The organism is Rhizobium sp. YTU87027 (assembly GCF_050644135.1).
Taxonomy (GTDB): domain Bacteria; phylum Pseudomonadota; class Alphaproteobacteria; order Rhizobiales; family Rhizobiaceae; genus Rhizobium.
In genome coordinates, this window is the sequence record NZ_CP098440.1 from 3,348,107 (window position 1) to 3,405,777 (window position 57,671).

Consider the following 57,671-nt stretch of genomic DNA (forward strand, 5'->3'; position numbering starts at 1 on the left):
ATAATCAGGTCCTGCTCGCGGCACTCTGGCTGATCGCCGTCGGCGCTGCCTTAACGGCGCTGCGCCGAGGCAAAAACGTCGTTCGAAATCTGGAGGCTGACCGCGTAGGCAATTGATGCACGTCGCTCAATCCTCCTCAGGCGTACCGAAAAGCCGGAAAGTGCGCTTTGCAGCCGCGCGGCCGGGCAATAGAACAACGACGCCGCTTCTTCTTTTCCCCGAAGCGGCCTAGGACTAGCCTCGCTTCGGCGAGGCATTTTTCTTTCTCCTATTTATAAGATTTTTATATCCGCGCCCTGCCGCCGATCTCGAACGCTTATGCGCTTCGGCCGCATATTGATGTCCGAGAGATCCAAGGATCATCTCCACGCCAGAAAGCAGAGGTGCCACCCGATGGGATGGCGCCCTTTGTCTTGTCTGACTCCAGAAGAACAACAGGAGTCACGATCGATGATGGACATAGGTCTACTCGCCATAACAATCGTATTTTTCGCCCTGTGCTTTGCCTACACCAAAGCCTGCGACCGGCTCTAACCGGAGGAAACGCCATGACCTTCGATTATATTCTCAGTGGTGCTGTCACCGTGTTTCTTACAGTTTACCTCACCTACGCTCTCATTCGCCCCGAACGCTTCTAGCGTCGCACCTTCTCCCATCGCGACAGATGGAACCAATCGGGTATTGAAAGTTACCTCCCATGACCCTCAACGGATGGCTTCAGATCCTGCTTTACTGCGGCATTATCATCGTGCTCGTCAAACCGCTCGGCGGTTACATGACACGCGTCTTCAATGGCGAACGCACATTTCTCTCACCGGTCCTCGTTCCGATCGAACGGGGACTTTATGCAATTGCCGGTACCAGCGAACGCGACGAACAGCATTGGACCTCGTACGCCTTTGCCATGCTGCTGTTTAATCTATTCGGCGTTCTCGTTCTTTACACGCTGATGCGCCTGCAAGCGGTTTTGCCTTATAACCCGGCCGGCATGCCCGCCGTTCCAGCCGAACTCTCCTTCAACACCGCCGTCAGCTTCGTAACAAACACAAACTGGCAGAACTACGGTGGCGAAAGCACCATGTCCTACCTGACGCAGATGGCAGGACTCTCCGTGCAGAATTTCGTATCGGCAGCGACCGGTATCGCCATTGCTGTCGGCCTCATTCGTGCCTTTGCGCGCGCCTCGGGCAAGGCGATCGGCAATTTCTGGGTCGATATGATCCGCGCGACCCTTTACGTCCTACTGCCGATCTGCATCGTGCTGACGCTGGTCTATGTCTATCTTGGCGTGCCGCAAACCCTCGGCCCCTATGTCGACGCAACGACCCTCGAAGGCACCAAGCAGACAATCGCGCTCGGCCCAGTTGCCTCGCAACTTGCCATCAAGATGCTCGGCACTAACGGCGGCGGCTTCTTCAACGCCAACTCCGCGCATCCCTTCGAGAACCCTGACAACATCTCGAACATGATCCAGATGGTGTCGATCTTCGCGATCGGCGCGGCCCTCACCAACGTCTTTGGCCGCATGGTAGGCAACCAGCGTCAAGGCTGGGCGATCCTCGCGACGATGGGCCTTCTCTTCATCGTCGGCGTCGCTGTCACCTATTGTGCGGAAGCAGCTGGCAATCCGCTGATGCATGCCTTCGGCCTCGAGGGCGGCAACATGGAGGGCAAGGAGGTCCGCTTTGGCGTCGCCATGTCCTCGCTCTTTGCGGTCATAACAACCGCTGCCTCCTGCGGTGCGGTCAATGCGATGCACGGCAGCTTCACGGCGCTCGGCGGCCTCATCCCGCTCATCAATATGCAGCTCGGTGAAATCATCGTCGGCGGCGTGGGTGCAGGTTTCTACGGCATCCTGCTTTTCGTGATCATCGCGATCTTCGTCGCAGGGCTGATGGTCGGCCGGACGCCGGAATATCTTGGCAAGAAGATCGAAGCCAAGGAGATGAAGATGGCGGTTCTGGCCATTCTCTGCCTGCCGCTCGCGATGCTCGTCTTTACTGCAATCGCCAGCGTCCTGCCGTCCGCCGTTGCCTCGACCGGCACGGCCGGCCCGCACGGCTTCTCCGAGATCCTGTATGCCTATACCTCGGCCGCGGCCAACAATGGCTCCGCCTTCGGCGGTCTCACCGGCAACACGCCCTGGTACAACATCACCCTCGGTGTGGGCATGTTGATGGGTCGCTTCCTAGTCATCGTCCCGGCGCTCGCGATCGCAGGATCGCTCGTCGCCAAGAAGACCGTTCCGGCCTCCGCCGGCACCTTCCCAACGGATGGACCGCTCTTCGTGGGTCTCCTGGCAGGCACGATCCTGATCGTTGGCGGCCTGACCTTCTTCCCGGCGCTGGCGCTTGGTCCAGTCATCGAGCATTTGGTCATGATCGCCGGCCAGACTTTCTGAGGTGAAGCAATGATCCTTCGTCACGGGCTTCGCAGATCCTTCAATGCGCGTCCCGGTTTGCCGGGACGTGAGAGCCAGCGGATGACCCGCACCTCCGACATCATCCTGGTGATGCTCGCCGGTCTCCTCGTCGTCGTCGCGATATTCCGGATTCTACACGGCTGATCGCATTACTGTCGCCTCACCCTTTTCAAGCTGGAGTCTCTTATGAGCCAGGCAAAATCAGCGAGCGTCATGGATCCTCGCATCCTCATTCCGGCCGTGGGCGCCGCCTTCAGGAAGCTGAACCCGCGCACCCTTGCCAAGAACCCCGTCATGTTCGTCGTTGCAACGGTTTCGGCGCTGACCACGATCCTGTTCGTCCGCGACCTCGTCACCGGCGGCGGAAATCTCGGCTTCTCCTTCCAGGTCAACCTCTGGCTCTGGTTCACCGTACTTTTCGCCAACTTCGCCGAAGCGGTTGCCGAGGGCCGCGGTAAGGCACAGGCAGACTCGCTGCGCAAAGCCCGTACCGAAACCCAGGCGAAGCTGCTGACAGCCAATAACGGGAGCGGCTATCGCCTCGTTCCGGGCACGAGCCTGAAAGTCGGCGATCTCGTCCTCGTGGAAGCCGGCGATATCATTCCCTCGGACGGCGAGGTCATCGAGGGCGTCGCATCGGTCAACGAGGCCGCGATCACGGGTGAATCCGCCCCTGTCATCCGCGAATCCGGCGGCGATCGGTCGGCCGTGACCGGCGGTACGCAGGTTCTGTCCGATTGGATTCGCGTCCGCATCACTGCTGCCGCAGGACACACCTTTCTCGACCGCATGATCTCGCTCGTCGAAGGCGCGGAACGTCAGAAGACCCCGAACGAAATCGCGCTCAACATCCTGCTTGCCGGCATGACGCTGATTTTCGTTCTGGCCACCGCGACGATCCCGAGCTTCGCGAGCTATGCCGGCGGCTCGATCCCGATCATCATCCTCGTCGCGCTCTTCGTGACACTGATCCCGACGACCATCGGCGCGCTGCTCTCCGCGATCGGCATCGCTGGCATGGACCGTCTCGTACGCTTCAACGTACTTGCGATGTCGGGCCGCGCCGTCGAAGCAGCCGGTGACGTCGACACGCTGCTCCTCGACAAGACCGGCACGATCACGCTCGGCAACCGCCAAGCCACGTCCTTCCGCCCCGTTCACGGCATCTCCGAACAGGACCTTGCCGATGCCGCGCAACTGGCATCGCTCGCCGACGAAACGCCGGAAGGCCGCTCTATTGTCGTGCTCGCCAAGGAGAAGTACGCGATCCGCGGCCGCGACATGGGAACCCTGCACGCCGCCTTCGTGCCCTTCACCGCCCAGACCCGTATGAGCGGTGTCGATATCGAAGGCTCGTCGATCCGCAAAGGCGCCGTCGATGCCGTGCTCGCTTATGTCGGGGCTGCATCGTCACCGGCTTCGGGCAATACGACCGTCGCCCTCCGCACCAACACCGAGACCGTACGGGAACTGCAGGCGATTGCCGATGAAATCGCCAAAGCAGGTGGTACGCCGCTGGCAGTCGCCCGCGACGGTAAGCTTCTCGGCATCATCCAGCTCAAGGATATTGTCAAGGGCGGTATCCGCGAGCGCTTCGCCGAGCTGCGCCGGATGGGCATCCGGACCGTCATGATCACGGGCGACAACCCGATGACGGCAGCAGCTATCGCGGCCGAGGCCGGCGTCGACGACTTCCTCGCCCAGGCGACGCCGGAGAACAAGCTGTCCCTGATCCGTGAGGAACAGGCCAAGGGCAAGCTCGTTGCCATGTGCGGCGATGGCACGAACGACGCACCCGCCCTCGCCCAGGCCGATGTCGGCGTTGCCATGAACACCGGCACGGTTGCCGCCCGCGAAGCCGGCAACATGGTCGACCTCGACAGTGATCCGACGAAGCTCATCGAAATCGTCGAGATCGGCAAGCAGTTGCTGATGACCCGTGGCGCGTTGACCACCTTCTCGATCGCCAACGACATCGCCAAGTACTTCGCCATTATCCCGGCAATGTTCCTGGCCTTCTATCCACAGCTCGGTGTGCTGAACATCATGGGGCTGGCGACTCCGCAAAGCGCCATCCTGTCGGCCATCATCTTCAACGCACTGATTATCGTCGCGCTGATCCCGCTATCGCTGAAAGGCGTGAAATACCGCGCGATCGGCGCCGGCGCGCTGCTCTCCCGTAACCTGCTCATCTATGGCGTCGGAGGCATCATTGTCCCGTTTATTGGCATCAAGGCGATCGACATGGTCATTACGGCCATCGGTCTCGCCTGAGGAGTTGACATCATGTTGAAAGAACTTCGTCCGGCAATCGTCATGATCGTTGCCACCACCGCCATCACCGGTCTGCTTTACCCGCTTGCCATGACAGGTGCCGCGCAAGCTCTCTTCCCGGCGCAAGCGAACGGCAGCCTGATCCAGAAGCACGGCAAAGTGCTCGGCTCGACACTGATCGGCCAGGCCTTCACCAGCGACAAGTACTTCCATGGTCGCCCTTCGGCGGCAGGCGATGGATACAACGCTGCCTCTTCTTCCGGCTCCAACCTTGGCCCCACGAGCCAAAAGCTGCTCGATCGCGTGAAGGCTGACTATGAGGCAGCCAAGGCCGCCAACCCGAATGCCCAGGTGCCGATCGATCTCGTGACGGCCTCTGGCAGCGGCCTCGATCCGCACATCTCGCCCGAGGCGGCCTACTTCCAGGTACCCCGCATTGCCAAGGCGCGCGGCCTGGACGAAACCAAGCTGAAGGCGATTGTCGAAGCGGCCGTCGATCACCCCGAACTCGGATTTCTCGGTGAGCGCACGGTCAATGTTCTGGCATTGAACCAGTCTCTTGATGCTTCTATGTCTGAGTAGGGTGGAAAGCCCCGGCAGCTTGCGCGTGGCCGGGGCTTCCTCGTCAGGGAAAGATGAAAAGCATGCCGGAAGACAGCCGCGACAAGGTTGGCAGGCCCTCGCCCGATGCACTGCTTGAGAAGGCGCGACAGGAGGCCCGTGGCCGCCTGAAGATATTCCTCGGCGCCGCGCCCGGCGTAGGCAAGACCTACGAGATGTTGGAGTCGGGCCGCGCCAAACTGTTCGATGGCCTTGACGTGGTGATCGGCATCGTCGAGACCCATGGCCGCAAGGAAACACAGGCCCTCGTCGAAGGCTTCGAAGTCATCCCGCGCGTCAAGATCGACTACAAGGGCCGCCCTCTCGAGGAGATGGATATTGATGCCATCCTTGCGCGCCGGCCCGGGCTCGTCCTTGTCGACGAACTTGCCCATACGAACGCCGAAGGAAGCCGTCATCCCAAGCGCTACCTCGACGTGAAGGAATTGCTCGACAGCGGCATCGACGTCTATTCGACGCTGAACATCCAGCATGTTGAGAGCCTGAACGACGTCGTCTCCCAAATCACTCGCGTCCGCGTCCGCGAGACTGTCCCTGACTCGATCATCGACATGGCAGATGACGTTGAGATCATTGATCTGACGCCGGACGATCTGATCAAACGGCTGCACGACGGGAAGGTCTATATTCCCAAGACCGCCGAACGTGCCCTGACCAATTATTTCACGCCAGGAAACCTGACCGCGCTGCGTGAACTTGCATTGCGCAAGACCGCGCAGCGTGTCGATGACCAGTTGCTGAACCACATGCAGGCACACGCCATCGCTGGTCCTTGGGCTGCCGGTGAAAGGGTCCTTGTATCTGTCGATCAGCATCCACGATCAGCTTCGCTCGTACGCTACGCGTCTCGAATGGCCTCGCGACTGCGAGCACCGTGGGCAGCCGTCTACGTCGAGACCAATCGTTCGATCAACCTGACGGAATCTGACCGCGACACGATTGCGGCGACGCTCCGGCTGGCTGAACAGCTCGGCGGCGAGGCAATCACCATTCCCGGCCGCGAAGTCTCGGAAGAGCTGGTCCGGCACGCTGCGGCCAATAATGTCACGCATATCGTCATCGGAGCGCCCGGCAGGCCGACATGGCGTGACTGGTTTCACCGCTCCATCGCCGACGACCTGATCAGAACGTCAGGCAACATCAGCGTCCATGTGATTTCCGGCAACGAGAAAGATGAGGCATCCGCGCGCAGCATGAAAGCTGCCCCCTCCTCGCCCGCGTTCAATATCCAGGCATATCTCTCCGCCACGGCCTATGTGGCAATCGCGCTCGTCGCTGGCGTCGTCCTTGATCAGGTGCTGGATGTCCGGAACCTTGCCCTTGTGTTCCTGATGGCCGTGCTCACGTCAGCGGTGATCCACGGGCTTCGTCCAGCGCTCTACACCTGCATCCTCAGCGCGTTGGCCTTTAACTTTTTCTTCCTGCCGCCTCGCTACACGCTGACGATCAGCGATCCGGAAAGCGTGCTTGCATTGTTCTTTTTCCTGGGTGTGGCCGTCGTTGCTAGCAATCTCACGGCAACGGTCCAACGCCAGGCGGCGGCGGCCCGGCAGCGCGCCAGGACGACCGAAGACCTCTACCTGTTCTCCAAGAAATTGGCCGGCACCGGCACGCTCGATGACGTTCTCTGGGCCACCGCCTTTCAGCTCGCATCGATGCTCAAGGTCCGCGTCGTGCTTCTACTGCCGGAGGAAGGCACGATCTGCGTCAAGGCCGGCTATCCGCCGGACGACACGCTCGATGACGCGGATATTGCCGCTGCCCGGTGGGCATGGGAGCACAATCACGCGGCCGGCCGCGGCGCTGATACCCTGCCCGGCGCCAAACGCCTCTATGTACCGCTGCGGACCGGACGGGCAGCTGTCGGCGTGATCGGCCTCGACAATGACCGACGCGATGGCCCCCTATTGACGCCCGAGCAGCAACGCCTACTCGACGCGTTGGCGGACCAGGCAGCCCTTGCGATCGAGCGCATTCAACTCGTGGCGGATGTCGATCGTGCAAGGCTTGCGGCGGAAGCCGACCGTTTGCGCTCTGCCCTTCTGACCTCCATCTCGCATGACCTGAAGACTCCGCTCGCGGCCATTCTTGGCGCCGCCGGCACGTTGCGTGACTATCTCGATTCCATGCCGCAGGAAGATCGCATGGACCTTCTATCGACCGTTATCGACGAGTCGGAACGGCTCAACCGCTTTATCGCCAACCTGCTTGATATGACGAAAATCGAATCCGGGGCAATGGAGCCTAACTATGCGTTGCACTATCCCGGCGACATTGCGGGAAGCGCGCTGCGCCGCGCCGAGAAAATTCTCGCGCACCATCACACCATCATGACGATTCCTGCGGACCTTCCGATGGTCCGTGTCGATCCCGTGCTGTTCGAGCAGGTGCTTTTCAATTTGCTCGACAATGCTGCCAAATATGCTCCACAAGGATCGTCGATCCGGATCGATGGGCGGGCGGATGAATACAACGTGATGATCCAGGTTTCGGACGAAGGCCCTGGCATTCCGCCGGCCGACCTGGACCGCGTTTTCGATACTTTCTACCGCGTGCGCAAAGGCGATCAGGTTCGCGCCGGCACGGGTCTCGGCCTGTCGATCTGCCGAGGTTTTGTCGACGCGATGGGTGGCACGATCACAGCCGGAAATCGCTCTGATCATTCAGGTGCCGTCTTCACCATCCGTCTTCCAAGACCAAATGAGATTCCGAAATTGGATGAGCTCAAATGACCGGTTCAGCCGTAAAAATTCTCGTCGTCGATGACGAGCCTCCGATCCGCAAACTGCTTCGCGTTGGCCTCACCGCGCAAGGTTATGAAGTGCACGAGGCGCCGAACGGCGCCTCTGCCCTGCAGTCGGCAAAGGACGAACCGCCTGATCTGATCGTGCTCGACCTTGGCCTGCCGGACAAATCGGGTCACGAACTGTTGCGGGAATGGAGAGACGCGGGCCTAACCTTGCCCATTGTAATCCTTTCCAGCCGCACAGATGAAACTGGTATCGTCAACGCTCTTGAAGCGGGAGCTGATGACTATCTAACGAAGCCGTTCGGCATGAACGAACTCGGCGCTCGACTGCGGGTCGCCTTACGCCATCGCTTGCAGCAGCAGGGGGAGCGGGCGATCTTTCAGGCCGGCGGCCTGTCGATTGATCTGGTCAAACGCATCGTCAAGATCGATGGCAGGGAAATCAAGCTCTCGCCGAAGGAATACGATATCCTCAGGGTTCTTGCCCAGCATGCCGGCAAGGTCCTGACCCACCAGTTCCTCCTGAAGCAGATCTGGGGACCGGCCGCCGACGTGCAGTATTTGCGGGTCTATGTTCGACAGTTGCGCCAGAAGATCGAACAGAGCCCGGACCAGCCGCAATATATCACCACCGAAACCGGTGTCGGGTACAGACTGAAGGAAGCGGATCCGCCAACAGGGTAGGTTATCGATAGACGCGCTCCGATAGTGCGCGCATACCGAGCCCGACCATCACTTCGTAAGCGATGCGACGGCGAATCGGATTGTGCAATCGGATGGCGGTTGAACCAAAAAACTCGGTTTCGATGTGATCGAATGCCTTGAGTTCAGGCGAAGTCCTGATCGCACGCGCGTAAAACGCGTGAAACGCCTGTCGGCAAACATAAGTCTTGTATTTCGTCAGGCAGAAAACGGAAAAGCGACCAGCTTCTTCACGCAGGAAGTCGGTCACGCCAGCGGTTACCTCGGGCCAAGCCGGATTGAACGTATCGTCGAAAACGATGATTCCGTGCTCTGCAAGCGACGCGGCAGCAAGACGACTATCGGCCGCGATGTGGTGCAGCATGTGGCCACCGTCGATACTGAAGAACCGGACCATCCCGGCTCTTTCGGTAATGTTCTCGGGTCGGAGCAGCGTGCTGTCGCTCTTAATGACGCATTCGGCGTCCACGGAAAGGCCAAGTTGACGGCCGCCCGCCGCGAAACGTTCGTACTGCGTCGCGCCATGATCCGGATTCACGATACCAAACGGATCGATGGCCACAATCTTCTCCGCGTCTCCGCAGATCTTCCGCAACAGAAAGTAGGAACGACCATAGTAAACGCCGATCTCGGCTAAGCCACCTTGCAAGGATGCTGATTGCTGGGATAGCAAGACCGCAAGAAATACCAGAGCGTCCGGCGGATCAATGTATCCTTCGATCGCCTGAAGATCATGGAATATGAACTTTCTGATCGACGAATCCATCTGGGTTCGGCCTTCAGTTTCACGATGAGAACTACCGAAGGGAACAATTCTTCGCAGAGAATAAGAACAAAAGTCAATTCTATTTAAAATGACGTGCCGGGAGTATTTAGAAGTACGACTGTTGTGGCAATCATTGTTGAATAACGGTCGCGATGTTATTTCGAGCGTTGCGTTTGTCGGGTACTGGTGGACAGTCAACTCCATGGAAAATCTTCGGCAAATCAATTTGCTAATGCCGTCATCGACAAAAAGAGCGTGACATCGACGCCACCTTCGTTTCGTTCTTTTTCTCGCCATCGACCTGCTCTAAGTCTTCTACATCCGAAACGAGAATTGAAGGTGGTGCATGGCAGGTGAAACGATTCTGGTCGTGGGCGGCGCTGGTTATATCGGCTCCCATACGTGTCTCGATCTTGCGAACAAGGGGTTCCAACCGGTCGTTTTCGACAATTTCTCCAACGGTCATCGCGAATTCGTGAAGTGGGGACCCGCCGAGGAAGGGGATATCCGGGACCGAGTTCGCCTTGACGAGGTTCTGGCCAAGCACAAGCCAGCTGCCATCCTGCACTTTGCCGCCCTCATCGAGGTCGGCGAATCGGTCAAGGATCCGATCGCCTTTTACGAGAACAACGTCATCGGCACGCTGACACTTTTGGCTGCCGCTCAGGCGGCGGGCGTCAAGGCATTCGTCTTCTCATCCACCTGTGCGACCTATGGCTTGCCGCAAAGCGTGCCTCTCGATGAAACGCATCGCCAGGTGCCGATCAATCCCTATGGCCGTACAAAATATATCGTGGAGCAGGCGCTTGCCGACTACGACAAATACACCGGCTTTCGATCGGTCGTGCTTCGCTACTTCAACGCAGCCGGCGCCGACTTCGAGAGCCGGATCGGCGAGTGGCATCAGCCTGAAACGCACGCCATACCGCTCGCGATTGATGCCGCTCTTGGCCGTCGTGAAGGCTTCAAGGTGTTTGGCACCGACTATGAAACGAGGGACGGCACCTGCGTCCGCGACTACATCCATGTCCTTGATCTCGCCGATGCGCATGTCCGCGCCGTAGAGCATCTGCTGCGGGGCGGGGAATCTGTTGCGCTCAATCTCGGCACCGGCACGGGAACAACGGTGAAGGAGTTGCTCGGCGCCATCGAGCGCGTGTCGGAGCGACCGTTTCCTGTGGAATATGTCGGTCGCCGCGAAGGCGACTCGCACACGCTAGTTGCCAACAATGACAAGGCGCGGGAGATTCTAGGCTGGACGCCGCGGTATGATTTGTCTCAGATCATCCGATCGGCGTGGAACTGGCACGCAAAATCAAACCAGCACTGAAATACATCCATGACCGGTCGACCGAACATTTTATTGATCACCGCGGACCAATGGCGCGGTGATTGCCTGTCGGCGACCGGACATGCCTGCGTCAGGACGCCGAATGTGGATGCGCTGGCGTCGGAAGGCGTCTTGTTTGCCCGCCACTACGCTGGCGCCGCGCCATGCTCACCGGCGCGCGCCACGCTCTATACCGGCCTCTATCAGATGAACCACCGGGTTTGCCGCAACGGCTCACCCCTCGATGCGCGATTTGACAATCTGGCGCTGGCGGTCCGGCGGGCGGGTTATGATCCGACGCTGTTCGGCTATACCGACACCGCGCCCGACCCGCGCGGTATGAACGCGAACGACCCGCACCTGACAACCTATGAAGGATTGCTACCCGGCTTTACGGCCCGACAACTGCTTCCCGAGCATGAAAAGCAATGGCTGTCCTGGTTGCGCGAGCGTGGACACCCGGATGCGGATAGTCGCGACATTCACATCCCCGTCGGCGCGCGGCGCGGTGAGATTTCGAACGCGGCAACGACCTATTCGAAGGACGAAACGCAAACGGCGTATCTCGCGGGAGAGTTCATCCGCTGGCTGGGAGAGCAGGATGCGCCCTGGTTCGCACATGTTTCGTTCCTTCGTCCGCATCCGCCATTTTCGGCACCGTCTCCATACAACGATCTGTTCAGCCCGGAGGACGGTTCGCATTTCGCCCGGGCGGAAAACCACGAAACGGAACAGAGATCACACCCTTATCTGTCCTATGCCATGCCAAGGGTAGGAAAGGGCGGCTTCATCCATGGTGCGACCGGCTCAGTTAGCGAGTGGCAGGCCAGTGACTTCGCCGCGATCCGCGCCATCTACTATGGCATGATCGCGGAGGTGGACGCGCAGCTTGGGCGGATTTGGCGCGCATTGAAGGAAACAGGGGCGTGGGACGACACTCTCATCATCTTCACGTCTGATCACGCCGAGATGGCAGGCGATCACTGGACGCTCGGCAAGGGCGGTTTCTTTGATGGCAGTTATCACATCCCGCTTGTCATCCGCGACCCGCAAGCTGTCACGCGGGGCAGGGTGGTCGACCGATTCACGTCGGCCGCAGACATCTTCGCAACGCTCTGCGATCGCCTGAATATCGAACCTAGAAACGCCCTGGATGGCCAGTCCCTGCTGCCGTTCATGGAGCGGGAGGCGCCGAGAACCTGGCGCGATGCTGCCTTCTGGGAATTCGACTTCCGCGATATTGCCAACCAGGAACCAGAAGCTCATTTCGGATTGCAGTCAAACGAATGCAACCTTGCCGTCATCAGAGATGAACGCTTCAAATACGTGCATTTCGCGGCACTGCCACCACTCTTATTCGACCTGCAGGCCGATCCGATGGAATTGAACAACCTCGCGTCGGACCCAGCCTGTCTGTCGACCAGGCTTTCCTATGCCGAGAAGCTTCTCTCGATGCGTGCCCGTCATCTGGATCAAACGCTAGCTTTCACCGAACTTACGGAAAAAGGGCCGATCAGGCGCCGGCCCTAAGCTTATCAGGCGAGGCGCCCGAGATAGTCCAGCTTGCCAACAGGAACGCCCTGATTGCGCAGAATCGCGTGTGCAGTCGCAAGGTGGAAGAAGAAGTTCGGTAGCGCGAAGGTCACGACATATTCGTCGCCGCGGAACGTGATTTTGTTACCCCCCGGCGAAAGGGTAATTTCCCGCGTTTCCGTCCCTTCAAGTGCAGCCGGTGCGACTGTACCGAGGTAGGTTTGCGTCTTGGCAACACGCTCGCGCAATTCGGCGATCGTCGCTTCATTGTCCTCGAATTTCGGCGCTTCGCTGGCGGTCAGCCGCGCAATCGCCAGTTTGGCGCTGTCGGTCGCGCGCTGAAACTGACCCGAGAAGGGCAGCATGTCCGAAGCCAGCCGCGCGGCGACGAGATCCGCGCTATCAATCCCTTTCTCCTTCGCGAAGGTCTCGGCTTTGTCGAGGTAGGTCTTCAACGTTTCAAGACCGTGCTGGAAGACGGGAACTGTTAGTCGGTACATCGAAATAGGCATCGGTTTCTCCCTTGAGGCAGCGAAACCGCCGCCGTTAGGCCGTTCATATAGTTCGCGGCATCGCGCTTTTCAGCGCCAGCGCAAGCATCTTCGCGAGATTTTCACGGAGCGCTCGCGACCTCGCCCATGAATTGGACTTGACGCCCTCAGCAGAAAATGGAATGAATATTCCGCGACACAGATTTTACGGTTCGTTTGTTCCGTTTCTTGACGGACGGCCAGCGGGAGATGGCCCAGGTGAACTAAAAAACTGGCTTTTGGGCACTGCCCGAAGCTCCGGCGTGAGGAGGGTGCAGCCGGACACCGCTTTGTGGAGGAAAGAAGAATGAAGAAATTTATCATGGGTACTGCCATGGCGCTCGTCCTGTCGACGGCCGCTCATGCCGAAACCGTCGGCGTCTCTATGGCGCTTTTCGACGACAACTTCCTGACCGTCCTGCGCAACGGTATGCAGGACTATGCCAAGACCATGAAGGGCGTGACACTGCAGGTCGAAGACGCACAGAACGACGTCGCCAAACAGCAGAGCCAGATCCAGAACTTCATTGCATCGAAGGTCGACGCAATCGTCGTCAACCCGGTTGATACCGACGCCACGGCCGCAATGTCGAAGCTTGCCGCTGAGGCTGGCATTCCACTCGTTTACGTCAACCGCGAGCCGGTCAACGTAGACAGTCTGCCGGACAAGCAGGCCTTCGTTGCTTCAAACGAGCAGGAATCCGGCACGCTTGAAACCAAGGAGGTTTGCCGCCTGTTGGGTGGTAAGGGCAAAGCCGTCGTGATGATGGGCGAACTCTCCAACCAGGCCGCTCGCATGCGCACAAAGGACGTTCACGACGTCATTGCGACCGACGAGTGCAAGGGCATCCAGATCATTGAAGAACAGACGGCCAACTGGTCCCGCACCCAGGGTTCGGACCTCATGACCAACTGGCTCTCCAGCGGTCTCGAGTTCGACGCCGTTATCTCGAACAATGATGAAATGGCCATCGGCGCTATTCAGGCTCTCAAGGCAGCCGGCAAAGATCTCAGCAAGATCGTGATCGGCGGCGTTGACGCCACCCAGGACGCACTTGCCGCCATGCAGGCTAGCGACCTCGACGTGACGGTCTTCCAGGATGCAGCCGGGCAGGGCAAAGGCGCGCTCGACGCGGCTCTGAAGCTCGCGAAGGGCGAAAAGGTGGACAAGAAGGTTTATATTCCTTTCCAGCTCGTCACGCCTGAAAACGTCAAGGACTTCGTCGCGAAGAACTAACGTCGGAGAAATGGGGTGCGGACACACGGTTCCGCATCCCAAGCTTCAATCCGTGTCCGGGAGGAATGAGATGGTTGTCAGCCCGTCTACAATGGCCGCAGTGCGTCACAGCGGCGCTATTCCGAATGCGGAATACCTGCTGAGCGCCGAAGGCGTGCGCAAGGAGTTTCCAGGCGTTGTTGCACTCGACGACGTCCAGTTCCAGCTGAAACGCGGCACCGTGCACGCCTTGATGGGCGAAAACGGCGCCGGCAAGTCCACGCTGATGAAAATCCTCGCTGGCATCTATATCCCCGATAAGGGTGAGGTGCGCCTCAAGGGCGTCGAGATTCAGCTAAAATCGCCGCTCGATGCGTTGGAAAATGGTATCGCGATGATCCATCAGGAGCTGAACCTGATGCCCTATATGACCGTTGCCGAGAACATCTGGATCCGGCGCGAGCCGAAGAACAGGTTCGGCTTCGTCGATCACGCGGCAATGTTCCGCCAGACGGACGAGCTGTTTCAACGACTGAATATCGACATCGACCCGGAGATTCAGGTTCGCGAACTTTCCGTCGCTAATCGGCAGATGGTCGAGATCGCCAAGGCAGTCTCCTACAATTCAGACGTCCTGATCATGGATGAACCGACATCGGCACTGACCGAGCGCGAGGTCGAGCATCTCTTCCGGATCATTCGCGACCTCAGGGCTCAGGGCATTGGGATCGTCTACATCACACACAAGATGAACGAGCTGTTCGAGATCGCCGACGAGTTCTCTGTGTTCCGCGACGGCCGTTATATCGGCACCCATGCGTCGACAGATGTCACGCGTGACGACATCATCCGCATGATGGTTGGCCGAGAGATTACCCAGATGTTTCCGAAAGAGGAGGTCCCGATCGGCGACGTCGTGCTCTCGGTCAAGAACCTCTCACTGAACAACGTTTTCCATGACGTTTCCTTTGATGTCCGATCGGGCGAGATCCTTGGCGTCGCCGGACTTGTGGGATCAGGCCGATCGAATGTCGCGGAGACCTTGTTCGGCGTAACGCCGGCGACCTCAGGCACGATCGAACTCTTCGGCAAGAAGACGGACATCGTCTCGCCTACCGTTGCGATCCAGAACCGCATGGCGTTCCTGACCGAAGACCGCAAGGACACGGGCTGCCTGCTGATTCTGAGCGTTCTCGAGAATATGCAGATCGCCGTTCTCCAGGATAGGTTCGTCAAGGGTGGCTTTGTGCAGGAAAGCTCGATCGAAGCAACCTGCGAAGACATGGCGAAGAAACTCCGGGTCAAGACACCCAATCTCGACGAGCGCGTGGAAAACCTTTCCGGTGGCAACCAGCAGAAGGTCCTGATTGGTCGCTGGCTGCTTACCAATCCGAAGATCCTCATTCTCGACGAGCCGACACGCGGCATCGATGTCGGCGCCAAGGCCGAAATCCATCGTTTGGTGACGGAGATGGCGAGAAGCGGAGTAGCCGTGATCATGATCTCGTCGGAAATGCCGGAAGTGCTGGGCATGAGCGACCGCATCATGGTGATGCATGAAGGACGCGTAACCGGTTTTCTCAATCGCGACGAAGCAACGCAGATCAAGGTGATGGAGCTTGCAGCGCAGTGACGCGCGGGCTCGGGAACCGAAGGGAGGATAATCATGAATACCAACGCAGCTGAGGCCACAGCCCCACTCGCAACGCGAGCTCGCAGACGGCGCGTTCCGCCCGAGCTCAGTATTTTTCTCGTCCTGATCGGCATTGCGCTTATCTATGAAATTCTCGGCTGGATCTTTATCGGCCAGAGTTTCCTGTTCAATTCGCAGCGCCTGACGATCATGATCCTTCAGGTCTCCGTCATCGGCATCATCGCGGTGGGTGTGACACAAGTCATCATCACCGGCGGCATCGACTTGTCATCCGGCTCTGTCGTTGGCATGACGGCGATGATTGCGGCAAGCTTTGCGCAGGCATCGACCTGGCCGCGGGCGCTCTATCCTTCGCTGACGGACCTGCCATTCTTCATCCCGATCGGCGTCGGTCTCCTCATCGGCCTCGCAGCGGGCTTTATCAACGGGCAGCTGATCGCAAGGACCAAGATCCCGCCGTTTATCGCCACGCTTGGCATGATGGTCTCGGCACGCGGCATTTCCAAGTGGTATACCAAGGGTCAACCTGTCTCCGGTCTCACCGACCAGTTCAACTTCATCGGGACAGGCATTTGGCCCGTGATTGTGTTCCTCGTCGTTGCGCTGATCTTCCATATTGCTCTGCGCTATACCCGTTACGGCAAGTTCACTTACGCAATCGGCGCTAATCTGCAGGCCGCACGTGTATCTGGTATCAATATCGAAGCCCACCTGATCAAGGTTTACGCGATCGCCGGTCTGCTGGCGGGTCTTGCCGGCGTGGTCACTGCAGCCCGCGCCCAGACCGCGCAGGCCGGCATGGGCGTCATGTACGAACTGGACGCCATCGCCGCGACCGTTATCGGCGGTACGTCTCTGACAGGCGGCGTCGGCCGTATCACCGGCACAGTTATCGGCACGATCATTCTCGGCGTGATGACCTCGGGCTTCACCTTCCTTAGGGTTGATGCCTACTACCAGGAGATCGTCAAAGGACTGATCATTGTGGCCGCCGTCGTGATCGACGTTTACCGACAGAAGAAACGCGCGAAGCATTGACGAAAGCAATTCGGAACGGGGGCCTCGGCTCCCGTTTTTCGTTTGCGCTAACCATCGACACGGAACAGAAAGATTTCTGAAAAAAAAGGGTAGCGTATTCCGCTAGCTTTTCTATTCTGCGCTCTTCATATCGCCCGCCCGGGCACACAGGAACGCAGATGCAATTCGTATTCGACGGCCACAACGACGTCCTCCTCCGGCTTTGGACACATGAACGGGATGGCGGCGATCCGGTCGCTGAATTCTCAAACGGTATCGATCTGGGCCATATCGATGCCCCGCGCGCCAAGGCTGGCGGACTGGCAGGTGGCCTCTGCGCAATCTACGTGCCCTCCGGTGATCTCGTTTTTGCCGATCCCGACAAGAATGGCCACTACGTCACGCCGCTTGCCGCTCCGCTGGAGCCGCTTTCCTCGCTGAGGATCGCCACGGAAATGGCCGCGATCGCGCTTCGCCTGGACCGCGCTGGCGCCTGGCGCCTATGCTGCACTGTCAAGGACATTCGCAAAGCCATGGCCGACGACGTCTTCGCCGCGGTGCTGCACATGGAAGGCTGCGAGGCCATCGGGGCGGACCTGGCGGCACTCCAAGTATTCCATGCCGCTGGCTTGCGGTCGCTGGGACCTGTGTGGAGCCGTCACAATATCTTCGGCCACGGCGTGCCCTTCGCCTTCCCCATGTCGCCGGACACCGCGCCCGGCCTGACAGAAGCCGGCTTTGCCCTGGTACGCGAATGCAACCGGCTCGGCATTCTGATCGATCTGGCGCACATCACGGAGAAGGGCTTCTGGGATGTCGCAAAGACGACCGATCAGCCGCTCGTCGCCAGCCACTCCAACGCTCACGCGCTGACGCCGGTCGCCCGCAACCTCACCGACAAGCAGCTCGACGCCATCAGAGAAAGGCGCGGCCTTGTTGGCGTGAACTACGCGACGGCAATGCTGCGTAGCGACGGTCGTTCCGATGGTGACACACCGCTCAGCGACATGGTGCGCCACATCGACTATCTCGTCGAGCGCGTCGGCATCGACTGCGTCGCGCTCGGCTCGGACTTTGACGGCGCGACCATTCCCGAAGAAATCGGGGATGCCGCAGGTAACCAGAAGCTGATTGTCGCCCTCCAGCGTGTTGGCTATGGTGCACGAGATCTCGAAAAATTGGCCAGCGGGAACTGGCTGAGAATTCTGGCTTCGGCGTGGGGAGAAGAGGCCGCCTAAGCTTGCCTATCGCTTTGCATTGAAATGGAAAACAGGGGAACAAAAACCATGATAGTCAGCAAATTTAACCGCACTTTCCGTCTGCTTTCGGCAGGCGCCGCTCTGTCGATCATGATGGCCGCCGCACCCGCTGCCTTTGCGGAAACGCCGAAGGACACGCTGGTCGAAGGCTTCGCCATTGACGACATCATCACCATGGACCCGGGCGAGGCGTTCGAGCTGTCGACGGCCGAAGTCACGAGCAACACCTACAGCCTGCTCGTCCGTCTCGACATGAGCGACACGTCGAAGGTCAAAGGCGACCTCGCCGAGAGTTGGACGGTTTCCGACGATGGCCTGACCTATACGTTCAAGCTGAAGCCCGGGATGAAGTTCGCCTCCGGCAATCCGATTACCGCCGAAGACGTCGCATGGTCCTTCGAGCGAGCCGTCAAGCTCGACAAGAGCCCGGCCTTCATCATCACCCAGTTCGGCATCAATGGCGACAACGTCACCGAGAAGGCAAAGGCGACTGATGGAGGCACTTTCGTCTTCACCGTCGACAAGCCCTATGCGCCGAGCTTCGTTCTGAACTGCTTGACGGCAACCGTTGCCTCGGTTGTCGACAAGAAGCTGGTCATGGATCACGTCAAGTCCGTGACGCCGAGCGCCGACTACAAGTATGACAACGATTTCGGCAACGAGTGGCTGAAGACCGGTTACGCCGGCTCCGGTGCCTTCAAGCTCCGCGAGTGGCGTGCCAACGAAGTTGTCGTGATGGAACGCAACGACAATTACTATGGCGATAAGGCGAAGCTGAATCGCGTCATCTATCGCTTCATGAAGGAAAGCTCTGCGCAGCGCCTTGCGTTGGAAGCAGGCGATATCGACGTCGCCCGCAACCTGGAGCCCGGTGACCTGGATGCAGTCTCCAAGAATGCCGAACTGACGACCGTCAGCGCGCCGAAGGGCACCGTCTACTACGTCAGCCTCAACTCCAAGAACGAGAACCTGAAGAAGCCGGAAGTTCAGGAAGCCTTCAAATACCTCGTCGACTACGATGCGATCGGCTCGACCCTCATCAAGGGCATCGGCGAAATCCACCAGACCTTCCTGCCGAAGGGCCAGCTCGGCGCGCTTGATGAAAATCCGTACAAGCTCGATGTGGCCAAGGCCAAGGAACTGCTTGCGAAAGCCGGCCTGAAGGACGGCTTCTCGGTGACGATGGACGTCCGCAACACGCAGCCGGTAACTGGTATTGCGGAATCCATGCAGCAGTCGCTCGCCCAGGCCGGCGTCAAGATGGAAATCATCCCCGGCGACGGCAAGCAGACCCTGACGAAGTTCCGTGCGCGTACGCACGACATGTACATCGGCCAGTGGGGTTCGGACTACTTCGACCCGAACTCGAATGCCGATACCTTCACCACCAACCCGGACAACTCGGACGCCGGTACGGTCAAGACGCTCGCATGGCGCAATACCTGGGAAGCGCCCGAACTCGAGAAGGAAACGAAGGCTGCCTTGCTCGAACGTGACGGCGCAAAGCGCGCTGCCATGTATGAGGACATTCAGAAGAAGTTCCTTGCCAACAGCCCCTTCGTAATCATCTTCCAGCAGATCGAAGTGGCAGGCGCCCGCAAGAGCCTGACGGACTTCAAACTCGGCCCGAGCTTCGACACCAACTATGTCGGCCCGATTGGTAAGGAATAATCCGGCAGGATTGATCCGTTGAGCATCGTTGAAACAAAGATGGAGGCACGGCCCAAACAGGGCCGTGCCGTTCCCATTGCCAAAGCTGTCGGGCGATTTCTTGTCGCCGCCGTCACGACTTATCTTGGCCTTTTGGCCGTGACCTTCTTCATCGGCCGCGTCGTGCCGATTGATCCAGTTCTTGCGATTCTCGGCGACCGCGCGCCTGCGCATGTCGTTGAACGTGTCCGCCGCGAGCTCGGCTTCGACCTGCCGCTCTACCAGCAGTTCTACATTTATCTGAAGAGCATTCTCTCGGGTGACTTCGGAACCTCCGTTCTGACCACCAACCCCGTGATGGTCGACATTAGGCGCGTTTTTCCCGCAACGATCGAACTCGCAACACTCGGGACGATCATCGGCTCGGTTATCGGCGTGCCGCTCGGTGTGCTGGCCGCCGTTCGCCGGGGCAGCATCGCCGACCAGATCGTCCGTGTGATCGGGCTGATCGGCTATTCCGTGCCGATATTCTGGCTAGCGCTCATCTCGCTTGTGATCTTCTACGCGCAATTGCGATGGGTTGCCTTCCCCGGCCGCATCGATATCGTCTTCGAATACAGCTTCACGCCGATAACCGGCTTCTATCTGCTCGACAGCGCCATGCAGGGCCAATGGGACGTCTTCTACGACGTCTTCCGCCATATCATTCTGCCCGCCTCGCTGCTCGGCTACTTCTCGCTTGCCTACATCAGCCGCATGACCCGCAGCTTCATGCTCAACGAACTGAGCCAGGAATATGTGGTTGCGGCGCGCGCCAAGGGGCTCTCGGAAACCAGGGTGATCTGGGCTCATGCGCTACGCAACGCCGCCGTACCCCTCGTCACCGTCATTGCACTCTCGTATGCCAGCTTGCTTGAGGGTTCGGTGCTCACGGAGACGGTTTTCTCCTGGCCTGGTATCGGACTCTACATCACCAATTCCCTTCAGAACGCGGATATGAACGCCGTCCTCGGTGGTACCATCGTCATTGGCACGGTCTTCATCGGCATCAATCTTCTGTCCGACCTTCTCTACCGGACGCTTGACCCTAGGACGCGAAGCCGATGACGGTTCCCGCAAATCAATCAGCGCCGCTGAGCCGCCGTGAGTGGTTGCTTTCCGATCGGCCGCAGTCACGCACGCAGGCTCGCTTGGGCCGAGCCTACGTGACCTGGCGGCAATTCACCGCAAACCGCCTGGCCGTCGTAGGTCTCGTGATCATCATCGCCCTCCTGTTTGTGGCTGCCTTTGCGAACTTGCTCGCAACCCATTCGCCGATCGTGGGCGACCTGAAGAACGCTCGTCTGCTGCCGCCCGGCACCGAGGGTTACATGTTTGGCACGGACGATCAGGGCCGCGATATCTATTCGCGTCTCATCTACGGCTCCCGCTTGACGCTGCTCGTCGTCGTTCTCGTCGCAGCCATCTCGGCACCGATCGGCCTGATCGTTGGAACGGTGTCGGGTTATGCCGGCGGGTGGGTTGATGCGACGCTGATGCGCGTTACCGATATCTTCCTCGCCTTCCCCAAGCTGGTGCTTGCCCTCGCTTTCGTCGCGGCTCTTGGACCTGGCATCCAGAACGCGATCATCGCGATTGCGATCACCTCCTGGCCGCCCTACGCGCGCATCGCACGTGCGGAGACGCTAACCGTGCGGCGATCCGACTACATTTCTGCGGTCAAGCTGATGGGCGCATCACCCTTGCGGATTGTGGTCCGGCACGTGATGCCGCTTTGCCTTTCCTCGCTCATCGTTCGCGTGACGCTCGATATGGCCGGCATCATCCTGACGGCTGCCGGCCTCGGCTTCCTCGGTCTCGGGGCCCAACCGCCGCTTCCCGAATGGGGCGCGATGATTGCGTCTGGCCGGCGCTTCATCCTGGATCAGTGGTGGGTGGCAGCTATGCCGGGTTTCGCCATCCTGATCGTGAGCCTCGGCTTCAACCTGCTCGGCGACGGCTTGCGCGACGCTCTCGACCCCAAGGAGAGCGGCCAATGACGGATCTCCTCACCGTCCAAAACCTCAAGGTCAGTTATCCCACGCGCACCGGCGTGATCGAAGCCGTCCGCGGTGTCTCGTTTACACTTGGCAAGGAACGCCTCGGCATCGTCGGCGAGTCCGGCTCCGGCAAATCCCAGACGGGGCGCGCCATCATGGGTCTGACCCCGAAGCACGGCATCGTTTCAGCCGACAAGCTCGATTTCAACGGCATTGATCTTCTCGCCGTATCCGCCAAGCAACGCCGCCGGTTGCGTGGCAAACGCATCGCGATGGTTCTGCAGGATCCGAAATATTCGCTAGACCCCGTTATGTCGATTGGTCGGCAGATCTGCGAAACGCTGAGGACCCACGAGAAAGTCGGCAAGGCAGAGGCGCGAGACCGGGCTCTTGCCATGTTGGAGGCCGTGCAGATCCGCGATCCGAAACGAGTATTCGACCTCTATCCGCACGAGGTCTCGGGCGGCATGGGTCAACGCGCCATGATCGCCATGATGCTGATTGCCGATCCGGAGCTGTTGATCGCCGATGAACCGACCTCCGCACTTGATGTCACGGTCCAGCTGGACGTTCTCAGGATCATGGACCGGCTCGTGTCGGAACGCGGCATGGGGCTGATCTTCGTATCCCACGACCTGCGCCTCGTCTCATCCTTCTGCGACCGCGTCATCGTTATGTATGCCGGCAAGGTCGTCGAAGAACTCAAGGCATCCGAGCTTAAGAATGCGCGCCACCCCTATACGCAGGGTCTGTTGAACTGCATGCCCCAAATTGGCCAAAGCAGGCATCCGTTGCCGGTCCTCGATCGCAAGCCGGAGTGGGCCGCATGAGCATTGCACTTTCAGTCGACAAGCTGAGCGTCATCTATGATCACTTCCATGCGCTCAAGGACGTCAGTGTCGATATCGAAACCGGCGAGTCATTCGGCCTGGTCGGCGAATCCGGATCGGGAAAATCGACGCTGCTTCGTGCCGTTGCCGGCCTGGCGCCAGTGGCAAGCGGTTCCATCAAAATTCATGGCGAGCCACTCGCCGGCTCGAAGCGATCAAAGGCCTTCTACAGACAGGTGCAGATGGTTTTCCAGGATCCTTACGGATCCCTGCACCCTCGCCAGACCATCGATCGCCTGCTGCTCGAGCCGCTGGCGATACACGGCATCGGCGATAGCGACACGCGGATTGCCCGCGCCCTCGATGAGGTCGGGCTTGGGAACGGCTTCCGTTTTCGTTATCCGCATCAGCTTTCCGGCGGTCAGCGTCAACGCGTTGCGATTGCCCGCGCGCTGATCGTCGAGCCGTCAATTCTCTTGCTTGATGAGCCGACCTCGGCTCTTGACGCTTCCGTACAAGCGGAGGTTCTGAACCTGCTCGAAGAGGTGCGGCGAGATCGCAGCCTTACCTTCGTAATGGTCAGTCATGACCTCGGCGTCGTCACCCACATGTGCGATCAACTGGCCGTGATGCGAAACGGGACCGTCGTCGAGCGGTTAACCTCGGCCCAACTGGCACAGGCAGCCGTTACCGAGGATTACACGCGAAATTTGATGGTCGCCAGCAAGGGTTTTGTCAAAGCTTGAAGGGCAATCCTTTCAACGAATTGATTTCGCTGGGACTCTCCGGGCCTCAGCCTTAACGATCGACTAAAACACGACCATTCAACTAGACTATTGACACTTGCCTTACTTCTGTCATGATCCGGTTAACGCCCGTTAATTTTCGTGATCATGGAGATCAGGCATGTTTTTTCTCGGCGGCATGACGATGGGATATCTGCATCCACCGGCCAAAACCGATAGAGAAGCTCCAGCCTCGACCTCCATTCCCGCAGAGAAAGACCGGCGGTTGCTCGAAACGCCCGAAGCGCCGGCCAAGATCCATCAGGGTAGCGGAGAGGATCGTTCCTTGCTCTGGGCGTGGAGAACTCTCGTCTGATCGCCGAAGGGACGGATTTTTTAACGCCCCCCTGGCAGGACAGAATTTTATCTCTACCTATCAGATAGAGAAAATAAGAAAACGCTCTAACAAAAAAGAAGCGCGGAGAAACGGAGGCAGCACATGGCAGACTTGGGTATCTCGCACGCTCATGTGAATCAGTATGGTTCCGTCCAGACCAAGAAACCTGGCACGACCCGTAGCAAGATCCAGCTTGCAGTTCACGCAACCCTTGTCACGGCGGCATTTGTTTTCGTCGCAGCCCTCGTCTTTGGCATCGTAGGTTAAGCCAAAGAGTACGCAGACTTGCGGCAGACGAAGGATGCTGCCCCAGACCACGTTTGGCTGCCGGTATTTCAAAAGGCGCGTCGATTTGGACGCGCCTTTTCTATTTGGCTGAACCAGGCCTTGGACCTCCAACGGAACCAATAGGGCGACCTCCCGTTATTTGATCAGCAAAGACAAAGGAGATCGCCATGCTTTATTATGCACTTGTATTTCTCGTTGTAGCGCTGATTGCCGGCGTACTGGGCTTTGGCGGCATTGCAGGTGCTTCGGCATCCATCGCTCAGGTGCTTTTCTTCATCTTCATAATTCTGTTCGTTGTCTCGCTGGTTATGCGCCTCATGCGGCGCGCCTGACGAAAAAACGCTGATGTGAAATCGGAAACCGGCGCTTGCCTGAGCGCCGGTTTCCTTTCGACCGCAGGTGATATCCGCACGCCGCCGGATTGCATCCTTTGAAACATCTTGACTTGAATTATCGCAATGGTGTCCAACTTTCTCGAAATGGCTCCAAAAGGGTGGAGGGCGCAACGGAGCCGTCTTCGCGCGTAGCCGCACAGGTCGCGTTTAAACCGTTTCGCATCGTCGATTGATTGCCGTTTCGATCTTGCTGTCCGAGATCACGAAACCTCGGCGCTGTTCATGTGGTAGTCATATTTGGCAGTGCAAAAGGCTACGCAATCATCATAACTTTGCTTGGATCCAGAACCGAACCCATGTCCATTTCCGCCACGTCTCCGAGCCCGTCCCGCGAGTCCGAAACGAAGCAGATCGATCACAATGACTCGATCCGCTCAACCTATCTTTCCATCGAGGATATCAGGGGAATAGGCGCCTCCGTCGCCGCCCGTGGCGTCGACTCGCTGCCCGCTTTTGCGCCTTTCGATTTCTTCGCGCGACACAAGGAAAACGAGAAGGAAATCCTGCGGGTTTACCGCACGACAGCAACGGACGTGGAATCGGGTGAAACGATCACTCCCGCAGCGGAATGGCTGCTCGACAACCATTATATCGTCGAGGAAGCGATCCAGGAAATCCGTCGTGACTTCCCGCGGCGCTTCTACCGGGAACTGCCGACGATCGACGTCGGCGGTGTACGGATCCCACGCACCCTGGCCCTCGCATGGCTTTATGTCGCCCACACCCACAGCTCGATCTCGCAGGAAAGCCTGACGGCCCTGGTCGATGGCTTCCAGCAGAGCGAAACACTAAGGATCGGTGAACTCTGGGCATTGCCGTCGCTTGTTCGCTATGTACTCGTGGAAAATCTGCGTCGCATTTCGATCCGCGTCGAGCGCAGCCGCCGGTTACGCCGGCGTGCCAACGAGGCTGCAGATGAGCTTGTGCGGCTGACTGACCCGGCAAAGGCGGCCGAGTATCTCAGGTCGCTCGAGTCTCTTGCCGAAGACAATACCTTCGCAACGCAATTCCTCTACCGCATGCGCGATGGGTCGCAGGCATCGAGCGTGGCGATCGCTTGGCTCGATGAGCGCCTTGAAGCCCTCGGTCGCGACACCGAAGAGACGACGATGGCGGAGCACAGCCGCTTGTCCTCCGGTAACGTCACGATGGGTAACATCATACGCGGTCTGCGCGAGATCGACGACACGGAATGGTCGGTCTGGGTCGAACAGGTCAGCCATGTCGACAAACTGCTGTGGGATCATTCCGACTACGGCGATCTCGATTCCGGTTCGCGCAACAAGTATCGCAAGCAGATTGAAAAGCTTGCGAAGCGCTCGCCCCTGTCGGAAATGGAGATCGCCCAGTTGGCGCTCGACATGACTGAGGAGGCGAAGACCTCCGGCGAGACGCAGCCGCACGAACCGAATGTCGGCGGCTTCCTGACGGGCGCGCAGAGGCCAAAGCTCGAAGCGCGCGCGAACTATAGCCCGACCGCAACGCAGCACTTCGTCCGAACCGTCCGCCGTTTCAACTGGCTTTCGATTGCCGCACCAGTCATCCTGCTCACCATCATTGCCATGGCAATCGTCGGCAAGTTCATGGCCAATGCCGGCATGGGGCCGCTTGAGATCGCGATCCTGCTGGTCATGTTCTCCCTCCCTGCCTCGGAAGGAGCAACTGGTCTCTTCAATACGGTGCTGTCGTTCTTCGTGACACCGGCCCGGTTGGTCGGCTACGAGTTCAAGGAGGGCATTCCCGAGGAAGCCCGGACGCTACTGGTCGTCCCCTGCCTCATCTCCAACCGCGACAGCGTCGATGAACTCGTCCGCAATCTCGAAGTTCACTACCTCGCCAACCCACGTGGCGAAATCTACTTCGCGCTTCTCAGCGACTGGCCGGACAGCCAGGTCGAGGAAACATCCGCCGATCTCGAGGTGCTGGACTATGCCCGTCGCGAAGTCGCGAACCTCTCTGCGCGCTATGCCTTCGATGGCAAGACGCGCTTCTACCTCCTGCATCGTCGTCGACTCTACAATCCAGCCGAAGGCGCCTGGATGGGATGGGAGCGCAAGCGCGGCAAGCTGCATGAATTGAATCTGCTGCTCCGCGGCGACCGCGATACCACCTATCTCCCGGGCGCAAATATCGTACCGGCAAACGTTCAGTACGTGATGACGCTCGATGCCGACACGCGCCTGATGCGCGATGCGGTCACCAAGCTCGCCGGTAAGCTCTATCATCCCATCAACCGTCCGGTGATCAATCCGGCCAGCGGTCGCGTCGAAAGCGGCTATGGCGTGCTACAGCCGCGCGTCACGCCGTCACTGACGACAGGCAAGGATGCCTCGGTCTTCCAGCGAGTCTTCTCGATCAACCGTGGTCTCGACCCCTACGTCTTTACCGTCTCCGACGTCTATCAGGATCTGGCGGGTGAGGGCACATTTACCGGCAAGGGCCTCTATCATGTCGATGCCTTCGAAGCATCGCTGAAGGGCCGTATCGATGAAAACTCGGTACTCAGCCACGACCTGCTAGAGGGTTCGATGGCCCGCTGCGCGCTCGTCACCGATCTGGAACTCGTCGAGGATTTCCCGATCCGCTATGAGGTCGAAACCTCGCGCCAGCATCGATGGGCGCGTGGCGACTGGCAGCTACTGCCATACATGTTCAATCCGAAGCACGGCGTCACCGGGCTCGGGCGCTGGAAGATGTTCGACAACCTCCGCCGATCGCTGACGCCAATCGCATGGTTCTTCGCCTCGGTGCTTGGCTGGTATTTCATGGCCCCGCTTGGCGCGCTCGTGTGGCAGATCCTATTGATTTTCTGCCTGTTCGTCGCCCCGACGCTCTCCCTCATCAACGGCATCATCCCGCGGACCAGCGATATCGTCGCCCGCGCCCATCTCTACACCGTCTGGTCCGATATCCGTGCCGCCAACGCGCAGGTCGCTCTTCGGATTATCTTCATCGCCGATTCCGCATGCATGATGGCCGATGCCATCGGCCGCTCGCTCTATCGCCTCTTTGTCAGCCACAAGCTGATGCTGCAATGGCGAACGGCTGCCAGCGTCCAGGCCGGCAAACAGGGAACGGTCCTCTCTTATTATAAAGCGATGTGGCATGCGCCGGTACTGGCCTTGTTTGCACTGGCCTTTGCGGCGCTCTCCGGCGACAAGGCCTATCTCGTCGGCGTTCCCTTCGCGCTTCTCTGGATCCTCTCACCGCTGGTCGCCTACTATGTCAGCCAGTCGGCAGAGACAGAAGACCGGCTTGAAGTCGCCGATTCCGTTTCCAGCGAGCTTCGCAAGATCGCCCGCCGCACGTGGCGCTATTTCGAGACGTTCACCACCGCCGAACAGAACTATCTGCCACCGGACAACATTCAGGAGACGCCGCACGTAATCGTCGCGACGCGCACCTCCCCGACCAATATCGGCGTCTATCTGCTGTCCGTCGTGTCTGGCCGGCATTTCGGATGGTTCTCCTTCGAGGAAACCATCGATCGGCTGGAACAGACGATCGCGACAATCGACAAGATGGAGAAATTCCGCGGGCATCTCTTTAACTGGTACCACACGGATAGTCTCGAAACGCTCGGGCCGCGCTATGTTTCGGCGGTCGACAGCGGTAACCTCGCCGGCCACCTGATCGCGATCTCATCGGCCTGCCGCAACTGGGCGGAAGCGCCCTCCGCCCATATGCAAGGCAATCTCGATGGTGTCGGCGACACCGCAGGCATCCTCGCGGAAGTGCTGTCGGAACTGCCGGACGACCGCAAGACGGTCCGCCCGCTGCGTCGTCGTCTGGAAGAGCGTATCATCGGCTTCCAGAACGCGCTCGCAGCGGTCAAGCGCGAGCACGAGTTCGCATCGATCCGCATCATCAACCTCGCCGTTCTCGCGCGCGACATTCAAAAGCTTGCTGCCAACCTCGATCATGAGGTGAAGTCCGCCTTGAGCGTCGAGGTCACGCGCTGGGCCGAGTCTCTTGTCAAGGTTTGCGAAGCCCACATCTCGGACAGCACCTTCGATCTGTCCAACATCGATGCGCTGCGTCCACGCCTGATTGCCTTGCGCGACAAGGCCCGCGACCTCGCCTTCTCGATGGACTTCGGCTTCCTGTTCCGGCCCGAAAGGCGCCTGCTCTCGATCGGCTACCGCGTGGAAAGCGGCGAGCTCGATCAGGCCTGCTACGACCTGCTGGCCTCGGAATGCCGCCTCACCAGCCTGTTCGGCATCGCCAAGGGCGATCTACCGACGGAACATTGGTACCGTCTCGGCCGCCAGGTCGTTCCAGTTGGCTCGCGCGGTGCGCTTGTCTCGTGGTCCGGATCGATGTTCGAGTACCTGATGCCGCCGCTCGTCATGCAGGAACGTGGTGGAGGCATCCTCAACCAGACCAACAACCTGGTCGTGGTCGAGCAGATGAACCATGCCCGCAAGCTGGGGATTCCGTGGGGTATTTCGGAAGCGGCGTTCAATGCGCGCGACCATAACCTCAACTACCAGTACACGAACTTCGGCGTACCGTCGCTTGGCCTGAAGCGGGGCCTGGGCCACAATGCGGTTATCGCGCCCTATGCTTCCATCCTTGCCAGCCAGTATAATCCCGACGCGGCGCTTGAAAATCTCCAGCGCCTACGCAAACTCGGCGCACTCGGCAAGTTCGGTTTCCACGACGCCGTCGACTTTACGCCGACCCGCCTGCCTGAAGGCAAGACTTGCGCGGTCGTCTATAACTATTATGCTCACCATCATGGCATGTCGATCGCGGCCGTCGCGAACGTCGCCTTCAATGGCCACTTGCGCGAACTCTTCCACTCGGATCCGGTGATCGAGGCTGCTGAACTCCTTCTGCAAGAGAAGGCACCGCGGGATATTCCGGTTATGAGCGGTAAACACGAATCCGATACGCCAGCCAGCATTCAGGACGATCTGTTGCGTCCTGAACTGCGCAAGATCTATGATCCGGCCTCGCGCGATCGCGAGCTGGTTTTCCTCTCGAACGGCCACTACTCGCTGATGCTGACCGCGACAGGCGCCGGCTATTCACGGTGGAACGGCCAATCGGTTGGCCGCTGGAAAGCCGATCCGACCGAGGATCGCTGGGGCACCTTCATCTTCCTTCGCGATACGGCGACCAACGAATGGTGGTCGGCAACCACGGAGCCGAAGAGTGTCGAGGGCGAGCAGGTCAAGGTTCTCTTCGCCGACGAAAAGGCGGAGTTCACCAAGACGGTGGGCGACCTCACGAGCGAGGTCGAATGCATTGTCGCCACCGAGCATGACGCCGAAGCACGCCGACTGACGCTTATCAACTCGGGGACGGAGGATCGATTTATCGAGGTAACTTCCTATCTCGAGCCTGTCCTTGCGACAGACGACGTCGACAACGCCCATCCGGCATTCGCTCGCATGTTCGTCAAGACGGAGATCGGCAAGCGTGGGGACGTCATCCGCGTCGAACGCAACAAGCGTGATCCGAACGAGCCGAACATGGCCGTTGCCCACCTCATCGTCGACAACTCCGGCTCTTCGCGCCACACCGAGTTCGAAACGGACCGCCGCAAGTTCCTCGGCCGTGGGCGCAGCCTCGCGAACGCTGCCGCCTTCGATCCGGGCGCAACCCTTTCCGGCACCGACGGCTTCACCCTCGATCCGGTTATCTCACTTCGCCGCACCGTGCGCGTACCGCCCGGCAAGAAAGTCAGCGTGATCTTCTGGACCATCGCTGCGCCGAGCCGCAACGAGGTGGATCAGGCTGTTGACCGGTATCGCCACGCGGACGCTTTCAACCACGAGCTCGTCCAGGCCTGGACCCGCACGCAGATTCAGATGCGCCATGTCGGCGTGACGTCCCAGCAGGCGGCAGCCTTCCAGCATCTGGGCCGCCATCTGGTTTATCCGGATATGTATCTGCGCGCTGATGCGGCCGCGGTCGCCGCAGGCATGCAGTCGCAGTCATCACTTTGGCCGCTGGCGATCTCCGGCGATTTCCCGATCTTCACGTTGCGCGTAAACGACGACATGGATCTCGACATCGTCAGGGAAGCGCTGCTTGCGCAGGAATACCTGCGCTCGCGAGGCGTCACCGCCGATCTGGTCATCATGAACGAGCGCGCCTCATCCTATGCGCAAGACATGCAGCACGCAGTCGATCAGATGGCCGAGAATGTTCGCCGCATGGGACAGGCCGATGGCTTGCGCCAGCACATTTTCACGGTCCGCAAGGATCTGATGGAAGAATCAACGTACCATGCACTGATCTCGGCCTCGCGCGTCACGCTCCATGCCAAGAACGGCAAGATTATCGATCAGATCAATCGTGCCGTCGCGCTGTTTTCCCCAAGCAAGGAAGAGCAGCAGGAGCTGGAGCGTGCCGACCGCGCGAAGTCACCGGGCAAGCGGATCGCCCCGACGCCAGCCTCACGACCATCCAAGGTCGTGATCGAGGAAGAAGGCGATCTCAATTACTGGAACGGTATCGGCGGCTTCGCCGGCGACGGTCGCGAATATGTCGTCCGCCTTCCCGGAGGTCACGCGACGCCGCATCCGTGGATCAATGTCATCTCGAATGAAAAATTCGGCTTCCATGTGTCGGCAGAAGGAGCGGGGTTCACCTGGAGCACAAACTCCCGCGACTACCAGCTGACGTCGTGGTCGAATGACGCAGTCATCAACCGCCCTGGTGAGGCGATCTACGTCGTCGATCGGGATAGTGGCGCGGTACTGACTCCGTTCGCAAACCTCTCGACGCGGCAAGATATCCGCTTCGAAGCACGACATGGTCTGGGCTATTCGGTATTCTCCAGCGTACAGAACGAAATCGCGCTTGAGGTGACGCAGACCGTTGACCGCGAAAAGCCGGTCAAGCTGCAGCGAATCCGGCTACGCAATGCCGGCTCCAAGCCAAGGAAGCTGCGGATCTACGGGTACGTCGAGTGGGTTCTGGGCAACAATGCGCAGAAGTCTGCACCGTTCATCCTCTCGGAGCACGACGAGGAGACTGGCGCACTGTTTGCAAGCAACAACTACAGCATCGATTATTCCGGTCGGGTCGCTTTCTTTGTTGCCGGTGAGAAGCCGTCCAGCTTTACGGCCAGCCGCCGCGAATTTATCGGTAAGACAGGTACGATCCAGGCGCCGCACGCCCTGAATTCGGGAGCCGGCCTTTCCGGCGCGACGGAGCTCGACGGCGACCCGGCAGCGGTTCTCGCGATCGATATCGAGATCGGACCGGACGAGGAGCGCGATGTCTGCTTCTTCCTCGGTGATACCAAGACGAAGGCCGAGGCGCGGGCGTTAATCAACGATATCCGCAAGGTTGCCTTCGAGGACGTTGTCCAGGCAAACCGTGCGTTCTGGCAGAGTTTCACCGGGAAGCTGCAGATTTCCACGCCCGATCAGAGCATGAACAACCTGATCAATACCTGGCTGCCGTACCAGAGCCTGGGCTGCCGCATCATGGCGCGTACGGCCTTCTACCAGGCAAGCGGTGCCTTCGGCTTCCGCGATCAGTTGCAGGATACGTTGGCATTCGTTATCCATGAGCCGTCGATTGCCCGCAAGCAAATCCTGAATGCCGCCTCGCGCCAGTTCCGCGAGGGCGACGTTCAGCATTGGTGGCTGCCGGGCACCGGCGCTGGCGTCCGGACGATGATTTCGGACGACGTGGTTTGGCTCGCCTACGCGATCCATCACTATTGCAGCGTTACGGGAGACAAGAGCGTCCTCGACGAACAACTCGCCTTCCTGGAAGGGCCGGCACTCCTCGAGGGACAGCACGACTCCTTCTATCTGCCCGAAGTCTCCGAAGATAAGGCGAGCGTCTACGAACACGCTGCCATCGCGCTGGATCTCGCGATCGCCCGAACAGGCAAGAACGGCCTGCCGCTCTTCCTCGGAGGCGATTGGAACGACGGCATGAATCGTGTCGGCATTGGCGGACAGGGAACGAGCGTCTGGCTCGGCTGGTTCCTGGCGGGCGCGCTGCGTTCGTTCTCGGCATATGCGGAGGAACGTGGCGACAAGGCACGCGTGGCGCGGTGGACCCAGCACCTCGCGACGCTCAAGGCAGCGCTCGAAACCGTCGCCTGGGATGGCGCCCACTACCGGCGCGGCACGTTCGATGATGGCAGCTTGCTTGGCTCCAAGGAAAGCCTCGAATGCCAGATCGACTCGATCGCCCAGTCCTGGAGCGTGCTGTCCGGGGAGGGGGATCCGGCGCATTCGGCGAAGGCGATGAACTCCGTGCTGGATAAGCTCGTCGATCCAGAGGCACGGATCATTCGGCTCTTCACACCGCCCTTTGCGAACTCGGCTAAGGATCCTGGCTACATCAAGGCCTACCCGCCAGGCGTTCGAGAAAATGGTGGCCAATACACCCATGCCGCGACTTGGGTTGTCCTGGCGCTGGCCGAACTTGGCCGCGGCGACGATGCCCTGCGTTGCTTTGAATTGCTGAATCCAATCGGTCATGCCCGCGACCCGGTTTCGGCGGAACGCTATCGCGTCGAACCCTATATCATCGCAGCTGACGTCTACGGTGAGGGCGCGCTGAGCGGTCGCGGCGGTTGGACTTGGTATACAGGCTCCGCAGGCTGGCTCTATCGCGCGGTCATCGAAGGCATCCTCGGCATCAGGGTGAGGGATGGCCGCTTGTACGTGCGTCCAGCGCTGGCGAGTGCCTGGGACGGCTTCTCCGCCGAGATTGAGCACACAGGTGCTAAATACCTCATTTCGGTCTCAAAATCGTCCCATCCGAGAGGTTACGATGTGACCATCAACGGACGCGAAGTCACCGATCCCGACGAGGGATATCCGGTCGGATAACAGCATTTTTCCTAGCTAATCATCCGGCGTTTCGTTGCGGCCAAAAGGGAAACCTTTTGGCCGCAACTGCGTTTGCAAATCGGAAAAGCAGGAGAAGTCCATGGCAATAGCGCTCGAGGGAACGATTGGCGCCAAGCAACGTTCTGTTACGGTAGCGACGCCGAAACGTGATACGAGATTGGACGTTCTACGCGGACTCGCGCTCATCACGATTTTCATCAATCATGTCCCCGGTCAGATTTTCGAGAATCTTACAACCAAGAATTTCGGCTTCTCAGATGCGGCCGAAGCCTTCGTTCTGATCTCGGGCATTGCGGTCGGCTTGGCTTATGGTACGCGCTTTGAGCCGAGCGCGTGGCTTCTGACGGCGGCCAAGGCCACGAAGCGGGCGTTTACGCTTTATCTGGCTCACATGATAACGACGTTCATGACGCTCGCCCTGTTCCTGACCGGCGCTTGGATCTTCCACCGCCCTGGCCTGCTGTGCGAGATCAACATCCTCGCTGTCTTGACCAATCTGAAGGCTGGCATTCCCTCGCTGGTGCTGCTGGGACACCAGATCGGCTACAACAACATCCTGCCGATGTATGGGGCCTTGATGCTGATGGTGCCGGTCATCCTTCTGCTCAACGCGGCAAGCCCTCTTCTCGCGCTGGTCGTCTCCGGCACGGTCTGGCTGTTTGCGGGCGTGTATGAGGTTGCGCCACATAACATGCTGATTGAGGGCTATTGGTTCCTCAATCCACTGTCCTGGCAATTCCTCTTCACGATCGGCATCGTTGGTATGATGCATGTGCGCCGTGGAGGCAAACTGCCTCAGCACCCGGTCCTCTTTGCCGCTGCAGCGGTTTACGTCGTATTGTCCTTTGCCTGGGTGGTCGGCCAACTCTGGAGCTTCGGAATTGCGTTGGCAGCACTCGGCCTGCCGCCGGTACTGACAGGTTTCGACAAAACATTTCTGTCTCTGCCGAGGCTGCTGCACGTTCTGGCGCTGACGTATCTCGTCATCAATATTCCGGCAATCTCGCTCCTGCTGCGCCGGTCAGCGGACCATCCGCTGACCGTTCTCGGCCGCCACTCGCTGAACATCTTTGTCGCCGGTACCATCCTGGCGATGGTCGGTCAGGTGGTGCTCTACATCAACAACCACGACCGGATCATCGGGCCAGTCTTTGTGGTTATCGGCATCGCCATCCAGTTCGCCTACGCCTACCATCTTGAACGCAAGCGCAAGCTCGAGACAGGCGACCGAAACAGGTTGCCCAGCCGAGGGATGATGCCGGTTCCTGTGCGCGTTGATCGTTCGCGGGATCGGCGCTAGACGTCAGCGGCATCCGTCTGCTGCGATCGTGCGCCCATCGTCGCGCCTCCGTATCTAATCGTAAAAACCTTGACTCCTGTGGAAAACCTTTTAAGAGCAACGGCGGAAAAGGAATATCCATGGTTCGCGACGAACACGCCATTGCTGTATGCAATGACCGGGCACAAGGTGCCGGGGTGGATATTGCCGTTCCGGTTTCTTCCAAAACCAAGGCCAAAACGACGACGAAAACCGTCTGACGTCTCTGGCCTGCCGCTCTCTCCCCGGCTCGGCTGGGGACAAGGAAGCCGCGATATTTTCGCGCTTTCCCCCTCACCGGATAAGAGGAGAGAAGAGAAAGAGAGCTTGAGAAATGGGTTTTAAAGTTGCAGTTGCGGGAGCGACCGGAAATGTTGGCCGGGAAATGCTCAATATCCTCTCCGAGCGCGGTTTTCCCGCCGATGAAGTCGTCGCGCTTGCATCTGCGCGCTCGCAGGGTACAGAGGTTTCTTACGGCGATAAGACGCTGAAGGTCGCAAACCTCGAGAATTACGATTTCTCCGACACCGATATCTGCCTGATGTCGGCTGGCGGCGAGGTCTCCAAGAAGTGGTCGCCCAAGATCGGTGCCCAGGGCTGCGTCGTCATCGACAACTCGTCGGCGTGGCGCTACGACGCGGACGTGCCGCTGATCGTTCCTGAAGTGAACCCGGACGCCGTTACCCAGTTCAGCAAGCGCAACATCATCGCCAACCCGAACTGCTCGACTGCGCAGCTCGTGGTGGCGCTCAAGCCGCTTCACGACTTCGCTAAGATCAAGCGGGTCGTGGTTTCGACCTATCAGTCCGTTTCCGGCGCCGGCAAGGATGGCATGGACGAGCTGTTCAACCAGACGCGAGCCGTCTTCGTTGCTGATCCGATCGAGAACAAGAAGTTCACGAAGCGCATTGCCTTCAATGTCATTCCGCACATCGACAGCTTCATGGAAGACGGCTACACCAAGGAAGAGTGGAAGGTTCTCGCCGAGACCAAGAAGATGCTCGACCCGAAGATCAAGGTTACCTGCACAGCAGTTCGCGTTCCGGTCTTCATCGGCCATTCTGAATCGGTCAACATCGAGTTCGAAAGCGAGATTACGGCCGACCAGGCACGCGACATCCTGCGGGAAGCTCCCGGCTGCCTCGTCATCGACAAGCACGAGAACGGCGGTTACATCACGCCCTACGAGTCTGCCGGTGAAGATGCGACCTACATCTCGCGCATCCGCGAGGACGCGACGGTCGAGAACGGCCTGAACATGTGGGTGGTTTCCGACAACCTTCGCAAGGGTGCTGCTCTCAACGCGATCCAGATCGCCGAGCTGCTTATTAATCGCGGACTTGTGAAGCCGCGCAAGCAGGCAGCCTGAACCAATTGTTAACTATGGTTTGTTAAGCCCGGCTTAATAAGGTAAGGGCTTTTCTTGGCGCGGGTTCGCCGTTTACGGCTTCCCGCGCTTGCCAAATCAAAGACGGTGACAATATTGCCGAAAGCGGGCCGATGGCCCGGTTTGAAGGCCAGTCAGATCGGGATATCTCCATGCGCATGACGAAATTTTTGCTGGCAGCTGCTGCCGCCTGCATTCTCCACGCAGTTCCTGCAGCAGCCAAGGCAGCCCAGTGCGGTAACAACGGCGCCGGTTTCGAGGCCTGGGTTGGCGAATTCAAGCAAGAGGCGGCCGCAAACGGTGTCAGCCCCTCCGTTCTCGATCGTGCCTTTGCAAACGTCTCCTACAACAGACCGACGATTGCTGCCGACCGCGGCCAGAAGAGCTTCAAGCTTTCCTTTGATGCCTTCATGCAGAAGCGCGGTGGTGCGGCGATCATCTCGCGCGGCAAGAATATGAAGCGTGCCAATGCTGCTCTCTTTGCGTCGATTGAACGCCGTTTCGGCGTACCGGCCGGTCCGCTGATCGCGATTTGGGGCATGGAGACCGGATTCGGTAGCTATATGGGCAATCAGCATACGCTGTCGGCAGTGTCGACCCTCGCCTACGACTGCCGACGTTCCGACTACTTCACCGATCAGCTTTATGCAGCATTGCAGCTTGTCTCGGAGGGTTACCTCAATCCGCAGGCGCGCGGTGCGGCCCATGGCGAGATCGGGCAGACGCAGTTCCTGCCGCGCAATGTCGTGCGCTTCGGCGCCGATGGCGATGGCGATGGCCGCGTCGATATGGTCGGCTCGCGCGCTGATGCGCTCGCCTCGACTGCCAATTTCCTGAAAGGCCATGGCTGGCAGGCCGGTGCCGGCTATCAGCCCGGCGAACCCAACTTCGCAGCGATCGCCGGCTGGAACGCGGCGACGGTCTATCAGCAGGCCATCGCTTACATCGGCCAGCAGATCGACGGAAACTAAGAATAAGTCAGCGCAAACCAAGAGCGCCGAACCTCGGTTCGGCGCTCTTTTTGTTTGGCTAATTTAGATTTCCGGGCGAATGAAGTCGCGGGTTTCGGCGTCCATCACCCACAGTTCTCCCGTCGAAATGTCGAACCAGGCACCGTGAAGTGCAATCTTGCCGGCGTCCTCCAGGGCCTTGATGTCCGGAAACGTCCTGAGGTTCTCGATCGAATTGCGGATCGAGACACGCTCGAGGGCGGTTTGGCGCTCGGCGGGAGTCATCACGTCATTGGCGCCGATCTGCTCCGCCGCCGGCCTGACGAGCGACATCCAGCGCCCGATAAAGTCGCCAGGCGATAGCGGCTCGGCGCTCGGATCGAGCGCTGCCCTGATGCCACCACAGCGCCCATGGCCCATGACGACAATATCCGTAACCTTCAGAGCCTGAACCGCGAATTCCAGCGCGGCTGAGGTCGCATGGAAATGGCCATCCGGCTCGTAAGGCGGCACCATGTTGGCAACATTGCGGATAACGAAAAGTTCGCCGGGACCCGCATCAAAGATCAACTCGGGCGCAGCACGTGAGTCCGAACAGGCTACCACCAGCGTGCTTGGGTTCTGGCCGTGTTCGGCCAGCGCTTTATAGCGATCACGGGCGTCCACATAACGCCCATTCATAAAGTTGCGATAACCGTCAAGAAGGATGTTTGGAAAACGCTGCATGATCTTCGATTACAGCCTGCGCCAAACAAGATCAATATCGCACTGCAAGATCGCGAGCGTAGTCGTGGTGTCAGCCCTTGCGCCTTTGCACGGGATGCATCAGGCGCCGCATCTGCACCATCGCCATGGGCGTTGCGAGGCTTGACGCGTCGCTTGCCAGCGTCAATTCGTCACTCCCTCGCTTCACGGCGCGGGCAAGCACCTCGTAGACACTTGCCGTTGCAAGCTGAAGCGCCTTCTCGTCCTCCATGCCGGAAAGAAGCCGCGACAGAAACAGCGCGGCGAGAAGATCACCGAGGCCATTTGGCGGTTTATCGATAAGGCGGTGTTCCGCCAGCAGCGCATGTCGCCCTGTGAGGTAAAGATTCCCCGTGCCTCCTGCCATCATAGATACGGCTGAGGTCACCAGCATACGTGACGGCCCCAGTGATAGGGCCGCTTCCATTATCGAGGTATTGTCTTCAAGGGGCGCGCCAGCGAGCCAGGCGAGCTCATATCGGTTAGGCGTAGCAAGCGAAGCGAGGGGTATCAGATGATCCCTGATTGCCTCGGCCGTCGCCTGCGGGACGTAAAGGCCACCCAGATCCCCCATAACCGGATCGCAAACGTAAAGCAGCTCAGGCTTCTGCTCGCGCAAAGCCGTCACGAGGCGGGCAACCGAGCGCGCTTGCGCGGCATTGCCGAAATACCCCGATAGAACAGCCTTCACCTCGCCGATCCAAGGCGCGCGAATGAGATCGTCGATCGCCGCGTCGAAATCGGCTTCGGCAAACGTGAGCCGTGTAGACCGGCCATGGCCGGGGTGCCACGGCAGCACGATCGTCGGCAGCGCCCAGACCTGATGACCGAGGGTCTCTAGCGCAAAGACCGCCCCACGGTTTCCGACGGACCCGCGCACAACGTGGCTGGAGATAACAATGACGGTTCCTGCGGCATTATCTGACATGATGCTCTACTCGGCCTTCGATGCCCGTTGATCTCCTTTTTGCAGCTCCACTGTCAACTGCTCTTCACGCAGACATGAAAGCGTCGGCTGCAAGAAAGTCAGAAATCTGTGCGACGAAGCAAAATCTTTCGAAAATTTGCGTCCCGATGGCCAAAAACGCATGAAAGCTGCCTCGCAAAGCGCTCTTTTAGAGATTCTTTCGTCAAATCTTCTGCTAACTTGCGCCAAATCGAGGAGATGAGGGAGTATCTGAGATGGCCGGTCGAAACAATCCGAAGCGAGAAAAACAGCTCGAGAGCGCGACCAAAATCGCGGCCGCAACCGGGGAGACCTTCCTCGATCCCGAGTTCTTGTTCGGGCGCGCCAGCGGCGACGACCTGGAACGCTACACACCGGAGATGCTGGCGCTTTCGGCCGCGCATTCAGCGAAAGAACTAGCAGCCTGGGCAGGCAATTCGGCGCGCATCACCATCGACACCATCGCCGACGTGGAGCCTGACGGCGTTGCCGTGTCCATTCTTTCAGTCACCGACCACAACATGCCGTTCTTGTATGAATCGGTGATGGGTGAGGTCACCAGCAGCTATCGCGACCTCTATATGGCCGTGCATCCGATCCTCGTGATGGAGGACGGCAAAGCGCCGGAACTTTATTCTGCCGACCTCCCGAGTGAGCCAGCCAATCGCGTCAGCCATATTCAACTGCACCTTGCACCCCTGACGACGGCCCAGGCAGCCGACCTCATCAAACGGGTGAAGACCGTGGTCGAACAGGTGCGCGTGACGGTTTCCGACTGGAAGCCGATGCTCGATAAGCTCGGAACGGTCATTGACGAACTTTCCGCCTACAATGCCAGCCGCAGGAAAGCGGAACGGGATGAAGCGCTCGCCTTCCTGACGTGGCTGCGCGACGCAAACTTTACTTTCCTCGGGATGCGCGAGTACGTCTACTCGGGCAAAGGCGCGAACGCGAAGGTAGAGCGTGACAAGGGCACCGGTCTCGGCATCCTTTCGAACCCCGACGTGCTCGTTTTGCGCACCGGCAAGGATGCCGTAACGACGACACCTGAAATTCTGGCATTCCTCGATGGACCGGATTTTCTGATTGTCACCAAAGCGAACGTGAAATCGATCGTCCATCGCCGCGCCTATATGGACTATGTCGGCGTGAAGCGCTTTGATGCCGACGGGAATGTTACCGGCGAACTGCGCATCGTCGGTCTCTTCACTTCAACCGCCTATACGTCTCTCGCCAGCGATATCCCTCTACTTCGCTCCAAGATCGAGCGGGTGAAGGAACATTTCGGCTTCGACCCGATGAGTCACTCGGGCCGTATGCTCGACAATACGCTGGAATCCTACCCGCGCGACGACCTTTTCCAGATCGACACGACGCTTCTGGCGAGCTTTGCCGAGCAGATCAATGATCTGGCCGACCGGCCGCGTGTGCGCGCGCTGCCACGCATCGATCACTTTGACCGCTTCGTTTCAGTGATCGTTTATGTGCCGCGCGAAGAATACGACTCGATCGTGCGAGAAAAGATCGGAACTCATCTGAAAACGGTCTATGACGGCCGCGTCTCGGCTTATTACCCGGCCTTTCCTGAAGGCGGCGTTGCCCGCGTCCATTTCATCATCGGCCGGTCCGGTGGCAAAACCCCGCGTGTGCCGCAGGCAAAGCTGGAAGAGGCAATTCGTGCCATCACCGCGCGCTGGGATGACCGCTTCGAGGCTCTGGCTGGACCCAAGGCTCCTCAGTTGCACGTGAGCCACGCCTTCCAGGATCTCTTCCAGCCGGAAGAAACCTTTTACGATCTCGAGGATATCGCCGCTTGCGCAGCCGGAGAACCAATCCGCATTGCGTTCTACACGCGAGAAAAAGACGGCGTTGAGCTGCTTTGCCTGAAGATTTTCCATTCCGGCGGCCAGCTCGCTTTGTCTCGCCGCGTGCCATTGCTTGAGAACCTCGGCTTTAACGTCATCAGCGAGGGAACATTCGACATCGATGTAACCCTTCACGGTGGCCCCGAAACACTGGTGGTGCTGCATGATATGGAACTCGAGCCTCGCGGAGGCATTCAAATTGACCTCCATCGTCATGGAGCGATGTTGGAAGAAGCGTTCCTCGCAGCGTTCAGCGGCGTGATCGACAATGACAACTTCAACCGCTTGATCGTCTCGGCGGGACTGACTGCGCGCGAAACCAGCGTCCTTCGTGCCTATGCACGCTATCTACGGCAGGCCGGCATTCCATACTCACTGGACTATATCGCTACGACGCTCGACAAGTATCCGGTCATCGCGGCGATGATCTTCCGGCTGTTCTACGACGCGCTCGATCCGAAAATTTCCGAGAAGGCGCGGATCAAGAAGGCGACCGAACATCACCAAAGGATCGAGACGGCTCTCTCCGATGTGCCAAGTCTCGATGACGATCGAATTCTGCGCCGCTACGTCAACGTCGTCGATGCGACACTGCGAACCAACTACTTCCAGCGCAATCAAGACGGCTCGCCGAGGGCTATGCTGGCCTTCAAGCTCGATCCGCATCAGGTGGACGGATTGCCCGAACCGCGCCCCTTCCGCGAGATGTTCGTCTATGGCGTCGAAGTCGAAGGTGTGCACCTGCGCTTCGGCAAGGTGGCGCGTGGCGGTCTGCGGTGGTCGGATCGTGCTGAAGACTATCGAACCGAAGTGCTGGGGCTTGTGAAAGCACAACAGGTCAAGAACGCGGTGATCGTGCCGGTTGGCGCGAAGGGTGGCTTTTATCCGAAGAAACTCCCGGTCGGCGGCAGCCGCGACGAGATCTTCAACGCTGGCCGCGAAGCCTACAAGACCTATATCCGCACGCTGCTATCCATCACTGACAACATCAATGGCGCCGATATCGTGCCGCCGAAGGACACGGTCAGGCTTGACGGCGACGACCCCTATTTCGTCGTCGCCGCCGACAAGGGAACCGCCACCTTCTCGGACACCGCCAACGCACTCGCTCAGGAGGCGGGTTTCTGGCTGGACGATGCTTTTGCTTCGGGTGGCTCGGCCGGCTACGACCACAAGAAGATGGGCATCACCGCCCGTGGCGCCTGGGAAACGGTAAAGCGCCACTTCCGAGAAATGGATATCGACATCCAGACCACGCCCTTCACCGTTGCCGGCATTGGCGACATGTCGGGGGATGTGTTCGGCAACGGCGTGTTGCTGTCGCCAAAAATCCGGCTGGTCGCCGCGTTCGACCACCGCGACATTTTCATCGATCCGGATCCGGATATGGCAAAGACGCTCGCCGAACGGCAGCGGCTTTTCAACTTGGCCCGGTCGAGCTGGCAGGATTTCGACAAGAGCGTTCTTTCGAAGGGCGCCATGATCATTTCCCGATCGGCAAAGTCCGTCACATTAACGCCGGAAGCGGCGGCTGCGATCGGTATCGACAAGACGGTAGCAACGCCATTTGAGATCATGACGGCTATTCTGAAGAGCCCGGTTGATCTCCTATGGTTCGGCGGGATCGGCACCTACGTCAAAGCGCCGTCGGAAACCGACGCCGAGGTCGGCGACCGTGCCAACGACCCCATTCGTGTTACGGCGGAAGATGTGCGTGCCAAGGTGATCGGCGAGGGCGCAAATCTTGGCGTCACGCAGAAGGGCCGCATCGCCTACGGCCTGAGAGGCGGACGCTGCAATTCCGACGCGATCGACAATTCGGCCGGCGTCAACACTTCGGACGTCGAGGTCAACATCAAGATCGCGCTTGCCGCCGCAATGCACGACAATCGCCTCACGCGAGCAAAGCGCGACCAGCTCCTCTCATCCATGACGGACGAGGTCGCGAAGCTTGTGCTCAGGAACAACTATTTGCAGTCCCTGTCGATTTCGCTGACCGAGCGCAAAGGCACGGCCAACGGGCTGGAACTTGCCCGGCTCATGACGGTGCTAGAAGGTGCCAAGCAACTGAACCGCAAGGTTGAAACGCTTCCTGACGATACGGTCCTTGCCGAGCGCTATGCGGCAGGCAAGCCATTGACCCGACCCGAGATCGGCATCCTGCTTTCCTATGCCAAGATCGTGCTGTTCGATGCCCTGGCCGCCAGTGATTTGCCCGACGATCCTTATTTCAATGCAACGCTTTCGAACTACTTCCCTGCAAAAATGCGCAAGACGAACGCGTCCGACATCGATTCCCATCGTCTAAAACGCGAGATCATTGCGACTGTACTCGCCAACGAGGCGATCAATCGTGGCGGCCCCGGCTTCGCCGTCAGCATGATGGATGCCACCGCGGCATCCGCGCCGGAAGTTGTTCGAGCTGCGATCATAGCCCGTGACGGTTTCGATCTCGGGCGGCTCTGGACCGAAACGGATGCCTTGGATGGCAAGATCGGCGGCCAGATCCAGAACCGCATCTACGAGGAGATCAGCCACACCTTCACGGTGTTGACGCGTCTGCTTCTGAAGACACAGATGGCCAAGGGCGATATGGCCGCTACGATCGAGGGGCTCCAGACAGCCCTGAAGAAGCTCAAGCCGATCTTCGCCAGCCAGACAGTGCCCGAGCTCGAGGCACGCCAGCAGGAGTATCGCGAGGCCGGTGTGCCCGATAAGCTGGCCGCCGAGATTTCTGGGCTGCTCGGCTTTGCGCTCGTGCCTGAGATCATGCAGATCGCCGAGCGCACAGGCGAACCGCTGGCGCGCGCGGCGGAAAGCTATTTTGCCGTCTCCCAGACCTTCCGGATCGGGCGCTTGCTTGCCGCCGGCTCACGGATCATCACAGCTGACCATTACGAGAACCTGGCGCTGGCCCGCAGTATCGACCAGATCGCCAGCGCGCGACGCGACATCGTCATTTCGGCACTTGCCAACCACGGCAAGGACAAGCTTCCAGTCCAAGCTTGGCATGCCGGCGATCGCATCAGGATCAACCGGATAGCAGAAGAACTGTCCGGGCTGAGCGACAGCGGCGACCCGAACCTTGCCCGCATCACTGTGGCTGCTGGTCTGTTGAGCGATCTTGCGCGCGACGGGGCGAGGTGAGACAGTTCCGCTCGGAATCAGGAGCGGATTGTGAATCGCATCGACTGGACGGGAACGCAGCCGGCTAGGGCATCGGAGAAGGGCATCTGGGGCTGGATGCTCTTCGACTGGGCAGCCCAGCCATTCTTCACTGTTGTGACGACCTTCATCTTCGGCCCGTACTTCGTGTCGCGCCTGACGGCCGATCCGGTCTCCGCCCAGGCAATGTGGAGCAACATGGCGACGATCTCCTCGGTGATCATCGCCATCTTGTCGCCCGTCCTCGGTTCGATCGCCGATCAGTCCGGCGCCCGAAAGCCCTGGATTGCCTTCTTTGCGATCATCAAGATTGCGAGCCTCTTCGGCCTCTGGTTTGCTGCCCCTGGTTCACCGCTGATCTATCCCATGATCTTCATGATCCTGGCTTCGATCGCGGCCGAGTTCTCCATCGTCTTCAACGATTCCATGATGCCGCGGCTTGTCAGCAAGGACGAGGTCGGAAAATTATCCAATACGGCTTGGGGCCTCGGCTATCTCGGCGGGATGATTGTCCTGATCGCGGTAGTGGTCTTGCTTGCCGGCAATCTCGAATCCGGCAAAACAATTCTCGGTCTTGAGCCTCTATTCGGTCTCGATGCGCACCAGGGAGAGGACGCCCGCATCACGGGGCCGATTTCGGCCGTCTGGTACCTGATCTTTATTCTCCCGATGTTCTTTTTTACGCCCGACATCAGCAAGGGGCTCCCATTCGGTGCCGCGGTGCGGACCGGTTTTACCGAGTTGAAAAGCACGCTTGGCGAGCTCAAGCAACGCCATGGCATTCTTCGCTTCCTGATCGCGCGGATGATCTATCAGGATGGCGTCAACGGACTACTGATCCTCGGCGGCGCTTTTGCCGCCGGAATGTTTGGATGGGCGACGATTGAGATAGGGATCTACGGAATCATACTCAACGTCGTTGCGATCTTCGGCTGCATCATTGCCGGTCGCGTTGATCGGCGCATAGGCTCCAAGTCAACGATCGTCATCAGCCTGACGATGTTGCTGCTCGCCACCATCGGCATAGTGTCGACTGGGCCTGGATACACACTCTTTGGCCTGCTTGAGCTGCCAACCGCCGATTCCGGCGGCCTCTTCGGGACGGCAGCCGAGAAAGCCTATATTGCCTATGGCCTGTTGATCGGGCTCGCCTTCGGCCCCGTGCAGGCCTCGTCCCGCTCCTACCTCGCACGCAGCGTAAGCCTGCACGAGGCAGGCCGTTATTTTGGCATCTATGCGCTTTCAGGGCGCGCTACGAGCTTCATGGCGACGCTGTTCTTTTCCGTCGTGACCTATATGACCGGCTCGTCACGGCTTGGAATGGCAACACTCGTACTTTTCCTCGCTGCAGGACTGATCCTACTTGTCCGTACGCCCTATCCCGCGGACAGGGCGTAACGGAAGAGGCCACCGGTTAGTGGCGGAAGTGCCGCATACCGGTAAAGACCATCGCGACATTGTGCTCGTTGGCGGCGTCGATCACTTCCTGGTCGCGCATCGATCCACCCGGCTGGATAACCGCCGTCGCACCGGCTGCAATCATCGACAGCAAACCGTCGGCGAACGGCAGGAAGGCTTCCGAGGCAACGGCCGAGCCTCGCGTCAACGGTTCTACGAGCCCGAGAGCTCTAGCCGCTTCCTCGGCCTTCAGGCCGGCGATACGGGCAGAATCCACGCGACTCATCTGGCCTGCGCCAATGCCGGCTGTCTGTCCGTCCTTGGCATAGACCACGGCGTTCGACTTGACATGCTTGGCAACCTTGAAGGCAAATTTCATGTCTTCGAGTTCCTGCTGGGTCGGCGCACGCTTGGTAACCACCTTCAGTTCAAGATCCTCGACCATGCCGTTGTCACGGCTCTGCACGAGCAGGCCACCGGAGACGGTTTTCGCCGTCAGACCAGCAGAGCGCGGATCCGGCAAGCCGCCTGCAGTCAGTAACCGAAGGTTTGCCTTGCGTGCGACAATGGCTTTCGCCTCCTCGGTGACGTCGGGCGCGATGATGACTTCGGTAAAGAGCTTGATGATCTCTTCAGCGGTTTGCGCATCAAGCGTCTGGTTGAGCGCAATGATGCCCCCGAAGGCGGAGACGGAATCGCAGGCAAGCGCGCGCTTGTAAGCGTCGAGCAGGCTGGAACCCGTCGCCACGCCACAGGGATTTGCGTGCTTGATGATCGCGCAGGCCGCCGACTTCTCCGGCAGGAACTCGGCAACGAGCTCATAGGCCGCATCGGTGTCGTTGATGTTGTTGTAGGAGAGTTGCTTGCCCTGAAGCAGTGACGCGGTGGCAACGCCGGGACGACGGTCGCCTGTCACATAGAATGCCGCCTTCTGATGCGGATTCTCGCCGTAGCGCATCTCTTCCTTGAGCACACCGCCAATGACGCGATGACGCGGGGTGTCGATCGAAAGAGCCTCGGCAAACCAGTTGGAGATCATGGCGTCGTAAGCTGCCGTGCGAGCGAAGGCCTTGGCTGCCATCCGCTGGCGGAATGCGTAAGCGGTCTGGCCGGCATTCGAAGCGATCTGCTCGAGCAGTTCGGAATAGTCCGCTGGATCGGTCAGGATCGTTACGTAGGCGTGGTTCTTGGCCGATGCGCGGATCATCGCCGGACCGCCGATATCGATATTCTCGACGGTTGTCGGATAGTCACCGCCCGCGGCACGGACGTCCTCGAACGGATAGAGATTGATGACAGCAAGGTCGATACCCTCGATACCGTGCGCCTTCATCGCCGCCTGGTGTTCCGCATCATCGCGGATGGCAAGTAGGCCGCCATGCACTTTCGGGTGCAGGGTCTTCACTCGACCATCCATGATCTCAGGAAAACCTGTAACGTCGGAAACATCGGTCACGGCAAGTCCGGCCGCCGCAATTGCCTTATGAGTGCCGCCCGTTGATAGGAGGCGAACGCCTTTGTCGACAAGCGCACGCGCGAGTTCGACGATACCAGTTTTGTCCGACACCGAAAGCAACGCGGTCTTGACGGCGACCTTGTCGGGTGCGGGAATTTTCTTGGAAACAACGGCCATGAGGCTTCTCCATTTGGTTTTCAGGAGATATCCGGCGAGGGATAAGCGGATGATGGCGCCGCGTTAGCACAGCTTTGCGCCCGCGGAAACAGTCGCTAGCTCTTGCGCGATAAAAACCAGCGTATTTCCGGCCTGTCGGGATAGGAGAAGGCGATCTCGATCTGGTCGGATCCGCAAATGCCCGACGCGTCGGCAAAGAAGACGTCCTCGCCAATCAGCACTTCGTTGCCGGGCGTGGAGAACAGCCATGTTTCTCCATCGGTTGCCGTCATCATGATCGACTCTTTGTCGATTTGCTTTAGGTTGATAGAAGGGTGGGCATGGAAGCGTGCCACTGCGCGCACGGCCTCATCGACCTTGCCTTCCGGCGCAACCAGTCGATCACAGCCCGTGGCGATCAATCCCGTTGCGTTCAGGGTCAGTTCGCGCTCGTGCAGGATACCGAAGGCGTTGAGGTAGCCATCATGGCTTGCCTTGATCACGTCGCGGCCGTCATCGGTGAGCGCGCGATCAACATTCACGGCTTTCACGCCATCAGTAATCACATTCGCAACGAACTCGGACGGTGCAAAACGGCTTGATGAAGTGTCGTTGACAGTGACGGTGCTATGCGCAGCGGTCGTTCGAGCAATCTGTAGGTAGCGCCGGCCGGCGAATTTCGGCGACCCGGAATTAACGATAAAACGGTGACGTCCGGAGGACATCTCGAACGACAGACACCCGGCATGCGCTGTGCGGGACAGGCTCCCGGCAGGCGGCGGTCCGGTATCGGCAATAATTACGGTTCTTCCCGCCGCCAGCCGCTGATAGCGCGAATGGGGCATTGCCTTGAAGGGATCGCCCGCGGTCTCGTCATACCGCAGCAACGACATCAATTCCGTCGCGAGAGTCGACGTCGCGCCATTGAAAAGCGCGAGATCACCATCCTGATGCCTGAAAAAGCGCAGGGCCGGATACATGCGATCAATACCCGAGATCAGCTTCTGCGGCAGGTCATGACCGAGATTGACGTAGGTTTGCCGTAGCGGAAGGAGATCAAGGAGCAATTCCAACCCGACGCGTGGATTGCGCGAGATATGACCTCCGTCAGGCAGAATCTGGCTATCGAACTCCTGGTCCAATGCTTCGGCGGCGCGTCGAAGGGCGCCTGCGCGCGTTGGCATCGCAATGGAGGCAATCGCGAGAGCAATCCGCAATCGAAAACGAACCTCACCGGGAGGCGCGTATTTTGCCATTCGACGCAGAAATCGTACTTGAAAGGCGAGCGAGCGCAAGAAGCGGCGATAGAAGCCGCGATCGGCATTGTGGAGAACAACAGGCGAATGCGAAAGCCAGGAAATCACGCGTTGCGCGGTAACATCGATCTCCCAGGCAATGCCCTCGATGCGGCCACCATGCAGCGACAGCCAGTTGTTGACGATGGAGCGGGCAACGCTTGAATGAAGGTCGCTCTTCTTGGTTCGCATGTGGCGAAGCCAGCCGAAGCTATGAAGCCGCAGCGCGAAAGCTCGAGACGGAAGGCTGAAATTGAAGGGCGACTTGCCGCCGGTCTCGAGGAGCCGGCCGGCGAGCGGGAAGCGGCCGTTCAAAATCTCTTCGGCCACATGCGGATCAACTGCACGCAGGTCGGTCGGAGCGACGATTAAGCGTTCCGGGGCGTGAACCGTATGGCGGAAGAGACGCAGCCGCAGAATTGCTCCGCGGCACAGCGCGCGCCGCCAAGCCTCTCCCACGTAAAGAGTCGAGAACCCGGACCACATGTTTATTGTCTATTGACCCGCGTCGTTAAGAATAAGTGAATAAGCCCGGAATCAGTGACACTTACGTATCAAATTATGACAGGTGCTTAACTATGCCAGTTGCCTTTCGATCAGGCAACACGGCGAATCACGACGGCGTAGAAGCCGTCAAGACCACCCGCAAAACCGGAGGGAACCTCGAGCATGTCGGGTGTCGTGCGGAACTCTCCAAGAGGGCTGATGGCGGACTCCAGGCCTGGCCAGTGCTCAGCCTCGATGGCGACGCGCTCGAGCATCGGTGCGTCCGAAAGAACGCGGGCGGCCACATCCTCTCCTTCGGCCGGATCAAGCGAGCAATTGGAAAAGACGATCGTGCCGCCGGGCTTCAACAGGGTTATAGCGTGGCGCAGCAATCGCTCCTGAAGCGCAGCAAGTTTCGCGATGTCCTCCGGCCCTTTGGCCCAGAGCACATCCGGATGCCGGCGCGTCGTCCCCGTCGATGAGCAGGGCGCATCCAGCAATATGGCGTCGAAAAGCTCCACCGGCTCGTATTTGGTGAGGTCGCTGGCAACCGTCTCGGCATTCAATCCAAGCCGATCAAGGTTCGCTCGCAGTCGCTTGATGCGGTTTTCGGACTGCTCGACGGCGGTAACCTTGCCTCCAGCAAGGATCAGCTGGGCCGTCTTTCCGCCAGGAGCTGCGCACAGATCGGCAACGCGTTTGCCCGCCAGGTCGCCAAACAGCTGAGCAGGGATACTGGCGGCTGCGTCCTGAACCCACCACGCGCCTTGCGCAAATCCTTCCAATGAGGGAACGCTACCCTCGAAGGCGGCAAGCCGAACACCACCGGTCGGCAGCACAAAGCCGCCCAGACGTCCCGCCCATCCCTGCGCGTCGTCTTTGACCGTAAGATCGATTGCGGCCGGCTCAAGCTGCGATTCAGAGATCGATTGTGCCCTTTCTTTGCCATAGGCCCTCTCAAGCCTGTCGAGAAACCATTCCGGCATCACCGGGGTCGAGTTGATCTCGGCAAGGATATGGTCCTTCTCGCGTCCAAGACGGCGCAGAACAGCGTTCACCAGCTTCGCAAAACGGCGATTCCGGGGATCCTGATTTGATTGCTCGACGGCGAGGTCGACCGCCGCATGATCCGGCACATCAAGGTAGAGGATCTGCGCGGCAGCGATCGCAAGAACATGGTGCAGCGCCCTTGCACCTTCGGGAAGCGGCGATTCAAGCAGGCGGGAGATCGCGGCATCGATCCGCGGCAAATGCCGCAACGTCGCATTGAGAATGGCGCGCACCAGGGCGCGGTCTCCCTCGTTGAGAGCCTTGTACACCGGATTGCCATGTTCATTATCCAAGGCGCCGTCAAGTGAAAGCTTCCGGTCGACGACGGCCGCCAGGATCTTGGCTGCGGCAGCGCGAACCTGCAGTCCGGGTTTTGTTGGACCAGGAACAGACCCCTGATTGGACGACTTTGGTTTGCGAAATGGCTTTTTCTTGCCGTCTGAATTCAAGACCACGGACCTTTCGGCGGTTGTGAGCCACCGCGATCAAGACCGGTATTCGGAACCGAGCGCGATTTGCGCATCGGATTATCAGCGCGCGCCGTCGCCGTCGAGACATTCATGCTGCCACGTGCCATTTCCTGCAGAGCAGCAATCCGATTTTCCGTGTTCGGGTGCGTAGAGAATAAATTGTCCATGCCAGCACCTGTCAGCGGATTGATGATGAACATATGAGCGGTCGCCGGGTTGCGCTCAGCATCATAGTTCGGCACATGCGAGGCGCTACGTGCAATCTTGCCGAGTGCCGAGGCAAGCCACAGCGGATTGCCGCAAATTTCTGCACCTCGGCGATCGGCCGAATATTCGCGCGTACGACTGATGGCCATCTGAACCATCATCGCGGCAAGCGGCGCGACAATCATTGCCAGTAATACCCCGATGAAACCCAGCGGATTGTTATTGTTTCCCCGGTTGCCACTGAAGAAGAACGCAAAATTGCCCAGCATGGAAATCGCGCCGGCTAGGGTCGCCGTGATCGTCATCGTCAAGGTGTCACGGTTTTGCACGTGGGCCAACTCATGGGCCATGACGCCAGCCACTTCTTCCGGCGTCAGTGCGCTCAACAGGCCTGTGGACGCAGCAACGGCGGCGTTCTCGGGATTGCGACCTGTCGCGAAAGCATTTGGTTGCGGGCTATCGTAGAGATAGACCTTCGGCATGGGCAGGCCGGCATTGCGCGCCAGATCCCTGATGATGGCGAAGAACTCCGGGGCATTGCGCTCGTCGATCTCCTGCGCGTGATAGGCCGACAGCACCATGCGGTCGGAATTCCAATAGGAAAAGAAGTTCATCCCAGCGGCAATCACGAACGCGATCATCATGCCGCCGCGCCCGCCAATCAGAAAGCCGACGGCCATGAACAATGCGGTCATGAAGGCGAGCAACATGGCTGTACGGACGAGGTTCATCGCTATCTCCAAAGTACGCCTGAGCGAACCGCGCAAGGTTATAGGGTTTCAATTGCGGCGCCAGCGCTCTATGATTTGGTCATTCACCAGCCATTTTCAATATTTTTCGGGCGGAATCGCGTGATGCAAGCAGCGGACAATGACAACAACGAAACCTTGGCGACTGAAGCCGCCGAGGCTCCTCGCAAGTTGCTGTCGCCGGCTGCCAGGCGTGCGCTTGCCGAGGCCGAAGAGCGTCGGCGAAACGAGAAGCAAGTAGAAATGCCGCTCGAGATCGGTGGCCGCGGCGGTGCAGATCCTTCCCGCTTCGGGGACTGGGAAATAAACGGCAGAGCGATCGATTTTTAAGTAAATATTCCTATTGACTTTCCTTTGTGATCGGAATTTATTCCTTTTATGAGGAAGATTGTTTCCTTTGTCGCGCTGGCCCTCGCTGCGACGCCGGTAGCGGCGGTTGCTCGCGACGAAATAGAGGGACCAGTATTGGCTGAAATCCTGAGAGTGATCGATGGTGACACTCTGCTGGTCGAAGCGCGCCCTTGGCCGCGGCAGACAATGGAAGTCTACGTTCGGATTCGCGGGATCGACGCCCCTGAGATGCACTCCAACTGTGCTGAAATAAGGCGTGCGGGGATCGACGCTCGCCACGCTCTGGAAAACCTGACATCAGGATCACACGAGATCCATCTTACGCAGATTGCCGGCGACAAGTATTTCGGTCGTATCCTGGCCAACGTCACCCTTTCGAATGGCAGGAATCCGGCTCAAGACCTTTTGGAAGAAGGAATCGTGCAAGCCTATGACGGCGGCCGAAAACCGCGAGAAACATGCCCGGCAGAGAACTAAAGCCGCCCCGATCGCTCGGAGCGGCTTTTTTCTTAGGCGGCCGTCTTGTTCTGGCGGTTCGCGATCAGATCGTCGACAACAGCCGGATCGGCAAGCGTCGACGTATCGCCCAGCGAGCCGAAGTCGTCCTCGGCAATCTTGCGCAGGATACGGCGCATGATCTTGCCTGAACGGGTCTTCGGAAGCCCCGGTGCAAACTGGATCTTGTCGGGTGCTGCGATTGGGCCGATTTCGCTGCGAACATGCTTGACCAGTTGCTGCCGCAAATCGTCCGAACCTTCACTGCCCGCCATCAGCGTGACATAGCAGTAAATGCCCTGACCCTTGATCGGGTGCGGATAGCCAACGACGGCGGCTTCCGAGACGAGGTTGTGCGAAACAAGCGCCGATTCGACCTCGGCGGTACCCAGACGGTGGCCTGAAACGTTCAGCACGTCATCGACGCGACCGGTAATCCAGTAGTAGCCGTCTTCATCTCGTCGGCAGCCATCGCCGGTGAAATACTTGCCCTTGTAGGTCGAGAAATATGTCTGGATGAAGCGCTCGTGGTCACCATAGACCGTGCGCATCTGTCCCGGCCAGCTGTCGGTAATGCAGAGGTTTCCATCGGCAGCACCCTCGAGCACATTGCCTTCGTTGTCGACCAACTGCGGCTTGATGCCGAAGAACGGCTTCGTCGCGGACCCCGGTTTAAGGTCAGTCGCGCCCGGCAGTGGCGTGATCATGTGACCCCCGGTTTCCGTCTGCCACCAGGTATCGATAACAGGGCAACGCTTATCGCCAACGACGTTGTAATACCATTCCCACGCTTCCGGATTGATCGGCTCGCCAACCGTTCCGAGCAGGCGAAGGCTGGAGCGCGACGAGCGCGTGACGAAGTGGTCCCCGGCACCCATCAGAGAGCGGATCGCCGTTGGCGCCGTGTAGAAGATATTGACCTTGTGCTTGTCGATGACTTCCCAGAACCGGCCCTGGTCCGGAAAATTCGGAACACCTTCGAACATCAGCGTCGTCGCACAGTTCGCAAGCGGACCGTAAACAATGTACGAGTGCCCGGTGACCCAGCCCACGTCGGCGGTGCACCAGTAGATATCGCCCGGGTGGTAATCGAAGACATACTCGTGGGTCATTGCCGCGTAGACGAGATAGCCGCCTGTCGTGTGCAACACACCCTTGGGCTTTCCGGTCGAGCCAGAGGTGTAAAGGATGAACAACGGATCCTCCGCCTTCATCTTCACGGGCGGGCACTCCGGCTTAACCGTAGCGATTTCCTGATGATACCAAAGATCGCGGCCGGGCGCCCATCCTGTCTTGCCGCCAGTACGCCGCACCACAACAACCTTGTCGACGATGACATGCTGACGAGCGGCGATATGAATTGCGGTGTCGGTATTGTCCTTCAACGGCACGGGCCTGCCGCCGCGCACGCCTTCGTCGCAAGTGATCACGAAAGTGGATTCGCAATCGACGATACGGCCTGCCAGTGCTTCCGGCGAGAAACCGCCAAACACGACCGAATGAACCGCACCGATGCGGGCACAGGCGAGCATGGCATAGGCCGCCTCTGGGATCATCGGCATGTAGATGGTGACGCGATCGCCCTTCTTGACGCCATGTTTCTTCATGACGTTCGCCATGCGGCACACATGCTCATAGAGCTCGTTGTAGGTAATCTTCTTGTCGACGTACGGATTGTCGCCCTCGAAGATGATAGCCACCTGGTTGCCGTTCGTCTTCAGGTGCCGGTCGATGCAGTTGTAAGAAACGTTCGTCTGCCCATCCTCGAACCACTTGATCGAGACCCTACCTCTGAAGGACGTGTTTTTGACCTTGGTGTAAGGTTTGAACCAATCGATCCGCTTGCCATGCTTGCCCCAGAACTTATCGGGGTTCTCGACACTTTCCTCGTACCATTGCTCGTACTTGGCCTTATCGATAAGCGCATGGTTCTTCACCGGCTTTTGCACCGGGTAGATCTTTTCGGACATGGAACTCCTCCTCACTCGGATACCGGGCGGCCAAAAAGCGAAGCAGCCCTGACTGGCTTTAGGCATTCATAGCAGGTCGCATCTGCCCGGCAATTAGACAAAGGTCATTTCATTCGTGATCAATTGCAATTCTGCGTCACTGCGGTTATATAGCGCCATATTTCCCGGACATAGTGGTGACAATCCACGGACCGCGACACCGGCGCGGACGACAGAAGGACTATATCCATGGCTCAACAATTGCTCATGCCGAAGGCGACTGCCATCTGGCTCGTCGACAACACAGCCCTGTCATTCGACCAGATCGCGCAGTTCTGCAGACTGCATCCGCTCGAAGTGAAGGCAATTGCCGACGGCGAAGCCGCGCAAGGCATCAAGGGTCTCGATCCGATTGCCACCGGTCAGCTTTCGCGCGACGAAATCGCCCGCGCAGAAAAGAACCCGGCGCACAAGCTGAAGCTCTCCGAGCCGAAGGTTCGCGTGCCCGAATCCAAGCGCCGCGGCCCGCGCTACACGCCGGTTTCCAAGCGTCAGGATCGCCCGAATGCCATTCTCTGGCTGGTGCGCAATCATCCGGAACTGAAGGATGCGCAGATTTCCCGCCTCGTCGGCACCACGAAGTCGACGATCGAGCAAATTCGCGAACGTACTCACTGGAACTCCGCAAATCTCGCGCCGATGGACCCGGTAACACTCGGCCTTTGCAGCCAGATCGATCTCGACATGGAAGTCGAAAAGGCGGCAAAGGGCCGTCCGCTGCCGACCGCCGCCGAGCTTGGCGCAACCCTGCAGTCGGCCCACGAAACCGAGCGTCTGACAGGCCATGAGCGCGAAGAGGAGAAGGAAATCGACGCCGATGCCGTTTTCGCAAAGCTCAAGTCTCTGAAGTCTTCCCCGAAGGACGAGGACGAAGACGATCAATATTGATTGTCTCAGGTGATCGACACTCAAGGCCCTGCGTAAGCGGGCCTTTTCGTTAGCGCCTACATCGGCAGGGAACCGAACCCACGCTTGCGCAGCGCTTCGGCTATTTCCTCGAGAATAATGGGATCGTCGATCGTTGCCGGCATTTTCCACGGCACGCCATCGGCGATCTTCTGGATGGTGCCGCGCAAGATCTTGCCGGAGCGGGTCTTGGGAAGGCGATCGACGGTGATCGCGGTCTTGAACGCGGCCACCGGGCCGATCGAGTCACGGATCAACTGCACGACCTCAGATTCAATCGCCGATGTTTCCCGTGAAACATTCTTCTTCAGAACGAGAAAGCCACAGGGTACCTGGCCCTTCAGTTGATCAGCAATTCCGACCACCGCACATTCGGCGACATCCGGATGCATCGCACAAACCTCTTCCATTGCCCCCGTGGACAGACGATGGCCAGCGCAGTTGATGATGTCGTCGGTCCGCGACATGATGAAGAGATAACCATCTTCGTCGATGTAGCCGGCGTCCGCGGTTTTGTAATAGCCAGGAAATTCTGCCAGATAGGCTGAACGGAAGCGCTCGTCGGCATTCCACAGCGTGGGCAGGCAACCGGGGGGCAGGGGAAGCTCGACAACGACGTTCCCAAGCGTCCCCGGCTCGACCGGGTGCCCGGCATCGTCGAGTACGTGGATGCCGTAGCCGGGCATGGCCACAGATGGCGAGCCGTGCTTCACGGCCAAAGCCTCAAGGCCGAGCGGGTTCGCTACCATCGGCCATCCGGTTTCCGTCTGCCACCAATGATCGATCACGGGAACATCAAGCATCCGCTCGGCCCATTTCAGCGTCTCCGGATCGGCACGCTCTCCTGCGAGGAACAGCGCACGAAAATTCGGCATTGCGTACGCCTTGATATGGATACCATCGCTATCTTCGCGGCGAATGGCACGAAACGCCGTGGGCGCGGTAAAAAGAACACGAACATCATGCTCCGACGCAATGCGCCAGAAGGCGCCAGCATCAGGCGTGCCAACCGGCTTTCCCTCAAAAATCACACTGGCGGCGCCCACGAGAAGCGGCGCATAGACAATGTAGGAATGGCCAACGACCCAACCTATATCGGAAGCCGCCCAGAACACCTCGCCAGGCTTGATGCCGAAGATATTCGCCATGGACCAGGCGAGGGCGACCATGTGGCCGCCATTATCACGCACAACGCCCTTGGGCTGGCCGGTCGTGCCTGATGTATAGAGAATGTAGAGTTCGTCCGTCGCCTCGACGGGAGTGCATTCGACGTTCACACCGCGATTTCTCGCGACGGCTGCTTCGAAATCCTCGTCACGACCATCAACCAGTTCTGCCACGAGCTGCGTCCTCTGCAGGACAAGACAACGAGCCGGCTTCGACTTCGCGATGGTGATCGCTTGATCCACCAAGGGCTTGTAGGGCACCACCCGCCCTGGTTCGAGCCCGCAACTTGCAGTGAGGATTAGTTTCGCTCCCGAATCGTCGATTCGTGCGGCAAGTTCATTCGCCGCAAAGCCGCCAAACACAACGGAATGAACTGCGCCGATGCGGGCGCAGGCGAGCATGGCAAAGACCGCTTGCGGCACCATTGGCATATAGATAATGACGCGGTCGCCCTTGGCAATTCCGCGCTCCTGCAGCGTCGCTGCAATGGCGCTCACTTCGGCAAGGACTTCGCCATAAGTAAATACAGTCTTCGCACCACTAATCGGGCTATCGTAGATAAAGGCAGTATCGTCGCCGCGGCCAGACCGAACGTGGCGGTCAAGACAATTGAAGCAGGTATTGGTTTTGCCTCCAGCGAACCAACGGCCATAGGGGCCATACTCCGGCGAGAAAGTCCGCGTCGGCTGTTTGAACCAGTCGATATCCGCGGCTGCCTCGCGCCAGAAGGCCTCCGGATCGCTCCTCCAGCTGGCGTAGGTCTGGCGATAGCTTCCCTGCATATGCTCCTCCCCAGGATATGCGAGTTATCCTATCAATCTAGGAGAGGTCTGCCGGGAGAGGAAGCCCGACGAAAGCAGCGTATCAACGGGCGCCGAAGATCGCGGACCCGACGCGCACGCTGGTCGCCCCAAAGGCAACGGCCGTTTCATAGTCGCCAGACATTCCCATCGAGAGTTTCTCGACGCCGCAGTCCTTTGCAAGCCTCGCAAGCAACGCGAAATGTGGGCCGGGATTTTCATCTGCGGGCGGGATGCACATCAATCCCTCGATGGTGAGGCCGAGTTCGTTACGACAGAAATCCACAAACATCGCGACGTCGTCCGGCGCGATTCCAGCCTTCTGCGGTTCAAGCCCGGTGTTGACCTGAACATAGAGCCGAGGGGTCCTCGCTTGACGCTTCATCTCGTCCGCCAGGACACGGGCGATCTTTTCGCGGTCGATGGTTTCAATGACATCAAATAGCGCGACTGCCTCGGCCGCCTTGTTCGACTGCAATGGGCCGATGAGATGGAGTTCGATGCCTGGCGTTTCGGCTTTCAGTTCTGGCCATTTTCCCTGGCTTTCCTGAACCCTATTTTCCCCAAAGATCCGCTGCCCGGCCTGAAGCGCGGGGCGGATTGCGTCTGCGTCGAATGTCTTTGAAACGGCGACAAGCTGAACCGAACCGTCGGGCCGTCCGCCCCGCTGTTCAGCCACAGAGATACGCGAGCGCACATCGTTCAACCGCCCTTCAAGTTCCATCACTCGCCCTCGACATGACCGCATGGGAAGATGGCCATGCACTAAACGCCCGGGCTGTGCTTGCCAAGGCCCACACACCGGAAATCTTGGCCGACAGATCGGGATCGGACGCTTGCCGCACCCGTAAAACTTGACGCTACGGTGGTTTCATGGTGAAGGTCACCACCAACTTCCCCTGATTTTTCGGAAATACGAATACCATGGCAACCGAACGTTATAACCCGCGCGATGCTGAACCTCGCTGGCAGCAGAAATGGAACGAAGCGAAGGTCTTTGAGACCGACAACCGCGATCCGCGCGAGAAGTATTACGTCCTCGAAATGTTTCCGTATCCATCCGGCCG

General features: G+C 59.1%; 44 protein-coding genes (2 of these 44 running past the window's edge). 33 read left to right on the forward strand and 11 right to left on the reverse strand.

Annotated features, from left to right (window positions below; translation table 11 throughout):
* The 8 genes from NBG89_RS16605 to NBG89_RS16640 all read left to right on the forward strand — a co-directional run.
* On the forward strand, positions 1-116 hold the final stretch of the coding sequence (locus NBG89_RS16605) for a CDP-alcohol phosphatidyltransferase family protein (RefSeq protein WP_431320842.1). The gene continues 538 nt to the left of window position 1, outside the view; only the last 116 of its 654 coding nucleotides appear in the window; its start codon lies beyond the left edge, outside the window; the stop codon is at positions 114-116.
* A 432-nt stretch (positions 117-548) separates the two neighbouring features.
* A complete protein-coding gene (locus NBG89_RS16610) occupies positions 549-638 on the forward strand; it encodes a K(+)-transporting ATPase subunit F (protein WP_431320843.1) in 90 nt (29 codons plus the stop codon).
* Between the two features lie 59 nt (positions 639-697).
* A complete protein-coding gene (kdpA, locus tag NBG89_RS16615) occupies positions 698-2,401 on the forward strand; it encodes a potassium-transporting ATPase subunit KdpA (RefSeq protein ID WP_431320844.1) in 1,704 nt (567 codons plus the stop codon).
* Between the two features lie 9 nt (positions 2,402-2,410).
* On the forward strand, positions 2,411-2,566 hold the full coding sequence (locus NBG89_RS16620; protein WP_431320845.1) for a hypothetical protein: 156 nt from the start codon (positions 2,411-2,413) through the stop codon (positions 2,564-2,566).
* 42 nt (positions 2,567-2,608) lie between these two features.
* Positions 2,609-4,696, forward strand: coding sequence for a potassium-transporting ATPase subunit KdpB (gene kdpB / locus NBG89_RS16625; RefSeq protein ID WP_431320846.1), 2,088 nt, complete (start codon positions 2,609-2,611; stop codon positions 4,694-4,696).
* A 12-nt stretch (positions 4,697-4,708) separates the two neighbouring features.
* Positions 4,709-5,278, forward strand: a complete 570-nt coding sequence (gene kdpC / locus NBG89_RS16630; protein WP_431320847.1) for a potassium-transporting ATPase subunit KdpC — start codon at positions 4,709-4,711, stop codon at positions 5,276-5,278.
* Positions 5,279-5,340: 62 nt separating this feature from the next.
* Positions 5,341-8,049: a DUF4118 domain-containing protein gene (locus NBG89_RS16635; RefSeq protein ID WP_431320848.1), complete on the forward strand. Its 2,709-nt coding sequence runs from the start codon at positions 5,341-5,343 to the stop codon at positions 8,047-8,049.
* Complete coding sequence (locus tag NBG89_RS16640) at positions 8,046-8,750, forward strand: response regulator transcription factor (RefSeq protein WP_088693137.1); 705 nt, start codon at positions 8,046-8,048, stop codon at positions 8,748-8,750. Before NBG89_RS16635 ends, NBG89_RS16640 begins: the two co-directional genes overlap by 4 nt.
* A gap of 1 nt (position 8,751) precedes the next feature.
* Here NBG89_RS16640 and NBG89_RS16645 read toward each other — a convergent pair whose 3' ends face one another.
* The gene (locus NBG89_RS16645; protein WP_431322720.1) at positions 8,752-9,534 is read right to left on the reverse strand and encodes a class I SAM-dependent methyltransferase; all 783 of its coding nucleotides are present in this window, start codon (positions 9,532-9,534) and stop codon (positions 8,752-8,754) included.
* Positions 9,535-9,880: 346 nt separating this feature from the next.
* On the opposite strand from NBG89_RS16645, the gene galE reads away from it, so the two are divergent.
* The gene (gene galE, locus NBG89_RS16650) at positions 9,881-10,864 is read left to right on the forward strand and encodes a UDP-glucose 4-epimerase GalE (RefSeq protein WP_431320849.1); all 984 of its coding nucleotides are present in this window, start codon (positions 9,881-9,883) and stop codon (positions 10,862-10,864) included.
* 9 nt (positions 10,865-10,873) lie between these two features.
* Entirely contained in the window at positions 10,874-12,394 is a 1,521-nt protein-coding gene (locus NBG89_RS16655; protein ID WP_431320850.1) for an alkaline phosphatase family protein, read from the forward strand.
* 5 nt (positions 12,395-12,399) lie between these two features.
* Here NBG89_RS16655 and NBG89_RS16660 read toward each other — a convergent pair whose 3' ends face one another.
* Positions 12,400-12,909, reverse strand: a complete 510-nt coding sequence (locus NBG89_RS16660; protein WP_431320851.1) for a DUF1993 domain-containing protein — start codon at positions 12,907-12,909, stop codon at positions 12,400-12,402.
* 325 nt (positions 12,910-13,234) lie between these two features.
* On the opposite strand from NBG89_RS16660, the gene NBG89_RS16665 reads away from it, so the two are divergent.
* From NBG89_RS16665 to NBG89_RS16745, 17 genes are all read left to right on the forward strand, one after another.
* Positions 13,235-14,164 carry a sugar ABC transporter substrate-binding protein gene (locus tag NBG89_RS16665; RefSeq protein WP_431320852.1) on the forward strand — a complete coding sequence of 310 codons (930 nt, stop codon included), beginning with the start codon at positions 13,235-13,237 and terminating at the stop codon, positions 14,162-14,164.
* Between the two features lie 70 nt (positions 14,165-14,234).
* Positions 14,235-15,776: a sugar ABC transporter ATP-binding protein gene (locus NBG89_RS16670; protein WP_431320853.1), complete on the forward strand. Its 1,542-nt coding sequence runs from the start codon at positions 14,235-14,237 to the stop codon at positions 15,774-15,776.
* Positions 15,777-15,809: 33 nt separating this feature from the next.
* On the forward strand, positions 15,810-16,835 hold the full coding sequence (locus tag NBG89_RS16675) for an ABC transporter permease (RefSeq protein ID WP_088693144.1): 1,026 nt from the start codon (positions 15,810-15,812) through the stop codon (positions 16,833-16,835).
* 158 nt (positions 16,836-16,993) lie between these two features.
* On the forward strand, positions 16,994-18,052 hold the full coding sequence (locus NBG89_RS16680) for a dipeptidase (protein ID WP_431320854.1): 1,059 nt from the start codon (positions 16,994-16,996) through the stop codon (positions 18,050-18,052).
* A gap of 48 nt (positions 18,053-18,100) precedes the next feature.
* Positions 18,101-19,744 (forward strand): ABC transporter substrate-binding protein, encoded by a 1,644-nt coding sequence (locus tag NBG89_RS16685; RefSeq protein ID WP_431320855.1) that lies wholly within the window; start codon positions 18,101-18,103, stop codon positions 19,742-19,744.
* An 18-nt stretch (positions 19,745-19,762) separates the two neighbouring features.
* Positions 19,763-20,830, forward strand: a complete 1,068-nt coding sequence (locus NBG89_RS16690) for an ABC transporter permease (protein WP_431320856.1) — start codon at positions 19,763-19,765, stop codon at positions 20,828-20,830.
* Positions 20,827-21,762: an ABC transporter permease gene (locus NBG89_RS16695; RefSeq protein ID WP_431320857.1), complete on the forward strand. Its 936-nt coding sequence runs from the start codon at positions 20,827-20,829 to the stop codon at positions 21,760-21,762. The genes NBG89_RS16690 and NBG89_RS16695 overlap by 4 nt, the downstream gene beginning before the upstream one ends.
* Entirely contained in the window at positions 21,759-22,592 is an 834-nt protein-coding gene (locus NBG89_RS16700) for an ABC transporter ATP-binding protein (protein ID WP_431320858.1), read from the forward strand. Before NBG89_RS16695 ends, NBG89_RS16700 begins: the two co-directional genes overlap by 4 nt.
* Positions 22,589-23,338, forward strand: coding sequence for an ABC transporter ATP-binding protein (locus NBG89_RS16705; protein ID WP_431320859.1), 750 nt, complete (start codon positions 22,589-22,591; stop codon positions 23,336-23,338). Before NBG89_RS16700 ends, NBG89_RS16705 begins: the two co-directional genes overlap by 4 nt.
* A 160-nt stretch (positions 23,339-23,498) precedes the next feature.
* Positions 23,499-23,693 carry a hypothetical protein gene (locus NBG89_RS16710; RefSeq protein ID WP_431320860.1) on the forward strand — a complete coding sequence of 65 codons (195 nt, stop codon included), beginning with the start codon at positions 23,499-23,501 and terminating at the stop codon, positions 23,691-23,693.
* A 123-nt stretch (positions 23,694-23,816) separates the two neighbouring features.
* Entirely contained in the window at positions 23,817-23,981 is a 165-nt protein-coding gene (locus NBG89_RS16715) for a hypothetical protein (protein ID WP_431320861.1), read from the forward strand.
* A 188-nt stretch (positions 23,982-24,169) separates the two neighbouring features.
* Positions 24,170-24,334, forward strand: a complete 165-nt coding sequence (locus NBG89_RS16720; RefSeq protein WP_088693152.1) for a DUF1328 domain-containing protein — start codon at positions 24,170-24,172, stop codon at positions 24,332-24,334.
* Positions 24,335-24,693: 359 nt separating this feature from the next.
* Positions 24,694-33,213 (forward strand): GH36-type glycosyl hydrolase domain-containing protein, encoded by an 8,520-nt coding sequence (locus tag NBG89_RS16725; RefSeq protein WP_431320862.1) that lies wholly within the window; start codon positions 24,694-24,696, stop codon positions 33,211-33,213.
* A gap of 100 nt (positions 33,214-33,313) precedes the next feature.
* A complete protein-coding gene (locus NBG89_RS16730) occupies positions 33,314-34,534 on the forward strand; it encodes an OpgC family protein (protein WP_431320863.1) in 1,221 nt (406 codons plus the stop codon).
* A gap of 20 nt (positions 34,535-34,554) precedes the next feature.
* Positions 34,555-34,773, forward strand: a complete 219-nt coding sequence (locus NBG89_RS16735) for a hypothetical protein (RefSeq protein WP_431322721.1) — start codon at positions 34,555-34,557, stop codon at positions 34,771-34,773.
* Between the two features lie 113 nt (positions 34,774-34,886).
* Positions 34,887-35,921, forward strand: coding sequence for an aspartate-semialdehyde dehydrogenase (locus NBG89_RS16740; RefSeq protein ID WP_028747250.1), 1,035 nt, complete (start codon positions 34,887-34,889; stop codon positions 35,919-35,921).
* Positions 35,922-36,091: 170 nt separating this feature from the next.
* On the forward strand, positions 36,092-36,910 hold the full coding sequence (locus NBG89_RS16745) for a lytic murein transglycosylase (protein WP_088704644.1): 819 nt from the start codon (positions 36,092-36,094) through the stop codon (positions 36,908-36,910).
* Positions 36,911-36,973: 63 nt separating this feature from the next.
* Here the strand turns inward: NBG89_RS16745 and NBG89_RS16750 are convergent, their stop codons facing one another.
* Positions 36,974-37,615, reverse strand: coding sequence for a carbonic anhydrase (locus tag NBG89_RS16750; protein ID WP_431320864.1), 642 nt, complete (start codon positions 37,613-37,615; stop codon positions 36,974-36,976).
* 70 nt (positions 37,616-37,685) lie between these two features.
* Positions 37,686-38,561, reverse strand: coding sequence for a pyridoxal kinase PdxY (pdxY, locus tag NBG89_RS16755; protein ID WP_431320865.1), 876 nt, complete (start codon positions 38,559-38,561; stop codon positions 37,686-37,688).
* 254 nt (positions 38,562-38,815) lie between these two features.
* Between pdxY and NBG89_RS16760 the strand changes: the two genes are divergently transcribed.
* Together NBG89_RS16760 and NBG89_RS16765 are read left to right on the forward strand one after the other, a co-directional pair.
* A complete protein-coding gene (locus tag NBG89_RS16760; protein WP_431320866.1) occupies positions 38,816-43,591 on the forward strand; it encodes an NAD-glutamate dehydrogenase in 4,776 nt (1,591 codons plus the stop codon).
* 27 nt (positions 43,592-43,618) lie between these two features.
* Positions 43,619-45,007, forward strand: coding sequence for an MFS transporter (locus NBG89_RS16765; RefSeq protein ID WP_431322722.1), 1,389 nt, complete (start codon positions 43,619-43,621; stop codon positions 45,005-45,007).
* Positions 45,008-45,023: 16 nt separating this feature from the next.
* Here the strand turns inward: NBG89_RS16765 and purH are convergent, their stop codons facing one another.
* The 4 genes from purH to htpX form a co-directional block, all read right to left on the reverse strand.
* On the reverse strand, positions 45,024-46,640 hold the full coding sequence (gene purH, locus NBG89_RS16770) for a bifunctional phosphoribosylaminoimidazolecarboxamide formyltransferase/IMP cyclohydrolase (protein ID WP_088693160.1): 1,617 nt from the start codon (positions 46,638-46,640) through the stop codon (positions 45,024-45,026).
* Between the two features lie 95 nt (positions 46,641-46,735).
* The gene (locus tag NBG89_RS16775; protein ID WP_431320867.1) at positions 46,736-48,400 is read right to left on the reverse strand and encodes a heparinase II/III family protein; all 1,665 of its coding nucleotides are present in this window, start codon (positions 48,398-48,400) and stop codon (positions 46,736-46,738) included.
* Positions 48,401-48,510: 110 nt separating this feature from the next.
* On the reverse strand, positions 48,511-49,905 hold the full coding sequence (locus tag NBG89_RS16780; protein WP_431320868.1) for an RsmB/NOP family class I SAM-dependent RNA methyltransferase: 1,395 nt from the start codon (positions 49,903-49,905) through the stop codon (positions 48,511-48,513).
* A complete protein-coding gene (htpX, locus tag NBG89_RS16785) occupies positions 49,896-50,858 on the reverse strand; it encodes a zinc metalloprotease HtpX (protein ID WP_431320869.1) in 963 nt (320 codons plus the stop codon). The genes NBG89_RS16780 and htpX overlap by 10 nt, the downstream gene beginning before the upstream one ends.
* 123 nt (positions 50,859-50,981) lie before the next feature.
* Here htpX and NBG89_RS16790 point away from each other — a divergent pair, with 123 nt between their 5' ends.
* Positions 50,982-51,206, forward strand: coding sequence for a DUF1674 domain-containing protein (locus tag NBG89_RS16790; protein ID WP_431320870.1), 225 nt, complete (start codon positions 50,982-50,984; stop codon positions 51,204-51,206).
* Between the two features lie 249 nt (positions 51,207-51,455).
* Positions 51,456-51,704 carry a hypothetical protein gene (locus NBG89_RS16795; protein WP_431322723.1) on the forward strand — a complete coding sequence of 83 codons (249 nt, stop codon included), beginning with the start codon at positions 51,456-51,458 and terminating at the stop codon, positions 51,702-51,704.
* 32 nt (positions 51,705-51,736) lie between these two features.
* Here NBG89_RS16795 and acs read toward each other — a convergent pair whose 3' ends face one another.
* Positions 51,737-53,692: an acetate--CoA ligase gene (gene acs, locus NBG89_RS16800; protein ID WP_431320871.1), complete on the reverse strand. Its 1,956-nt coding sequence runs from the start codon at positions 53,690-53,692 to the stop codon at positions 51,737-51,739.
* Between the two features lie 228 nt (positions 53,693-53,920).
* On the opposite strand from acs, the gene NBG89_RS16805 reads away from it, so the two are divergent.
* On the forward strand, positions 53,921-54,619 hold the full coding sequence (locus NBG89_RS16805; RefSeq protein ID WP_088704611.1) for a DUF1013 domain-containing protein: 699 nt from the start codon (positions 53,921-53,923) through the stop codon (positions 54,617-54,619).
* Between the two features lie 56 nt (positions 54,620-54,675).
* Here the strand turns inward: NBG89_RS16805 and NBG89_RS16810 are convergent, their stop codons facing one another.
* On the reverse strand, positions 54,676-56,586 hold the full coding sequence (locus NBG89_RS16810; protein WP_431320872.1) for a propionyl-CoA synthetase: 1,911 nt from the start codon (positions 56,584-56,586) through the stop codon (positions 54,676-54,678).
* An 82-nt stretch (positions 56,587-56,668) separates the two neighbouring features.
* Positions 56,669-57,328: a YggS family pyridoxal phosphate-dependent enzyme gene (locus tag NBG89_RS16815; RefSeq protein ID WP_431322724.1), complete on the reverse strand. Its 660-nt coding sequence runs from the start codon at positions 57,326-57,328 to the stop codon at positions 56,669-56,671.
* A gap of 200 nt (positions 57,329-57,528) precedes the next feature.
* Between NBG89_RS16815 and leuS the strand changes: the two genes are divergently transcribed.
* Positions 57,529-57,671, forward strand: partial view of a leucine--tRNA ligase gene (gene leuS / locus NBG89_RS16820; protein ID WP_431320873.1) — the 5' portion only. 2,488 nt of this gene lie beyond the right edge of the window; only the first 143 of its 2,631 coding nucleotides appear in the window; it begins with the start codon at positions 57,529-57,531; its stop codon lies off the right edge, out of view.

What these genes read in the sequence shown, in the direction of transcription:
- NBG89_RS16640 (WP_088693137.1), top strand. Translation starts at nt 8,046, where the DNA reads ATGACCGGTTCAGCCGTAAAAATTCTCGTCGTCGATGACGAGCCTCCG.
- NBG89_RS16705 (WP_431320859.1), top strand. Translation starts at nt 22,589, where the DNA reads ATGAGCATTGCACTTTCAGTCGACAAGCTGAGCGTCATCTATGATCAC.
- NBG89_RS16760 (WP_431320866.1), top strand. Translation starts at nt 38,816, where the DNA reads ATGGCCGGTCGAAACAATCCGAAGCGAGAAAAACAGCTCGAGAGCGCG.
- NBG89_RS16635 (WP_431320848.1), top strand. Translation starts at nt 5,341, where the DNA reads ATGCCGGAAGACAGCCGCGACAAGGTTGGCAGGCCCTCGCCCGATGCA.
- NBG89_RS16730 (WP_431320863.1), top strand. Translation starts at nt 33,314, where the DNA reads ATGGCAATAGCGCTCGAGGGAACGATTGGCGCCAAGCAACGTTCTGTT.
- pdxY (WP_431320865.1), bottom strand. Translation starts at nt 38,561, where the DNA reads ATGTCAGATAATGCCGCAGGAACCGTCATTGTTATCTCCAGCCACGTT.
- NBG89_RS16750 (WP_431320864.1), bottom strand. Translation starts at nt 37,615, where the DNA reads ATGCAGCGTTTTCCAAACATCCTTCTTGACGGTTATCGCAACTTTATG.
- NBG89_RS16745 (WP_088704644.1), top strand. Translation starts at nt 36,092, where the DNA reads ATGCGCATGACGAAATTTTTGCTGGCAGCTGCTGCCGCCTGCATTCTC.
- NBG89_RS16775 (WP_431320867.1), bottom strand. Translation starts at nt 48,400, where the DNA reads ATGTGGTCCGGGTTCTCGACTCTTTACGTGGGAGAGGCTTGGCGGCGC.
- NBG89_RS16675 (WP_088693144.1), top strand. Translation starts at nt 15,810, where the DNA reads ATGAATACCAACGCAGCTGAGGCCACAGCCCCACTCGCAACGCGAGCT.
- NBG89_RS16665 (WP_431320852.1), top strand. Translation starts at nt 13,235, where the DNA reads ATGAAGAAATTTATCATGGGTACTGCCATGGCGCTCGTCCTGTCGACG.
- htpX (WP_431320869.1), bottom strand. Translation starts at nt 50,858, where the DNA reads ATGAACCTCGTCCGTACAGCCATGTTGCTCGCCTTCATGACCGCATTG.
- galE (WP_431320849.1), top strand. Translation starts at nt 9,881, where the DNA reads ATGGCAGGTGAAACGATTCTGGTCGTGGGCGGCGCTGGTTATATCGGC.
- kdpA (WP_431320844.1), top strand. Translation starts at nt 698, where the DNA reads ATGACCCTCAACGGATGGCTTCAGATCCTGCTTTACTGCGGCATTATC.
- NBG89_RS16805 (WP_088704611.1), top strand. Translation starts at nt 53,921, where the DNA reads ATGGCTCAACAATTGCTCATGCCGAAGGCGACTGCCATCTGGCTCGTC.
- NBG89_RS16725 (WP_431320862.1), top strand. Translation starts at nt 24,694, where the DNA reads ATGTCCATTTCCGCCACGTCTCCGAGCCCGTCCCGCGAGTCCGAAACG.
- NBG89_RS16810 (WP_431320872.1), bottom strand. Translation starts at nt 56,586, where the DNA reads ATGCAGGGAAGCTATCGCCAGACCTACGCCAGCTGGAGGAGCGATCCG.
- NBG89_RS16795 (WP_431322723.1), top strand. Translation starts at nt 51,456, where the DNA reads ATGCACTCCAACTGTGCTGAAATAAGGCGTGCGGGGATCGACGCTCGC.
- purH (WP_088693160.1), bottom strand. Translation starts at nt 46,640, where the DNA reads ATGGCCGTTGTTTCCAAGAAAATTCCCGCACCCGACAAGGTCGCCGTC.
- NBG89_RS16660 (WP_431320851.1), bottom strand. Translation starts at nt 12,909, where the DNA reads ATGCCTATTTCGATGTACCGACTAACAGTTCCCGTCTTCCAGCACGGT.
- NBG89_RS16740 (WP_028747250.1), top strand. Translation starts at nt 34,887, where the DNA reads ATGGGTTTTAAAGTTGCAGTTGCGGGAGCGACCGGAAATGTTGGCCGG.
- NBG89_RS16790 (WP_431320870.1), top strand. Translation starts at nt 50,982, where the DNA reads ATGCAAGCAGCGGACAATGACAACAACGAAACCTTGGCGACTGAAGCC.
- NBG89_RS16715 (WP_431320861.1), top strand. Translation starts at nt 23,817, where the DNA reads ATGGCAGACTTGGGTATCTCGCACGCTCATGTGAATCAGTATGGTTCC.
- acs (WP_431320871.1), bottom strand. Translation starts at nt 53,692, where the DNA reads ATGTCCGAAAAGATCTACCCGGTGCAAAAGCCGGTGAAGAACCATGCG.
- NBG89_RS16620 (WP_431320845.1), top strand. Translation starts at nt 2,411, where the DNA reads ATGATCCTTCGTCACGGGCTTCGCAGATCCTTCAATGCGCGTCCCGGT.
- NBG89_RS16670 (WP_431320853.1), top strand. Translation starts at nt 14,235, where the DNA reads ATGGTTGTCAGCCCGTCTACAATGGCCGCAGTGCGTCACAGCGGCGCT.
- NBG89_RS16610 (WP_431320843.1), top strand. Translation starts at nt 549, where the DNA reads ATGACCTTCGATTATATTCTCAGTGGTGCTGTCACCGTGTTTCTTACA.
- NBG89_RS16645 (WP_431322720.1), bottom strand. Translation starts at nt 9,534, where the DNA reads ATGGATTCGTCGATCAGAAAGTTCATATTCCATGATCTTCAGGCGATC.
- NBG89_RS16815 (WP_431322724.1), bottom strand. Translation starts at nt 57,328, where the DNA reads ATGGAACTTGAAGGGCGGTTGAACGATGTGCGCTCGCGTATCTCTGTG.
- NBG89_RS16700 (WP_431320858.1), top strand. Translation starts at nt 21,759, where the DNA reads ATGACGGATCTCCTCACCGTCCAAAACCTCAAGGTCAGTTATCCCACG.
- NBG89_RS16655 (WP_431320850.1), top strand. Translation starts at nt 10,874, where the DNA reads ATGACCGGTCGACCGAACATTTTATTGATCACCGCGGACCAATGGCGC.
- NBG89_RS16710 (WP_431320860.1), top strand. Translation starts at nt 23,499, where the DNA reads ATGTTTTTTCTCGGCGGCATGACGATGGGATATCTGCATCCACCGGCC.
- NBG89_RS16685 (WP_431320855.1), top strand. Translation starts at nt 18,101, where the DNA reads ATGATAGTCAGCAAATTTAACCGCACTTTCCGTCTGCTTTCGGCAGGC.
- NBG89_RS16695 (WP_431320857.1), top strand. Translation starts at nt 20,827, where the DNA reads ATGACGGTTCCCGCAAATCAATCAGCGCCGCTGAGCCGCCGTGAGTGG.
- NBG89_RS16680 (WP_431320854.1), top strand. Translation starts at nt 16,994, where the DNA reads ATGCAATTCGTATTCGACGGCCACAACGACGTCCTCCTCCGGCTTTGG.
- NBG89_RS16720 (WP_088693152.1), top strand. Translation starts at nt 24,170, where the DNA reads ATGCTTTATTATGCACTTGTATTTCTCGTTGTAGCGCTGATTGCCGGC.
- kdpC (WP_431320847.1), top strand. Translation starts at nt 4,709, where the DNA reads ATGTTGAAAGAACTTCGTCCGGCAATCGTCATGATCGTTGCCACCACC.
- kdpB (WP_431320846.1), top strand. Translation starts at nt 2,609, where the DNA reads ATGAGCCAGGCAAAATCAGCGAGCGTCATGGATCCTCGCATCCTCATT.